Annotated in this window: 42 protein-coding genes and 2 pseudogenes; 18 read left to right on the top strand and 26 right to left on the bottom strand. The window is 73.9% G+C overall.

Annotation, left to right across the window (positions count from 1 at the left end):
* Positions 1–249: 249 nt before the first annotated feature.
* The 6 genes from ACFXHB_RS04510 to ACFXHB_RS04485 form a co-directional block, all read right to left on the bottom strand.
* Positions 250–369, bottom strand: a complete 120-nt coding sequence (locus tag ACFXHB_RS04510) for an ALQxL family class IV lanthipeptide (RefSeq protein WP_380572047.1) — start codon at positions 367–369, stop codon at positions 250–252.
* 34 nt (positions 370–403) lie between these two features.
* Positions 404–523 carry an ALQxL family class IV lanthipeptide gene (locus tag ACFXHB_RS04505; RefSeq protein ID WP_380571999.1) on the bottom strand — a complete coding sequence of 40 codons (120 nt, stop codon included), beginning with the start codon at positions 521–523 and terminating at the stop codon, positions 404–406.
* 53 nt (positions 524–576) lie between these two features.
* Positions 577–696 carry an ALQxL family class IV lanthipeptide gene (locus ACFXHB_RS04500; RefSeq protein ID WP_380571998.1) on the bottom strand — a complete coding sequence of 40 codons (120 nt, stop codon included), beginning with the start codon at positions 694–696 and terminating at the stop codon, positions 577–579.
* 5 nt (positions 697–701) lie between these two features.
* Complete coding sequence (lanL, locus tag ACFXHB_RS04495) at positions 702–3,434, bottom strand: class IV lanthionine synthetase LanL (RefSeq protein WP_380571997.1); 2,733 nt, start codon at positions 3,432–3,434, stop codon at positions 702–704.
* Positions 3,435–3,907: 473 nt separating this feature from the next.
* Positions 3,908–6,865: a tetratricopeptide repeat protein gene (locus ACFXHB_RS04490; protein WP_380571996.1), complete on the bottom strand. Its 2,958-nt coding sequence runs from the start codon at positions 6,863–6,865 to the stop codon at positions 3,908–3,910.
* Positions 6,866–6,938: 73 nt separating this feature from the next.
* Positions 6,939–7,730 (bottom strand): peptidoglycan-binding protein, encoded by a 792-nt coding sequence (locus ACFXHB_RS04485; protein WP_380571995.1) that lies wholly within the window; start codon positions 7,728–7,730, stop codon positions 6,939–6,941.
* Between the two features lie 207 nt (positions 7,731–7,937).
* On the opposite strand from ACFXHB_RS04485, the gene ACFXHB_RS04480 reads away from it, so the two are divergent.
* From ACFXHB_RS04480 to ACFXHB_RS04465, 4 genes are all read left to right on the top strand, one after another.
* The gene (locus tag ACFXHB_RS04480; protein ID WP_380571994.1) at positions 7,938–9,443 is read left to right on the top strand and encodes a TolB family protein; all 1,506 of its coding nucleotides are present in this window, start codon (positions 7,938–7,940) and stop codon (positions 9,441–9,443) included.
* 222 nt (positions 9,444–9,665) lie between these two features.
* Complete coding sequence (locus tag ACFXHB_RS04475) at positions 9,666–10,613, top strand: formylglycine-generating enzyme family protein (RefSeq protein ID WP_380571993.1); 948 nt, start codon at positions 9,666–9,668, stop codon at positions 10,611–10,613.
* A 146-nt stretch (positions 10,614–10,759) separates the two neighbouring features.
* Entirely contained in the window at positions 10,760–13,117 is a 2,358-nt protein-coding gene (locus tag ACFXHB_RS04470; RefSeq protein ID WP_380571992.1) for an arylsulfatase, read from the top strand.
* A 407-nt stretch (positions 13,118–13,524) separates the two neighbouring features.
* Complete coding sequence (locus tag ACFXHB_RS04465) at positions 13,525–14,619, top strand: DUF4190 domain-containing protein (RefSeq protein ID WP_380571991.1); 1,095 nt, start codon at positions 13,525–13,527, stop codon at positions 14,617–14,619.
* An 80-nt stretch (positions 14,620–14,699) separates the two neighbouring features.
* On the opposite strand, the gene ACFXHB_RS04460 is transcribed toward ACFXHB_RS04465, so the two are convergent.
* The 3 genes from ACFXHB_RS04460 to ACFXHB_RS04450 all read right to left on the bottom strand — a co-directional run bounded on the left by ACFXHB_RS04460 (position 14,700) and on the right by ACFXHB_RS04450 (position 16,913).
* On the bottom strand, positions 14,700–15,554 hold the full coding sequence (locus tag ACFXHB_RS04460) for an NmrA family NAD(P)-binding protein (protein ID WP_380571990.1): 855 nt from the start codon (positions 15,552–15,554) through the stop codon (positions 14,700–14,702).
* 113 nt (positions 15,555–15,667) lie between these two features.
* Positions 15,668–16,207, bottom strand: coding sequence for a hypothetical protein (locus ACFXHB_RS04455; protein WP_380571989.1), 540 nt, complete (start codon positions 16,205–16,207; stop codon positions 15,668–15,670).
* A 187-nt stretch (positions 16,208–16,394) separates the two neighbouring features.
* Positions 16,395–16,913, bottom strand: coding sequence for a MarR family winged helix-turn-helix transcriptional regulator (locus ACFXHB_RS04450; RefSeq protein WP_380571988.1), 519 nt, complete (start codon positions 16,911–16,913; stop codon positions 16,395–16,397).
* Positions 16,914–16,922: 9 nt separating this feature from the next.
* Here ACFXHB_RS04450 and ACFXHB_RS04445 point away from each other — a divergent pair, with 9 nt between their 5' ends.
* Both ACFXHB_RS04445 and ACFXHB_RS04440 read left to right on the top strand, forming a co-directional pair.
* Positions 16,923–17,210 (top strand): cytochrome P450, encoded by a 288-nt coding sequence (locus tag ACFXHB_RS04445; RefSeq protein WP_380571987.1) that lies wholly within the window; start codon positions 16,923–16,925, stop codon positions 17,208–17,210.
* A gap of 110 nt (positions 17,211–17,320) precedes the next feature.
* Positions 17,321–17,719: a DUF4440 domain-containing protein gene (locus ACFXHB_RS04440; protein WP_380571986.1), complete on the top strand. Its 399-nt coding sequence runs from the start codon at positions 17,321–17,323 to the stop codon at positions 17,717–17,719.
* A gap of 110 nt (positions 17,720–17,829) precedes the next feature.
* On the opposite strand, the gene ACFXHB_RS04435 is transcribed toward ACFXHB_RS04440, so the two are convergent.
* On the bottom strand, positions 17,830–18,129 hold the full coding sequence (locus tag ACFXHB_RS04435; RefSeq protein ID WP_380571985.1) for a DUF4193 domain-containing protein: 300 nt from the start codon (positions 18,127–18,129) through the stop codon (positions 17,830–17,832).
* A gap of 446 nt (positions 18,130–18,575) precedes the next feature.
* On the opposite strand from ACFXHB_RS04435, the gene ACFXHB_RS04430 reads away from it, so the two are divergent.
* Positions 18,576–19,247: an RDD family protein gene (locus ACFXHB_RS04430; RefSeq protein WP_380571983.1), complete on the top strand. Its 672-nt coding sequence runs from the start codon at positions 18,576–18,578 to the stop codon at positions 19,245–19,247.
* 82 nt (positions 19,248–19,329) lie between these two features.
* Here the strand turns inward: ACFXHB_RS04430 and ACFXHB_RS04425 are convergent, their stop codons facing one another.
* Positions 19,330–20,760 (bottom strand): FAD-dependent oxidoreductase, encoded by a 1,431-nt coding sequence (locus tag ACFXHB_RS04425; RefSeq protein WP_380571982.1) that lies wholly within the window; start codon positions 20,758–20,760, stop codon positions 19,330–19,332.
* Between the two features lie 270 nt (positions 20,761–21,030).
* On the opposite strand from ACFXHB_RS04425, the pseudogene ACFXHB_RS04420 reads away from it, so the two are divergent.
* Together ACFXHB_RS04420 and ACFXHB_RS04415 are read left to right on the top strand one after the other, a co-directional pair.
* A pseudogene (locus ACFXHB_RS04420) lies at positions 21,031–21,528 on the top strand (carboxymuconolactone decarboxylase family protein).
* A 145-nt stretch (positions 21,529–21,673) separates the two neighbouring features.
* Positions 21,674–22,897 (top strand): saccharopine dehydrogenase family protein, encoded by a 1,224-nt coding sequence (locus ACFXHB_RS04415; protein ID WP_380571981.1) that lies wholly within the window; start codon positions 21,674–21,676, stop codon positions 22,895–22,897.
* Between the two features lie 221 nt (positions 22,898–23,118).
* Here ACFXHB_RS04415 and ACFXHB_RS04410 read toward each other — a convergent pair whose 3' ends face one another.
* Positions 23,119–25,233 carry a HelD family protein gene (locus tag ACFXHB_RS04410; protein WP_380571980.1) on the bottom strand — a complete coding sequence of 705 codons (2,115 nt, stop codon included), beginning with the start codon at positions 25,231–25,233 and terminating at the stop codon, positions 23,119–23,121.
* A gap of 258 nt (positions 25,234–25,491) precedes the next feature.
* Here ACFXHB_RS04410 and ACFXHB_RS04405 point away from each other — a divergent pair, with 258 nt between their 5' ends.
* Positions 25,492–26,583, top strand: coding sequence for a VWA domain-containing protein (locus tag ACFXHB_RS04405; protein ID WP_380571979.1), 1,092 nt, complete (start codon positions 25,492–25,494; stop codon positions 26,581–26,583).
* A gap of 247 nt (positions 26,584–26,830) precedes the next feature.
* On the opposite strand, the gene ACFXHB_RS04400 is transcribed toward ACFXHB_RS04405, so the two are convergent.
* The 3 genes from ACFXHB_RS04400 to ACFXHB_RS04390 all read right to left on the bottom strand — a co-directional run bounded on the left by ACFXHB_RS04400 (position 26,831) and on the right by ACFXHB_RS04390 (position 29,693).
* Positions 26,831–27,424, bottom strand: coding sequence for a hypothetical protein (locus ACFXHB_RS04400; RefSeq protein WP_380571978.1), 594 nt, complete (start codon positions 27,422–27,424; stop codon positions 26,831–26,833).
* Positions 27,425–27,576: 152 nt separating this feature from the next.
* Entirely contained in the window at positions 27,577–28,596 is a 1,020-nt protein-coding gene (locus tag ACFXHB_RS04395) for an aldo/keto reductase (RefSeq protein ID WP_380571977.1), read from the bottom strand.
* A gap of 137 nt (positions 28,597–28,733) precedes the next feature.
* Positions 28,734–29,693, bottom strand: coding sequence for an alpha/beta hydrolase family protein (locus ACFXHB_RS04390; protein WP_380572045.1), 960 nt, complete (start codon positions 29,691–29,693; stop codon positions 28,734–28,736).
* A 173-nt stretch (positions 29,694–29,866) separates the two neighbouring features.
* On the opposite strand from ACFXHB_RS04390, the gene ACFXHB_RS04385 reads away from it, so the two are divergent.
* From ACFXHB_RS04385 to ACFXHB_RS04375, 3 genes and pseudogenes are all read left to right on the top strand, one after another.
* The gene (locus tag ACFXHB_RS04385) at positions 29,867–30,460 is read left to right on the top strand and encodes a TetR/AcrR family transcriptional regulator (RefSeq protein ID WP_380571976.1); all 594 of its coding nucleotides are present in this window, start codon (positions 29,867–29,869) and stop codon (positions 30,458–30,460) included.
* A gap of 152 nt (positions 30,461–30,612) precedes the next feature.
* Positions 30,613–31,128 carry a hypothetical protein gene (locus ACFXHB_RS04380; protein WP_380571975.1) on the top strand — a complete coding sequence of 172 codons (516 nt, stop codon included), beginning with the start codon at positions 30,613–30,615 and terminating at the stop codon, positions 31,126–31,128.
* Between the two features lie 57 nt (positions 31,129–31,185).
* Positions 31,186–31,834 (top strand): annotated as a pseudogene (locus ACFXHB_RS04375) (amidase family protein).
* Between the two features lie 80 nt (positions 31,835–31,914).
* Here ACFXHB_RS04375 and ACFXHB_RS04370 read toward each other — a convergent pair.
* Complete coding sequence (locus tag ACFXHB_RS04370) at positions 31,915–32,448, bottom strand: peptidylprolyl isomerase (protein ID WP_380571974.1); 534 nt, start codon at positions 32,446–32,448, stop codon at positions 31,915–31,917.
* Positions 32,449–32,589: 141 nt separating this feature from the next.
* Complete coding sequence (locus ACFXHB_RS04365) at positions 32,590–33,351, bottom strand: hypothetical protein (RefSeq protein WP_380571973.1); 762 nt, start codon at positions 33,349–33,351, stop codon at positions 32,590–32,592.
* 439 nt (positions 33,352–33,790) lie between these two features.
* On the opposite strand from ACFXHB_RS04365, the gene ACFXHB_RS04360 reads away from it, so the two are divergent.
* Positions 33,791–34,225 carry a hypothetical protein gene (locus tag ACFXHB_RS04360; protein WP_380571972.1) on the top strand — a complete coding sequence of 145 codons (435 nt, stop codon included), beginning with the start codon at positions 33,791–33,793 and terminating at the stop codon, positions 34,223–34,225.
* A 90-nt stretch (positions 34,226–34,315) separates the two neighbouring features.
* On the opposite strand, the gene ACFXHB_RS04355 is transcribed toward ACFXHB_RS04360, so the two are convergent.
* Positions 34,316–34,663 (bottom strand): hypothetical protein, encoded by a 348-nt coding sequence (locus tag ACFXHB_RS04355; RefSeq protein WP_380571971.1) that lies wholly within the window; start codon positions 34,661–34,663, stop codon positions 34,316–34,318.
* 511 nt (positions 34,664–35,174) lie between these two features.
* Between ACFXHB_RS04355 and ACFXHB_RS04350 the strand changes: the two genes are divergently transcribed.
* Complete coding sequence (locus ACFXHB_RS04350) at positions 35,175–36,047, top strand: SigB/SigF/SigG family RNA polymerase sigma factor (protein ID WP_380571970.1); 873 nt, start codon at positions 35,175–35,177, stop codon at positions 36,045–36,047.
* Between the two features lie 78 nt (positions 36,048–36,125).
* Here ACFXHB_RS04350 and ACFXHB_RS04345 read toward each other — a convergent pair whose 3' ends face one another.
* From ACFXHB_RS04345 to ACFXHB_RS04335, 3 genes are all read right to left on the bottom strand, one after another.
* Positions 36,126–36,584 (bottom strand): DUF5709 domain-containing protein, encoded by a 459-nt coding sequence (locus ACFXHB_RS04345; protein WP_380571969.1) that lies wholly within the window; start codon positions 36,582–36,584, stop codon positions 36,126–36,128.
* Between the two features lie 533 nt (positions 36,585–37,117).
* Positions 37,118–37,690, bottom strand: coding sequence for a dihydrofolate reductase family protein (locus ACFXHB_RS04340; protein WP_380571968.1), 573 nt, complete (start codon positions 37,688–37,690; stop codon positions 37,118–37,120).
* A gap of 272 nt (positions 37,691–37,962) precedes the next feature.
* Positions 37,963–38,361, bottom strand: a complete 399-nt coding sequence (locus tag ACFXHB_RS04335; protein ID WP_380571967.1) for a VOC family protein — start codon at positions 38,359–38,361, stop codon at positions 37,963–37,965.
* Between the two features lie 276 nt (positions 38,362–38,637).
* On the opposite strand from ACFXHB_RS04335, the gene ACFXHB_RS04330 reads away from it, so the two are divergent.
* From ACFXHB_RS04330 to ACFXHB_RS04320, 3 genes are all read left to right on the top strand, one after another.
* A complete protein-coding gene (locus tag ACFXHB_RS04330; protein ID WP_380571966.1) occupies positions 38,638–40,023 on the top strand; it encodes an SMI1/KNR4 family protein in 1,386 nt (461 codons plus the stop codon).
* A gap of 64 nt (positions 40,024–40,087) precedes the next feature.
* Positions 40,088–40,969, top strand: coding sequence for a DUF4253 domain-containing protein (locus ACFXHB_RS04325; protein WP_380571965.1), 882 nt, complete (start codon positions 40,088–40,090; stop codon positions 40,967–40,969).
* A 349-nt stretch (positions 40,970–41,318) separates the two neighbouring features.
* The gene (locus ACFXHB_RS04320) at positions 41,319–42,794 is read left to right on the top strand and encodes a hypothetical protein (protein WP_380571964.1); all 1,476 of its coding nucleotides are present in this window, start codon (positions 41,319–41,321) and stop codon (positions 42,792–42,794) included.
* Between the two features lie 81 nt (positions 42,795–42,875).
* Here ACFXHB_RS04320 and ACFXHB_RS04315 read toward each other — a convergent pair whose 3' ends face one another.
* The 5 genes from ACFXHB_RS04315 to ACFXHB_RS04295 all read right to left on the bottom strand — a co-directional run.
* Positions 42,876–43,748, bottom strand: coding sequence for a hypothetical protein (locus ACFXHB_RS04315; protein WP_380571963.1), 873 nt, complete (start codon positions 43,746–43,748; stop codon positions 42,876–42,878).
* 10 nt (positions 43,749–43,758) lie between these two features.
* Positions 43,759–44,322 (bottom strand): papain-like cysteine protease family protein, encoded by a 564-nt coding sequence (locus ACFXHB_RS04310; protein WP_380571961.1) that lies wholly within the window; start codon positions 44,320–44,322, stop codon positions 43,759–43,761.
* A gap of 653 nt (positions 44,323–44,975) precedes the next feature.
* Complete coding sequence (locus tag ACFXHB_RS04305) at positions 44,976–45,416, bottom strand: lasso peptide biosynthesis B2 protein (protein WP_380571959.1); 441 nt, start codon at positions 45,414–45,416, stop codon at positions 44,976–44,978.
* Complete coding sequence (locus ACFXHB_RS04300) at positions 45,413–45,670, bottom strand: lasso peptide biosynthesis PqqD family chaperone (protein ID WP_380571957.1); 258 nt, start codon at positions 45,668–45,670, stop codon at positions 45,413–45,415. The genes ACFXHB_RS04305 and ACFXHB_RS04300 overlap by 4 nt, the downstream gene beginning before the upstream one ends.
* On the bottom strand, positions 45,670–47,581 hold a 1,912-nt coding region (locus ACFXHB_RS04295; protein ID WP_380571955.1), incomplete at its 5' end, for an asparagine synthase-related protein. The genes ACFXHB_RS04295 and ACFXHB_RS04300, both read right to left, overlap by 1 nt.

Raw genomic sequence — 47,581 nt, 5'->3', positions numbered from 1 at the left:
GCGCGCGGGCCCCCTGCCGGGGGGGGGGCGCCCGTGCGGCGGGCGGGGGGGGGGGGGGGGGGGGTGCCGGGGTTGCCCGCCCCCCCGCGCCGGGGTGGGTACTCCGTGGTCACGCGTTCGCGCGGGTCCGGCCCGGGCGCTTCCGGAGGGTGGGGACACGGGCGTCGGCGGGCCGGCCCGTGGTCCTCGCCCTCCGCGGCCGCGGGGCGGTCACGTCGGAAGGCGTTCGCACGTCCTCCCCGGTCGGACTCACATGTCGTCGATGCTCCAGTTGCCGCAGGTGAAGATCGAGAACGGGAAACAAATGTAGTCCGTGGAGGTCTGCTCCTCGCTGTCGAGCAGCTGCAGGGCGTTGACGTCGTTGGTCATGGCACTCACTCGCTTTCCTGGGGTGGGGGGACTGCTAGACGTTGATGTAGCTCCAGTTGCCGCAGGTGAGGACGGAGAACGGGTAGCAGACGTAGTCGGTCGTGGTCTGCTCCTCGCTGTCCAGCAGCTGCAGGGCGTTGACGTCGTCGGTCATGGTGGTCACCTCCTTCCGGTCCGGTCGGGGGCGGTCGGCCGGGGCGGGGCCCGTCAGATGTCGCCGAAGCTCCAGTTGCCGCAGGTGAAGATGGAGAACGGGTGGCAGACGTAGTCGGTGGTGGTCTGCTCCTCGCTGTCCAGCAGCTGCAGGGCGTTGACGTCGTCGGTCATGGTGGTCACCTCCTTCCGGTCCGGTCGGGGGCGGGCAGCCACAGGCGGGGCCCGCCGTGGTGGAGCCGGACCAGCAGGCCGAGCGGTCCGCCGAGTCCGGTGTTGTAGCCGACGCCGACCCTGGTCAGGGTGTCGTCGGGGATCAGGAGCAGCCCGTCGTGGAGGACGTGCCGCGCGTGGGCGCAGGCGAGGAGTTCCTCGGCGCGGCGCCGGTAGTGGGGGTCGTCGAGGGCCTCGGCGAGGTCGAGCAGGTACTCGGCGTTGCCGGCCAGGCCGTGGCAGGCGGCGGCGGAACCCACCCACCGCCAGCGGTACACCTCGGTCGCGGCCTGTTCGGCGGTCGCGCGGTAGCGCGGATCCCCGGTGGCCTGCCAGAGGCGGATCAGGAAGGTGCCGATGCCGGAGGCACCGCTGCACCAGTGGGGCGCGTGGACGGGGGCGTCGGCGGAGCGGTCCTCGACGGGCCAGCCCGCGCCGCCGTCCCGGACCCGCGCGGTGGCGAGCAGGGTCTCGGCGGCCGCCCGGGCGGCGTGGACGAAGTCCTCCCGCTCCGTGGCGAGACCGGCGAGCAGCAGGAAGGTGCCGACGCCGGCGGCGCCGTGCGCGAAGCCGAGATGGGTGATGCCGGCGAGCTCGGAGTCGAAGTCGGCCGGGACGGGCCACACCACGCCGGAGCGGCCCTTCGCGGCGGTGGTCAGCAGGTGTTCGGCGGCGGCCACCGCGCGTTCCCGGAACTCCTCGTCACCGGTGGTCCGCCAGAAGTGGAGCTGGGTGAGACCGGCGCCCGCCGTGCCGTGGCACACGTCGGGGTTGGGCCGGCGCAGCGGTACCTCGCGGGCCAGCCGGGCCGCGTGCGTGGCGAGGCCGTCGTCGTCGAGCAGCCGGGCGGCGTCGAGCAGGGCCCAGGCGGTGCCGGAGCGTCCGAAGTGGAGCCCGGGCAGCTGCTGTCCGCCGATCTCGGCCCGGTCGGCGATCCACCGGGCGGCCTCGGCGACCGAGGCCCGCAGCCGGGGGTCCGTGCGGTGCGCGGCGGCCGCGGTGAGGACGGACAGGACGCCGGCCGCGCCGTGCTGCACGTTGAGCGGGTCGGTCCGCTCGGCGGAGGGATCGGCGGGCCAGAGCCGGACGGGGTCGCCCGGGGTCATGGTGTCCATCAGGTGGGTCAGCCCGTCGGACAGCAGCCGCTCCGTGGTCGCGCGGTCCAGGACGGCCCCGGTGGCCGGGGGCGTCCCGGTGACCGGCGCCCCGGCGGTGGGGGGCGCGTCGAGCGGGGCGGCGAGCAGCCCGGCGAGGGTCTCGCGGACGGTGTCCAGACTCCACCGGTCGCTCCCGTCCGGTGCCATCAGCCCCAGCACCAGCGGCTGGAAGGCGAGGAGCTCGGGGCGGTCGGCGAGAGCGGCGGCGAGCAGGGCGGCGTGGCGGTCGTGCCGGCCGCGCGTCGCCCCGAGGTCGGGGGCCAGTTCGGGCTCGGTCCCGGTGAGCAGGTGGAACAGCACGGCGCCGAGGCTGTAGAGGTCGGACTCCGGGGCGGGGGCCAGACCGCCCGTGGTTCCCTCGACCACCTCGGGGGCGCAGAAGCCAGGGGTGCGGATACCGAGGACGGGTTCGCCGGGGCGGGCGAGCGCCTCCAGGTCGATCAGGCGCAGCTCGCCGTCCGGTGTGACCATCAGGTTGTTGGGGCTGAGGTCCCGCAGGACCAGACCGAGTTCGTGGACGGCCTCGACCACGGTCACCAACTGCGCGGCCAGCTCCAGCACCGACGCCCGGTCGGGGCGCAGCCGCTCGGTGACCCAGGAACGCAGGGTCTGTCCGGCGATGCGTTCCTGTGCGAGGTACCGGTTGCCGCCCTGGTGGAAGACGCTCAGGACCTTCGGACAGAGGCCGGTGGGAGCGAGCAGCGCGTGCATGTCGGCCTCGTGGCCGAGCCGGTCGCCCGCGTCGGTGCCCGTGAGGGTGGCCCCGACGTGCCGGCGGGCCTCCTTGATGACGACCTCCTGCCCGGTCCGCCGGTCGCTGCCGAGGAACACCCCGCCCCGGTAGGCGTGCCGGATGGCCTTGCGGACGACGTAGCGGTCGTTCAGCAGGACGCTCGTGCCGGGGGCGGCCGGCGGTTCCTCGGGCGGCGGCAGAGGCGAGACGGCCCAGGCGGGCGGGCTGAACCCGGCCTGCCGCCGGTCCCGGACGAAGGTCCCGTCGGGCGCCTGCAGCATCGGCTCGGGCGAGCCGTCGTTGGTGAGCCGGGGGAAGCCCCGGAAGGCACCGTAGCGGTAGTACACCAGGCTGCCCGGCCGGTACTGGCGGTCGGAGAGGATGCCCGGCCCCGGCAGCTGCGCGGTGGCTCGGTGCAGCTCCTCGGCAAGCTGCCGGAACTGGTCGTCGTCGTTCGGGTAGACGGTGATGAACTTCCCGCCGCTGCCCCGGTCGTAGCGGGCGGAGACGAGTTCCGTCAGGTGTCCGGGGGTGCCGGCGCACTTGAACGGGGCCCGGGCGGCGACGAGCACCTCGGCGGCCCGGGTCAGCACCATCGGCGCGGAGAGCGGGGTCGCCGACACGTGCAGCTTCCAGCCCTGTCGGCGGCCGGCGCCGGCGTCGCCCGGGCGGACGTGGCACCAGAAGCCCTGCGGGCTGACGGACCAGCCCCGCGCGTCCTGCCTGCGCAGCACCGCCTCGATCAGGTCGGGGAAGAACGTGGCGTACGGATCCGCCGAGTCCTGACCCGCCGTGTACTCGTCTGCCATCGTCCGTCCTTCGTTCCGTGGAGACTGCCGGAGCTGGCCGGCGTCCGACCGCATCGCCGATCCTGGCGCCGCCGGACCTGCGGTTCATGGGTGATCTGCGCGTATCTTTCGAGCCGCGAACCCCCATATGGCCGTGCGGCCGACGGCGCTAGCATGCGGAGGGACTGTCAGAGGTCGGTGCTGCCGACGAGGCGTGCCGGTCGGCCGTGCGAGAGCGCCGCAGGACGCGGTCCGGCCGGCCGCCCGCACTGCGGACTCCGCTTCCGGGGGTCCTTCTTCGACGCGCCGGTCGGGTACGCCGCCGCCGCCGACCGGATCACCCGGGTCGGGGCTCTGCCGACCGGCGTGGCCCGCTCCACCCGGGTCGATGACTCGCGCCACCGCGGTCTGTCGACGGGCCCGGCCGGTGGCGAGCCGCGGTACGGGCACCCCGGACGACCACGCCGCGGTGGCGGACCGGGCGGCCCGTGCGGCTACTGACCGCGCCGGTTCCCGCGCGTGCGCCACCGGCCGAGCAGGGACTTCGGTGCGCCGCTCCCGCCGGTCGGCGGCGCCGGGGTGGCCGACCGCCGCCGACTGCTCGCGTAGAGCAGGTTCTGCATCGCGCCGTCCTCCTGCGGCCCGCAGTCCAGCTCGCGGAAGAGGAGGACGGCCTTGCCCGAGGCCTCGACGGCCTCGTCGTACCGGTCCAGCCCGATCAGGGCGACGCCGAGGTTGACGTGGGCGACGGCGGTGCCGTAGCGGTCCCCGGTCTCCTCGAAGATCTCGGCCGCCCGGGCGCCGAACCGGGCCGCCTCGTCGAACCGGTCCAGGTCCAGCAGCGTCGCCGCGCTCTTCTCCGCGGCCTCGGCCTCCCCGTGCCGGTCGGCGACCTCCCGGTAGACGGCGGTGGCGGCGGCGTGCGAGGCGAGGGCCTGTTCGTGCTGCCCCATCGCGCGTCGGCACACACCGACGTTGTTGAGCACGTCGCCCTCGGACTTCCGGTCCCGGCTCTGCCGGAAGAGCTCGACGGCCCGGTCGTGCGCCGCGAGCGCCTGCTCGAATTCGCCCGTTCTGCGCAGGGCACAGCCCAGGTGGTTCTGCGCGATGCCCTCGCCGTGCGGGTCGGCGCACGCCCGCAGGACCCCGGCGGCCCGCCGGTGCTCCTCGGCCGCCTCGTGGGGGCGGTCCGAGGCGGCCAGGGCCATGCCGAGGTTGATCCGGGCCAGACCGGTTCCCTGCCGGTCCTCCGTGGCGAGGAAGGAGTCGATGGCCGCGGTGTGGGCCGCGACCGCCTCGGCCAGCCGGCCGACCCGCTGGAGGCAGAGACCGAGGCTGTTGCGGGTGATGGCCTCGTGGTGGCGGTCGCCGAGCGTGTGCGCGAGTTCCGCGGCCCTGGCGTTGGCCTCGGTGGCCTCGTCGATCCGCCAGGCCTCGAACAGCGCGCTCCCGAGATCGGTGAGGGCGCCCGCCTCGCCGTGCTGGTCCCCGTCCCGCCGCCTTATCTCGGCCGCGCGGGTGAACAGGGCGACGGCCTCGTCGAATTCGCGCTTGCCGGCCAGGGCCCGGCCGCGTGAGACGAGCGAATGGGCGTCCTCGTCGCGACCGCCGTCCGGCCCTCCGGCCTCGGTGGCCCCGGCGGCCTCGGCGAGGTCGTCGAGGGCCTCGTCGAACTCCCGGAGCGACGACAGGACGGTGGCGCGGTTGGTGAGGGTGGCGCTGAGCCCGTGGTGGTCGCCGAGCCGGCGGTACAGGTCGGCGACCTCCGCGTAGAGCCGGACGGCCAGGTCCGAACGGCCGCTCCGGTGGCAGACCCCGGCGATGTTGCCGGCCGCCTCGGCCATGCCCCGCCGGTCGCCCGCTTCGGCGTAGAGGTCGGCGGCGGCCTGGTGCGCGCCGAGCGCCTCCTGGAAGCGCCGTGCCTCGGCCAGCGCCGCGCCGTGGTTGTTCAGGGCGTTGGCCGTGGCCTCGTCCGAGCCGCTCAGCCGGCACAGCGCCACGGCGGTCGTGCTGACCTCGATCCAGTCGTCCAGGTGACGCCGGAGCTTGAGGTACCGGGTCAGGACGAAGGCGAGGTGGACGCTGATGGTGGGCCGGCGCAGGGTGTGCGCGACCTTCACCGTCCCGACCAGGTTGGCCCGTTCGGTCTCCAGCCACTCCAGGGCGGCGGCGCGGTCGGCGAACCGGCCGGAGTCCCCGTCGGAGTCCTCGTCGCCGGGCGACAGGACGGTGACCGCCGCCTCGGCGGCGCGGTGGTAGTACTCGAAGAGCCGCCCGGCGGCGTCGAGGGGCCGGTCCTGCTCGACCCGCGCGTTGCCCTTCTCCTGCGCGAACAGCCGCACCAGGTCGTGCTGGCGCCAGCGTTCGTAGGCGGCCCCGTGCCCGATGAGGTGCGCGCGGGCCAGGTCGCCGAGGAGGTCCTGGACGTCGTACAGGTCCTCGTCGAGCAGCCGGGCGGCGGCCTCGGTGGACAGCTCGGGGCCGGGGTTGAGGGACAGGAACAGGAACAGCCGCGCCTGCTGCGGGGTCAGCGCCCGGTAGGAGAGTTCGAAGGCGGCCCGTACCGCCTTGTCGCCGCGCCGGCTCAGCCGGTCCAGCCGCCGCTGGGAGTCCTCCAGCGCCGCCCGCAGGTTGGCCAGCGGGCGGGCCGGGTCCTCGGTGAGCAGCGCGGTGGCGATCCACAGGGCCAGGGGCAGTCCGGCGCACAACTCGGCGAGCCGGACGGCCTCGGCGGGTTCCGCGGCCACCCGCCCGTCGCCCGGCCGGGCCGTGTCGAGGACACGGCGGATGAACTCGACCCCGGCGTCCCGGTCGAGGACGTCCAGGTCGTACAGGCGCTCGCCGAGGTGGAAGGTGAGGGTTTCCCGGGAGGTGATCAACACCGGGGTGGCGCCGTTGGAGGGCAGCAGCGGGCGGACCTGGTCGGCTCCCGAGGCGTTGTCCAGGACGAGCAGGACGCGCCGGCCGTGCTCGGCATAGCCGTTGAGCACGGTGCGCAGCAGCGCGCTGCGGCTCTCCAGGGTCTCCGGGATGTGCTCGATCGGGACGGCCAGGTGGCGTAGCAGCGTGTCCAGCGCCTGTTCCGGTGACTGGCGGTGCTCGCCGTCGTGGACCGAGAGGTTCAGGTGGAGGACCCCGCCGGGGAACCAGCCGGGCTCGGCCAAGGCCCGATGGGCGGCCTGCAGCGCGAGTTCGGTCTTGCCGATCCCGCCGAGACCGGTCAGGACGGTGATGGCCCCGCCCGCCGCGGCGCCCGCGGGCCCGGGCGCGAGGCGTTCGTGAAGTTCCCGCGCCGTCCTGTCGCGCCCGACGAACGTGGCGCCGGCCGGCGGCAGACCGTCGGTCACGGGGGTCACCGTCGGCGGCAGCCACAGCTCCACGTGCTGGCTCTGGATCACCGTTCCCACGAAGAACCCGCCGGTGATGGTGTTCTTCACTGACCCGTCGTCCACCAGGTACCCCCCTGTGCCCGCGCCGCCGTACCGGCGCCACTGTAGGCCCAACCGGTGTTCCTCGGAGGCGACTTCACCGCATCGGCGGAGCCCGGCCCGGCCCACCGGCGACCGCCCGCCCGGGAGGCGTCCGGCCCTGTGCCGACGCGTGCTGCGGGAAGTGGACGAACCCCTTGTCGTCGAGTCGGCTCGCGAGGGTGTCCAGGGTCTCCTGGGGGACATCGTCGAAGCCCTGCGCGGCGGGTGTCTGCCCGAGACCGTTGGTGGCCTGGAACGAGGTCAGTGCCGCGCGCGTGCCGTTCCCGAACACACCGTCGAGACCGTTGGGGTCGAAGCCCAGGTCCTCCAGGGCGGTCTGCACCCCGATCGCCAGGTTCAGCGGGACGGGGAGGTTGCCCGACCGCAGGTTGGCGTCGAGCTTCTGCGACGCGTCGAAGACCAGTTGGGTGAGGTCGCCGGGGGGCGGCGCGGCGTTCCACCCGGCGAGGGTGAACAGCAGCCCGTTCCGGACGTTCCGCGGGATGACGCCCGGGTTCCCGAGTTCCGTCATCCTGCATTCGCGCGCCATGGTCAGCCAGCCCTGCGAGGCGGCGGCGGCCTGGAAGTTCGGGAACCGGAAGAGCGGGCCCGAGGCCCACACCATGCTGAAGAGGCCGAGCCGGCCGTCGGCCGGCCAGTTCGCCAGATCGGCGAACGGAGGCCGGTCCCGGAGGGTGCTCTCGAAGCTCGCCGGTTCGCCCGCGACCAGGTCGTTGATCGTCTGATCACTGATCCGCAGGCTGGTGATCTCCTCCTTCCCGGCGAGCGTGGCGGTGGCCCCGAGGGCCGGCCCGCGGCCGCCCGGTGGTCCGCACCCGGACGACATCGCCTCGCTCCGCCCGGTCCCGCCGAGTACGCCGCCGATTGTTCCGGTACCACCCCCGACCCCCGCGCGGGATACGCCCGTTGGCGTATCTTCCGCCGAGATCACCCGTGGCCGTTGACCGCCGCGCCTCCCTGCGGATTGGCTCTCCTGAGGCCCGCCGTCGGGAGGGAGCCCGGCCGGGCGATCACCAGGGGAAGGACGAATCTCATGGCACGCAGGACCCGAACCACCCGTAACCGGTGGCTGGCCGGCGGCGGAAGCATCCTCGCGGCGGCCGCCGTGCTCGCCGCGACCGCCGCGCCCGCCCAGGCCCGGCCGTTGTCGCGCGGCACCGTCCAGGTCAGCGTCGGGCTGAACGGCGCCGTGCCGGACGACCAGTCATGGAGCCAGGCGGTCAGCGCGGACGGCCGCTTCGCCCTGTTCACCTCGTGGGCCAAGAACCTGGTGTCCCAGCCCGCGAAGAGCGGTCGCGACGCCTACGTCCGCGACCTGCGGACCGGCCGTACCGAGCGGGTCAACCTCTCCGACGACGGCCAGGCGCTGGACGGTTTCACCGACTACGTCTCGATCAACGCCGACGGCCGCTACGTCGCCTTCGAGAGCGAGGCCGAGAACGTGGTGCCCGGCCTGCCGGTCCAGGGCCGCTCCGAGGTGTACGTCCGCGACCGCAGGACCGGCCGCACCGAGCTGATCAGCGGCTCGGCCACCAACGGCGACACCGACCGGTTCCACTCCTCGTACGCGCCCTCGATCAGCGCCAACGGCCGCTACGTCGCCTTCGTCTCCAGCCGGACCGACCTCGTCCCGGACCTCCCGGCCGCCGGCTCCTCGCTGGCCAGGCCCTACACCTGGGACTACAACATCTACGTCACCGACCGCTGGACCGGGAAGACCCGTCTGGTGAGCCTCGGCGTGGACGGCAAGCCGGGCGACAGCATGTCCCTCAACCCGACGATCAGCGCCGACGGCCGCACCGTGGGCTTCACCTCGCTGGCCGGCAACCTGGTGCCCGCCGAGCAGACCCCCGCCCTCGCCGCCGCGGCCGCCCAGGGCGCCGCCGCCGACGTGGAGCCGGCCCCGAACACCGTCGCGGCCGAGCCCGGTGACGCCCGGCCGAGCCTGTCCCGGCCGACGACCGGCACCTACTACACCGTCGACGTGCAGTCCGGCCGGATCTCCGCCGTCAGCCTGGACGCCGACGGCAAGCTCGGCTACCCGACCTTCGACGCGACGATCAGCCCCGACGGGCGGCGCGCGATCTACGCGCTGCCCGAGCCCGGCGGCTCGACCAACGGCCACCGGTACCACACCGTGCTGTACGTCCGGGACCTCCGGAAGGGCACCGTGACGAAGATCAGCGGGGGCCTGCCCGGCACCGAGTCGGTCGGCTCCTCCAACCACGGCCGGATCACCGCCGACAACCGCTGGGCCTACTTCGCCTCCGCCGCCGACAACCTGGTGGCGGGCCCGCAGCACGCGGGTTGGGACGTCTACCGCCACGACCTGCGGACCGGCCGCACCGAGCGGGTCTCCACCGCGCCCGACGGCTCGCTCGGCAACGGGTCCTCGATCGACCCGGTCGTGGACGCCGACGGCGACACCGTGGTGTTCGGCTCCACCAGCGGCAACCTGGTCGCCGGCGCCGGCGGCCCGGAGAGCACCGGCTACCAGGTCTTCGCCCGCCCCACCGGCCGGCACGGCGACGACGACTGACACCGGACCCGTCTGACACCGGACCCCCGTGGGAACGGACCGCGTGGGATTGGACCCGTCGGAGACCGGACCCGCCGTTCGGGCGGTGGGGGCGAAGCGACGCGCCCCCACCACCCGGGCGACCCGCGCACCGGGTGACGCACCCGCGGACGGGCCGGGCGCCACCCGGCCGCGCGGCGTGTCGGCGCGGCACCCCGGGGCGGGTGGGGCACCGTCGGTGCCGTGACGACGACAGCGCAGCGCCCGCTCCCGGCGCCGGTCCGGGGAATGACGTGGATCCCGGGCGGTGCCGCCCTGATGGGCTCGAACGACTTCTATCCCGAGGAACGGCCGGCGCACCCGGTCGTGGTGGACGGCTTCTGGATGGACGAGCACCCGGTCACGGTGGCCGCGTTCCGCCGCTTCGTGAAGGCGACCGGCCACCTGACCGTGGCCGAGCGCCGGCTGGACCCGGCGGACTACCCCGGCGCCGACCCGGCAGACCTGGTGCCCGGCGCGCTGGTCTTCCGGAGGACGTCCGGCCCCGTGAACCTGGACGACTGGCGCCGCTGGTGGACGTACGTCCCCGGCGCGTCCTGGCGCCACCCGGAGGGTCCGGACAGCACCTTGCACGGGCGGGAACGCCACCCGGTGACCCAGGTCGCCCACGAGGACGCGCTCGCCTACGCCGCCTGGGCGGGCAAGGAGCTGCCGACCGAGGCGCAGTGGGAGTTCGCGGCGCGCGGCGGCCTGCCGTCGGCCGTCTTCCCCTGGGGTGACGACTTCATGCCGAAGGGCCGCCGGATGGCGAACACCTGGCACGGCCGTTTCCCCTGGGAGTACGAACCGGCCGGCCGGACCGGCGCCGCCCCCGGCACCTCCCCGGTCGGCGGCTACCCGCCCAACGGCTACGGCCTGTACGACATGGCCGGCAACGTCTGGGAGTGGACCGCCGACCACTACACCACCCGCCACCGCGACCCGGCGCCCAAGGCCTGCTGCGCGCCGCGCAACCCCCGGGTCGAGGCGCCCGCCGGGCCGGTGCCGGAGCGGTTCCCGCAGCGGGTGATCAAGGGCGGCTCCCACCTGTGCGCGCCGAACTACTGCCTGCGCTACCGCCCCGCCGCCCGACAGGGGCAGAGCGAGGACACCGCGACCTGCCACCTCGGGTTCCGCTGCGTGCTGCGCTGACCGGCACTCAGCCGGTCGCCGCCGCCGGACGTTCACGCTCCTGCCTCCTGCGCGCCGCGAGGGCCGCCACCGGACGCCGGTCGAGCATGGCGGGGAGGAGTCCGCGCCGGACGGCGGCGCGGGCGCACCGATGGAAGGCGGGACGCGTGGCTTCGACATTTCGCGGTGTGGTGCAGCTCGACGTCCGGGACTCGGTCCCGGACTGGTCGGCGTACGAGCAGCCGAAGGCCCCCGAGGGGGCGCCGAACGTGGTGTACGTGGTGCTGGACGATGTCGGGTTCGCCGCGATGAGCTGCTACGGCGGCCCGATCGAGACGCCCCACATCGACCGGCTCGCCGCGGAGGGCCTGCGCTACTCCCAGTGGCACACCACCGCGCTCTGCTCCCCGACCCGCTCGGCGCTGCTGACCGGCCGCAACCACACCACCAACGGCATGGCCTGCATCAGCGAGGCGGCCATCGGCTTCCCGAACGCCAACAGTCACATCCCGCCCGAGTGCGCGACGCTCGCCGAGGTCCTCGTCGAGCGCGGCTACAGCACCGCCATCACCGGCAAGTGGCATCTGTGTCCGGAGGACGAGATGAACCTCGCCTCCACCCGCCGCAGTTGGCCGCTCGGCCGGGGCTTCGAGCGCTTCTACGGCTTCCTCGGTGCCGAGACCAGCCAGTGGTACCCGGACCTCGTCCACGACAACCACCCCGTCGAACAGCCCGCCACCCCCGAGCAGGGCTACCACTTCGGCACCGACATCACCGACAAGGCGATCCAGTACTTCGACGACGTCAAGGCCATCGCCCCCGAGCGGCCGGTCTTCCTCTACTACGCGCCGGGCTGCGCCCACGCCCCGCACCAGGCCCCGAAGGAGTGGATCGACCGGTACCGCGGTCGCTTCGACGCGGGGTACGAGGCGATGCGGGAGGAGATCCTGGCCCGTCAGAAGGAGTTGGGGCTCGTCCCGCCGGGCACCGAACTGCCGCCGCTCAACCCGATCGGCACCCCGGAGACCCGCCGCGGGCCGGGCGGGGAGCCGTTCCCCGCGCTGGACTTCACCCGCCCCTGGGCGGAGCTGAGCACCGACGAGCGGCGGCTGTTCGCGCGGATGGCCGAGGCGTACGCCGGGTTCCTCTCGCACTGCGACGACCAGGTCGGCCGGCTGATGGCCTATCTGGAGGACATCGGCCAGCTCCACAACACGGTCTTCGTCGTGGTCTCCGACAACGGGGCGTCCGGCGAGGGCGGTCCGAACGGTTCGGTCAACGAGAACAAGTTCTTCAACAACGTCGCCGACGACATCGACGACAACCTGGCCATGATCGACAATATCGGCGGCACCGAGACGTACGGCCACTACCCCAACGGCTGGGCGATGGCATTCAACACGCCGTTCAAGATGTGGAAGCGGTACTCCTTCAACGGCGGCACCTGCGACCCGTGCATCATCTCCTGGCCGGCCGGCATCGCCTCCCGGGGTGAGGTCCGCACCCAGTACCACCACGCCGTCGACATCGTGCCCACCGTCCTGGACTGCATCGGCCTGGCGATGCCCGAGACCGTCCGGGGGCACGTCCAGGTCCCGCTGCAGGGCGTCAGCATGCGCTACTCCTTCGACGCGCCCGCCGTGCCGTCCGCCCGCACGACGCAGTTCTACTCGATGCTCGGCACCCGCGGGATCTGGCACCAGGGCTGGAAGGCCGTCACCACCCACCCCGCGATCAGCGGGTGGGGCAACTACGCCCAGGACACCTGGGAGCTGTACCACACCGACGAGGACCGCTCCGAACTCCACGACCTCGCCCGGCGGGAGCCGGAGCGCCTCACCGGGATGATCGGCCTCTGGTTCTACGAGGCGGGCGTCAACCAGGCGCTGCCGCTGGACGACCGTTCCGCGCTGGAGATCCTGTCCACCCCGCGCCCGCAGCTCACCCCGCCGCGCAGCCGCTACACCTACCGGCCGGGAGGCTCCGAGGTCCCCGAGGCGGTCGCGGTCAACATCCGCAACCGCTCCTACGCCGTCGGAGCCCTCGTGGACATCCCCGGCCCGGGAGCCTCCGGCGTGCTGTTCGCGCACGGCGGCCGCTTCGGCGGACACGCCCTGTTCGTCCGGGACGACCGCCTGCACTACGTCTACAACTTCCTCGGCGTCGAACACCAGCTGATCACCGCCACCGAGGAGCTCCCGACCGGCGAACAGCTCATCCTCGCCGCGAGCTTCGAGAAGGACGGCGAGGCCTCGCCCGGCGTCGCCACCGGCATTCTCAGCCTCTACCACGGTGACCACAAGGTCGGTGAGGGCCGGATCAAGACCCAGCCAGGCCGTTTCACGCTCGCGGGGGAGGGCCTCGTGGTCGGCCGGGACAGCGGCGAAGCCGTCACCGACCGGTACCCCGGCAGCGCGCCCTGGGCGTTCACCGGCGCCACCCTCCACCGTGTCGCCGTCGACGTCAGCGGCGACCCCTACGTGGACCTGGAGGCCGAGGCCCAGGCCATGCTCGCCCGGGAGTAACCCGGCGCACCGGCGGCCGGCCGGGGCGGCGGGTCGGGGGGTCGGTGGGTCGGGGGGCGGGGGTCAGGTGGGGGATCGGGAGGGTCGCCGGGCACGACGGGACCGGCGACCCTCCCGCACACGGGCGGACCGAGCCGTGGACGAACCCGGGCCGCCGCGCACCGGGTCCGCCCGCGTCGGCCCCGGGTTCGTCCACGTCGGACCGGTGTCCGTGCTGTCGCCGGGCACCTGTATGTTGATCAACCGCCGACCCTGTCGGTGTCCTGTCCCGGGGTGCTGACACGCGGGTCCGGTCCGGGCCGGTACCGCCGCGCGGAATATGAGTCGCTCTCACCGGGGGATCAGGACAGACTTCGGCGTCGGGCTGGGTATCAGCCCGTCATTCCACCGTGCTCGAAGGATCTCGTATGACCAATCCTGTCCTGCCCGACAGCCCGCGGTCCGCGGAGGGGCCGGCCGGCCTCGACCCGTGGGCTCCGCCGAGCCCGGGTCAGGGTGAGGGCCGGACGGAGCACCGGAGCGAGGACCGGAGCGAGACTCCCGGACCGGGCGAGACCCCCGGCGCCGTCCCCGTCCCCGCCCCCGCCGTCCCGGCCCCCGCGCTCGCCCCCGGCGGGGCTCCGGGCGCGCCGTACTGGCCGCCGTACGCGATGCCGGCGCCGCCGCCGCGCAACGGCCTGGGCACTGCGGCCATGGTGCTCGGCATCGTCGGGACCGTCCTCGGCCTGGTCATCATCCTGTTCTGGCTGTCCTGGCTGCCGGCGCTGCTCGCGGTGATCTTCGGCGTCATCGGGCTCGGAAACGTGCGTAAGGGCCGGGCGACCAACCGGGGGATGGCGCTCGCGGGCGTGATCCTGGGCATCACCGGCCTGCTGGTGTCGGTCGGCGCGGGAGTCTTCGTCGCGTCGCGGGTGCAGGCGGTCGCCGATGAGCGGCGGGCGGAGCGCGACGCCGCGCGCGCCCGCTCGGATGCCGCGATCGCGGCCGCCGAGGAGCGGGCCGCGAAGGAGCGGGAGCGGATCGAGGCAGAGCGGAAGAGACTGGAGGCCGAGCGGGAGAAGGAGGTCGCGGACCAGCGGGCCCGGCGCCTGACGTTCGGCCAGTCCTACACCTACCAGGACGGGCTGAAGGTCACGATGGCCGCGCCCGAGCCGTACGCCCCGCGCGGGAACGTGACCTCGGCCCCCAAGAACGCCAAGATCGTCCAGATCAGGATCACCGTCGTCAACACCGGGTCCGCGGCGGTCTCGCTCGACGGGTCGGGGATGCCCCTGGTCAGGGACGCCAAGGGCAACCTCGTCTACATCCTGATCGACGGAAGCGGCCGGATGAAGCTCCTCGGCGGCTCCCTCGCCCCCGGGCAGGAGGCCACCGGGCTCACCGCGTACGCCCTGCCGGAGGACGCGGCCGACCCGTTCACCGTCGACTTCGTCTACGGCTCCGCGGGGCAGCGCAAGAACGTCACCTGGTCCGGCTCGGCCGGGCCCGGCCTGACCGTGTGACGATCACCGCAGCCCGACCCGCCGAGACGGGCCGGGCGGCGGTGATCCGTCCGAGGGTCGCGGCCCCACGGGCCCCGGTGCTACGGCCGGAAGTGGCCGCCGTGCTCGTGCAGGAAGGCGTCCAGGGTGCGGGGCGGGCGGCCGAGGACGGTGGCGACGGTGTCGTTGGGGGTCTCGGGCCGGGCGATCGCGAGTCGCTGGATCTCCGTCACGTGTTCGGCGAGCCAGTCGGGCATCCGGGCCCGGTGGACGAGGTGCTCGCGCAGCTCGTCGGGGGTGAGGTCGACGTAGCGGATCTCCCTGCCGGTCAGGGCCGCCAGCCGGGAGGCGAGTTCGGGGTGGGAGACGGCTTCCGGACCGGTGAGGCTGTACGTGCCGCCGGCGATGCCGTGCCCGGTCAGCGCGGCGGCGGCGACGTCGCCGATGTCGCGGCAGTCGACGTAGTTGCAGGGCGCGTCGCCCATCGCGCCGAGGATGACGCCCTGGGCGGCGGCGGGGGCCAGCCGCAGGAGGTTCTGCATGAACGCGTAGGGGCGCAGGACGGTGGGGGTGACCCCCGAGGCGCGCAGGTGTTCCTCGACGGCGTGGTGCCCGCGGGAGACGGCGACGGGGGAGTCGGGTTCGGCCGCCGGTGCCGAGATCTTGACGATGTGCCCGATGCCGCTGTGCGCGGCGACGTCGATGACGCGGGTTTCGAGCGCGACCTGCGCGGGGCCGTTGGCCATGGCGAGGAAGAGCGCGTCCGCGCCCTTGAACGCCGTGCGCAGTGACTCGGGGTCGGCGGCGTCGGCGTACTGGACCTCGACCCGTGAACCGGGCGCGTCGGTGAGACCGGGCAGCGGCCGCTGCGGGGTACGGGTCAGCGCGCGCACGGGCTCGCCGAGCGCGAGGAGGCTGTGGAGCACGGCGTTGCCGGTCGCTCCGGTGGCTCCCATGACGACGATCATCGGTTGTCCTCACTTCGTGGTGGGTTACCGGCGGCGGGCGCCGCCGGAACGGGCCCGGTCGTGTCCGGGGCCGGTGGTGCGGAGGCCGGTGCCGGGGTGGGCTACGGCCGGGACGTGCCGGTGGTGCTGCGCCAGCGCAGGCTGACGATGGTGGTGGCGAGGACCGCGGAGACCGGCAGGTCGATCCGCAGGCGGTCCAGCCAGGGGCTGCCGGGGACCGCTGTGTGGGCGGGCAGCCACTGGGCGGCGAACCACCCCAGCAGGGCCGCCGTACCGGCGGTCACGACGACGAGGAGGACGGTCAGGACGACGCGCGGCACGGCGAGGGTCCACCGTCGGGGCCGTCCGCCGCGCCGCAGCCACGCGCCGACCAGGAGCGCCACCACGGCGGAGGTGCCGGCGATGGAGGTGCACGCCGCCACCGTCAGCTCCCGCTGCCCGGTGGCGAGTCCGGCGGCGCCGGCGGTCAGCGCGGGGGCGGCGTAGGCGGTCAGTACCTCGCGCCACAGCACGAACGGCCGCGCCGCCGCCCGGCTCCGGCCGCCTCTGCCGTTCACCGCCGGCTCCTTCACCGCGGGGTTCTGCACCCCGGGGTTCTGCACCGTGGGTTCCTTCACCGCGGGGTCCTTCCGTGCGGACATGCGGGCCTCCTTCGTCAGTGTGCGGAAAGTGAAGGGTCGCTTCGGGGTCGGCGACGGGCCTGCCCCGATCAATTAATTAGGTGGCTAACTATTGGGCCGTGAAAAGGGGCCCTGCCCTGCGGGCGGGCCCGGTCGGCCGGGAGTCGGGTCGGTTGGCGGGGGTGGGCCGGGGTGGTCGCGGGGTGGGTCAGTCGGCGGCCAGGGCCGCGCTGCCGCGCACCACGCGGGCCAGCAGGTCCAGGAACACCGCGCGTTCCTCGACGCTGAGGCCGCCCACCATCGCCTCCAGTCGCCCGAAGTGCTCGGGTGCCATGTCGCGCAGCCGCTGCGCGCCGCGGGCGGTCAGGGCGGCCACCGTGCCCCGTCCGTCCTCGACGGACGGGCGTCGGGCGATCAGGCCCTCGCGTTCCAGTCCGTCGAGCAGGCCGGTGATGGTGGCCCTGGAGACGTCCAGGTCCGCCGCGAGGCGCGACGGGGACTTCTCCCCGCCGTGGGCCTCCAGGTCGGCCAGCAGGCGGTAGCGCCCCGTCGACAGGCCGAACCTGGCGAAGTGCGCCTCGGCCGCCCGGCCGACCCGCGCGCCCGCCGAGATCAGTCGTACCGCGACCAGCACCGCCTGGGGGTCGGCCTCCAGGCCGTAGTGTTCGACCTGCTGTCTGGCCTGCTCCAGGGTGGGTGTCTCGTCGCCGGCCCCGTCTCGCGTCATGAAAGTAATATGGCAGCTAATTACTCTGGCCGTCAAGGCACCTCGGCACCTGACTGCCCCACCCCCGACCCGACGCGCCCCGTCAAGGACCACCTCGCCTTCGGTCACGGCCCGCACTTCTGCCTGGGCGCCCCGCTGGCGCGTCTGGAGGCCGAAGCGGCCCTGGACGGATTCTTCGGCTCCTACCCGCACGCCGTCCTGCGTGACCGGGACGGTCCGCCGCCCGCGCGGCTGCGCTCCGCCGTCGTCAACGGCCCGGCCGAGCTCTGGATCGTCCCGGTCCCCGCCCCCGTGTGACGATCGGTGGCCGTGAAGGGCGGCCGGTACCCGCCCGCTACCCGCCGCCTGCCACCTCGCGCCCGGCGGCACCGGCCGGGCCTGTCACCCGCCGGTGCTACCGTCGCGCCATGTCCAAGTCTGAGATCGATCTGGTGACCACCGAGTTCTTCGGCTGCTTCGACAACCGGGGCGGCAGGGCCGCCGACGTCGACCGGATCCGTCGCCTGATGCTCCCGGGCGGTGTGATCGTTCTGACCGGCCCGACGTTCACCGTCTACACCGTGGAGGAGTTCATCGAGCCCCGCCGGCGGCTGCTGACCGAGGGCCGGCTGGTCGAGTTCTCCGAGTGGGAGACCTCCGAGCGCACCGAGATCGCCGGCGACATCGCGTCGCGCTTCGGCGAGTACCGCAAGTCTGGGGTCCTGGACGGCGAGCCGTACGAGGGCGGTGGGACGAAGACCATCCAGTTCGTCCGCACCCCGGAGGGCTGGCGGATCGCGGCCTTCTCCTGGTTCGACCGGCCCTGACCCCGCTCCGAGGGGCGGCGGGCCGGGCGGTCGGCCGGCGCCGGGCGGGTCGCCACCGGCGGGGGAGGCGCGTTTCCTCCCCGCCACCGGCGGGAGTGGTCTGCGGTCGGTCAGTCGCAGTCGAGGCAGATGGGCTGGCCGTTCTTCATCCGCGAGAGCCGGCTGCGGTGGTGGACCAGGAAGCAGTTCACACAGGTGAACTCGTCGGACAGCATGGGCTGCACGGTGACGGTGAGTTCCTCGCCCGAGAGGTCGGCGCCGGGCAGCTCCACGCCGTCAGCCGATTCGAGCTGGTCGACGGCGTCGATGGCGGCGGACGAGGTGTCGGTGCGGCGGGTCTTCAGCTCCTCGATGCTGTCGTGCGACCCGTCGTCGTCGGTCTTGCGGGGGGCGTCGTAGTCGGTTGCCACAGCTGGTCCCTTGTTGTCGTGGTTGAAGTTTACGTCGTGTGCGATGCGGCCGTGCCGGCCGGGGCGGGCAGTGTTCCCCGGCTCCCGGGTGGCGGCCCGGCGGGGGTGGGGTGGGGAAGACGAGGATGGTTCGGGCGGTCGAGGTGCGGGACGGTGGTGGCCGGGGGCCACCCGCGTCCGACGCGGCTGTTGATCATGCCATGAAGTCCGCCCCGATCCCGCCGGCCACGCTCCCGACGCCGGGTGCGGGCCGCTTCTGCCGCGGCGGGCCGGCCCGCACGGGACCGGGCGCGTGCCGCGGGACGCCAACCCGTACCGGCCGCCTCGGTGCGTGACCGGGCGGCGCGTCCTCGCTGTTCATATAACGGTTGGCCTCAAGGACTTCCTAAAAGATCGCCGGAACCACTAGACCCGAGGGACGAGCCGCCACGACACGAGGCAGGACCATGACGAACCCACCCCCCGGCTACGGCTATCCCTCGGATCAGAACCCCTATGACAAGCAGCCTCCGCCGGCCCAGTCGGGCTACGGAGTCCCGCAGGGTCCGTACGACCCGCAGCCCGCAACCGGCTACCCGCAGGCCGGCCACCCCCAGGGTACCCCCGGTTACCCGCCGCCCGGTTACCCACAGACCGGACCCGGTTACCCGCCGCCCGGTTACCCGCAGGGCGGACCGGGTTACCCGCCGCCACCGGGCAGCCCCGCCCTGGCCACGCCCGCCGACCGGTTCCTGGCCCGTCTGATCGACTTCGGGGTACTGCTGATCCCGCTGCTCGTGATCCAGTTCATCGTCACGGCGGCGGTCGGCTCGATCCTGAGCGCCGTCGTCGGCGCCGTGGTCGTCTTCGGCTACGAGGCGGTGATGATGCTCACCCAGGGCCAGCAGTCGGTCGGCAAGAAGGCGATGAAGCTGCGGGTTGTCTCGGCGCTGAACGGCGGGCGTCCCTCCGACAACGACCTCTGGGTCCGCAGCGCGGTCTACGGGCTGCCCCAGGCGCTCTACTGCATCGGTTCGCTGTTCGCCCTGGTCAACGTGTTGTCGCTGCTCTGGGACAAGCCGCTGCAGCAGTGCTTCCATGACAAGGCGGCCAAGACCGTGGTGGTCAAGGAGGCCTGAGCGCCGGCCGGTCGCCCCGGTGGGAGCGGCGGAGCCCGGGCGCCCCGACCACCTCCGGTCGGGCCGGGCTCCGCCGCACCGCTCAGCGCGTGCCGGGGGCGACCGGTTCCGTGCTCCCCGGCACCGGGTCCCCGGCCCGGGCGGGCGGCGGGGTGCGGCGCCGCAGGCCCCTGCGGAGGACCTTCGCCAGGACCGAGGGCGCGAAGAGCACGCTGGGCGGCGCGACCATGTTGGCCACCCTGGCGAACCGCGACCACACCCGCGGGTCGTGCACCGACACCGCGAAGACCTGGGTGTTGTACCAGTGGGCGATCCTGGCCGGGACCGGCCGTTCGCGCGGGTTCCACATCAGGTCGGAATTGCTCGACAGGGTCCAGGGGACGAGCAGCAGACGCGCGAGCCGGCGCTGGTAGCCGCGGCTCAGGCCGTCCAGCCCGCCGCCCGCGCTCCGGCGCGTGGACAGTACGCGGTGCAGCAGGCGGGCTTCCAGCGCCGCCACGGTGAGCCCCTGCCCGTACACCGGATTGAACACGCAGACCGAGTCGCCGACGGCGAGCAGTCGCTCGGGCCAGTCCCTGACCCGGTGGTACTGGCTCCACTGGTTGTTGGCGTTGACGTACCGGTGGGTCGGCTCCGGGTGGGTGCGGTGCTCGATCAGGTCGGCCAGCCGGGGGTTCGCCAGGCTGCGCGCGAAGTCGAGGTAGCCCTGGTCGTCGGTCGGCGGCACCTGCTCGTCGAAGCCGAACAGCGAGCACGTCCAGCGGTTCCGTTCGACCGCGAGGATGACGCCGCCGCGCGGGACGTCCGGCGCGAAGGTCATCTGGTAGGCGGCGTCGAAGTCCGGACGGTCCTGCTCCGGCCTGGCGAAGTTCATCGAGGTGTAGGTGATCCTCGCCTTCACCACGCGCCGCTCGGGCACGGTCACGCCCAGCGCTTCCAGCCGGCCGTCCAGGCCGCCGGCCCGCCCCGAGGCGTCGACCACCAGGTCCGCCTCCAGACGGGTCGGTTCGGCGGACCCGGCCGTGCGGTACAGCACCCCGGTCACGGCCCCGGGGCGCTCGCTCACCAGGCCCTCGCACCGTGCCGAGGCCACCAGCCGCACCTCGGGCAGTGCCAGCACCCGGCGCCGCAGGCGGCGCTCCAGCTCGTCCCGGGTGAACGACTGGATCAGCACGCCCGTCCGGTGCCGCGGGGCGTAGCCGGCCGGCTGGAGGAAGCTCATCCGCTCCCCGTAGTCGTAGACCGGCGCGCCGAGGTCGAGCAGCTCGGCGCGCAGTCCGGGGAAGAGCGTCTCCAGGACCTCCGCGCCCTTGGCCAGCATGGCGTGGGCGTGGTTGCCCTGCGGGGCGTGCGGGTGGACGCCGGTGTGCTCGTCCACCTCGTCCCGTTCCAGGACGACGACCTCGCGGAAGCAGCCGGTCAGCACGCGGGCCGTCACCAGACCGCTGAATCCGCCCCCGATGACCACGGCCCGGTCCCAGCGGTCCTCCGACCGGTGCGTACGCGTTCCCATCGATCCCCTCCTCCGACGGCCGACCGCCCGTCTCCGCACCCAGGGTGCCGGGGCACCGGGGCGGCTGACCAGAGGGAGGGCGGCCCACTGCTTCCGCGCGCTCCCACCGTGCTTCCCGCGCGCCCCGCGCCGCGCCGGAGCCGTCCGCCCGAGCAGGGGCCCCGGAAACGAGTTCTCCGATCCCTGTCACACACTCCGGCCGCCGTCCGTCGGAGCAGTGAGAGGAACGACGGAGTTCCCCCGAGCCCCCGAGCCCCCGGGGAGACGGCGATGGACACACGATCGATCACGGCGGAGGTCCCGATGGTGCCGCGGATGTCCGAGGACCCGGGGCAGCTCGTCCCGGAGCCGGCGGAGGTGTCGGCGGCGCTGTTCAGGGCCACCGGCAACGGCTCGGTGCCGCGCGGCACCATCGGCCTGGTCCGGCTGCGGGCCGGTCGGCAGCACCTACCTGACCGTGCTGCACACGGGCCTTCTGGCCAAGGCCGGCGAGCGGATCGCCTCGGTGGCGTCCTGGCCGGACTCGCCGTACTTCACGGGCGCGGAGCGGGCCGCCCCGGCCCTGGTGGAGGCGGTGCTCCAGTCGTCCGCCCAGGGGGAGCGGGTCTCCGACGCCCGCTACGCCCGGGTGTCCGAGCACTACGACCCAGGGCGCTCGCCACCCTGATGTTCGCGATCGGACAGGTGAACTTCTTCGTCGCGGTGGCGCTGGTGGCGCTGGTGGCCAAGCCGGTGCCGGGCCGGTCGTTCAGCGACCCCTGGAGGTAGGACCGACTCGGGCCCCGCCCCGGCGGGCGTTCCCGCCCGGTCCGCCGCGCGCCGCGCGCCGTCCGGCGGACCGCTGTGTTGACGCCGTGGGCGCCCGGTCCCTAGCGTGAGGCGCTCCGTCGTTACCAGCGGGTAGGGAGTCCTCATGGATGCCGAACGTCCGTACGACCTGGTCCTGTTCGGTGCCACCGGCTTCACCGGCGCGCTGACCGCCGAGTACCTGGCCCGGCACGCGCCGGCCGGCTGCCGGTGGGCACTGGCCGGCCGCGACCGGGCCAAGCTGGAGGCGCTGCGCACGCGTCTCGCGAGCCTGGACCCCGGCTGCGCCGGCCTGCCGCTGCTGGCCGCCGACGCCGCCGACCCCGTCTCGCTGCGGGAGGTGGCCGCCGCGGCCAGGGTGGTGGTCTCCACCGTCGGCCCCTATCTCCAGCACGGCGAGCCCCTGGTGGCCGCCTGCGCGGACGCCGGGACCGACTACCTCGACCTGACCGGCGAGCCCGAGTTCGTCGACCGGATGTACCTGCTGCACCACCGCCGGGCCGTCGAGACCGGCGCCCGGCTGGTGCACTCCTGCGGCTTCGACTCCGTACCGCACGACCTGGGGGTGCTGTTCACCCTGGAGCGGATGCGTGAGCGCGGTGCCCTGCCGGACGGTGCGACGGTCTCCGTGCGCGGCTTCGTCCGGGCCGGCGGGACGTTCTCCGGCGGCACCTTCGCCTCGGCGCTGACCGTGATGTCCCGTCGCGGGGCGGCCGCCCGGGCCGCCCGGGCGCGCCGCGCCGCCGACCCCGGGCCGGCCGACCGCAGGATCAGTGTGACGGCCGGCCCGGTCCGGCGGTCGGCCGAGGCCCGCGCCTGGGCGGTGCCGCTGCCCACCATCGACCCGCTGGTGGTCGCCCGCTCGGCCGCGGCCCGGCCCGACTACGGCCGGGCCTTCCGCTACGGCCACTACGCGGCAGTCCGGCGGCTGCCGGTGCTGCTGGCCGGGGGCGCCGGTCTCGCCCTGCTGGCGCTCGCCGCGCAACTGCCCGCACTGCGGCGGACGTTGACCCGCCTGCGCAAGCCCGGCGCGGGGCCCACGGCCGAGCAGCGCGCCGACTCCTGGTTCACCGTCCGTTTCGTCGGCGAGTCCGGGGCCGGGCGCCGGCTGTTCACCGAGGTGTCCGGTGGTGACCCCGGCTACACCGAGACCGCCAAGATGCTCGCGGAGTCGGCGCTCAGCCTCGCCTTCGACGAACTCCCCGCCAGCGCCGGCCAGGTGACCCCGGCGGTGGCGATGGGCACCGCGCTGATCGACCGCCTGACCGCCGCCGGTCTGAGCTTCACCGTGCTGGACGCCCCGCCGGCCGCCGCTCCGAGCCGGGGGTAGGGGGCGCGTCCGGCGCCGCGGGCGCGGCCCGGGGGACACGCCGACGAGCCGGTCTGGCGCCAAGAACGACCGTCCTCGCGCTCCCCGGCCCGCCCGCCACCGACCGGTACGCGGCGGCGCCGGCCAGGGGGCGCCGAGCCCGGGCCCGACGCCGCGGCTGCCGGGGTGAGCGGGCGCCGGGTGAGCGGGCGCCGGGTGAGCGGCCTCCCCGGCCCGCACGCTCAGCGACCGGCCGGGTCGGGCCCCGTCTCCGCGGCGGGCGGGACGGTGATCGTGCACAGCCGCTTGGTGGCCCGGGTGAGCGCCACGTACAGGTCCCGCTCACCCCCGGGGCGGGCGGCGGTGATCCCGTCCGGGTCGACCACGACGGCGGCGTCGAACTCCAGGCCGCGCGCCTGTGAGGCCGGCACCAGCCGGGCGTGCCGGTCGACCCCGGCGGCCGCGAGCCGTGCCGTCCGGTCATCGGCGCAGATCACCCCGGTCAACTCGCCCGGGTGGGCGGCGGCTTGCTCGCGCAGCTCGCTCAGGAGGGTGTCGAGGAGCGCATCGGGGGCGGCGGTGAGGGTACGCGGCACCTCGCCGCGCCGGATCGACCGCACCGGTGGCCGGTCCGGCGCGATCCGGGCGAGCAACTCCCCGGTGACGGCGAGGATCTCCTGCGTGGTCCGGTAACTGACGGTCAGGGTGCGCAGGTCGAAGCGCCGTCCAAGGTCCGGCCCGAGTGCCTCCTTCCAGTCCCGGGCCGCCGTCGCCGGGCCCGCCTGGGCGAAGTCCCCGACCAGCGTCATCGACCGGCCCGGGCACCGGCGCACGACCATCCGCCAGTGCATCGCGGTGAGTTCCTGCGCCTCGTCGACGACGACGTGTCCGAAGGTCTGCCCGGGCGGACCGTCGACCAGGCTCGCCGCCTCGTCGAGCAGCGGCACATCGGCGTCCGTCCAGGGCGCGTCGGGCGTCCGCCGCAGCAGGGCCCGCTGGTCGTCGGTGAACTCCCGCGGGTACCCGTCCGGCGCGTCGCCGTCCGCCAGCAGGGCGCGGACCACGTCGCCGGGCGTGAGCAGCGGCCACAGCTCCTCGACGGCCCGGTCGACCGAGGCATCGTCCAGGAGGTCGGCGCGCAGGGCGTCGGCGTCGAACTCGTCGGCAGCTGTGTCGGGCGCGTCGTCCAGACCGAGGCGACGAAGGTCCGCCGCCGCGACCCGGTCGAGATCGAGGCCGGTCAGTTGGGCGACCTGGGCGTCGATGGCTTCGAGCGCCTCGGCGCCACCGCGGGCGAACTCCCGGACCAGGGCGTCGACCAGCAGCTCCTTGAACAGCCCACGGGCCCGGTTGTGCGCGAGGGCGCCGGCCCGTGCCGACTCCCGCGCCAGCGCGACGTCCTCCTCCGGCAGCCGGATCCACTCCTGCCCGACCCGGACGGCGAAGTCACCGCCGGGGGCCTGCCGCGAGCGCACGACGGCGGCCAGGGCCCGGGCCGGCGCGGCGCCCCCCTTCAGCCGCGCCACCGCGAAGGACTCCGCGGCGACCGGTGCGACACCGGCCAGTTCCTCGCACGTCGCCAGGACGACGTCGTTCTCCCCGAGCGAGGGCAGGACCTGGCCGATGTAGTCGAGGAACCGGGTGTTCGGCCCCACGACGAGCACGCCCTGCTCGGCCGCCCTCGGGAACGCGTACAGCACGTACGCGGCACGGTGCAGCGCCACCACCGTCTTCCCGGTGCCCGGACCGCCCTGCACCACCGTCACCCCGCGGTGCGGCGAACGGACGATCGCGTCCTGCTCGACCTGCAGTGTGGCGACCGCCGTACCCATCCGGCCGGTGCGCCTCGCCCGCAGCGCCGCCGTCAACGGGCCGTCACCGAGCACGTCCTGCCCGGTGGGCGCGGAGTCGTCGAGCAGCTCGTCGCTCACCCCCACCACCGTGCGGCCCGCCAGGCGCAGATGGCGGCGGCGCCGAAGTCCCATCGGATGGACCGGCGTCGCCTCGTAGAAGGGCCGCGCCGCCGCGGCCCGCCAGTCCATCAACACCGGCAGCTCGTCCGCCTCCCGGTGCAGCCCCAGCCGCCCGATCCGCAGCGCCGTCCCGTCCACCAGGTCGATCCGGCCGAACACCAACCCCTCCTCGGCGCCCTCCAGTCGACGCACCTCCCCGGCCAGCCGCCCCGCCGCCACCTCACGCTCGTAGGCCCGGCCCGCGCCGTCGGGAGGGGAGGCCAGCACACGCGCCAGCTGCTCCCGTGCCGCGGTCAGCCGCTCGTCGAACAGCTCGGCTATCACGGAGACCTGTACACGCTCACGCTCCACCTCGCGCGCGGCAGCATCGTCGATCCGAGACAAGAAAGGCCCCCTCCGCTCAACTCCACCACTGTGGCGAGGCGTCACTATGCAGACGAATTCCGGAAAAGTAAATATTGACCGAACCCGGTGGATCGTGTCCTCCGGAGTTCGGTACGCCCGCCCGCGTTCCGGTGCCGGGCGGGAGAATCCGCGCGAACCCGCTCCGAACGGATTGTCAGTGCCGGCTCATAGAGTGGAATCAACGTCGGAGGGAACGCCGGAAGGCGTCGAAAGAGCGTTGGGCAAAGGGGTAGAACCATGGCTGCGAACAGGATCAAGCACAAGGTCAACCACGTCTCGCTCGTGGTCGACAAGTCCGGCTCGATGCGCCAGCACGAGGCCCAGCTCGTACGCGTCGTGGACGAGTTCGTGAAGGGACTGCAGGAGGAGTCCGACCGCCTCGGTCACGAGACCCGGATCAGCCTCTACGCCTTCGACCACGAGGTGCGGAACCTGGTCTGGGACATGGACGTCAAGCACCTGCCCTCCCTTAAGGGCCTCTACAAGGTCGACGGCGGTGCGACGGCGCTGATCGAGGCGGCCGTGAAGTCCGTCGACGACCTCAAGAACATCTGGGAGGGGTACGGGGAGCACTCCTTCCTCCAGGTCGTCGTCACCGACGGCGAGGAGAACGCCTCCGGCTGCTCGGAGAGCGGCCGGATGCACATCCGGCTGGGCGGCGGCCAGGGCACGGCCGTCCTGCGCGGCTGGATGGACCGCATCCGGAGCGCCATGGACCACCTCCCCGACCACTGGACCTCGGCGATCCTGGTCCCCAACTCCCTGGCCAAGCGCACCGCCCAGGAGTACGGCTTCCCCGCGGGCAACATCGCGATCTGGGACGCGGACTCCAGCAAGGGCGTCGAGGAGGCCATCGGCACCGTCAAGGCGGCCGCGACGAGCTTCCTGCGCGGCCGCGAGCAGGGCGTGCGCGGGACGAGGAACCTGTTCACGATGGGCCAGGACTTGAACACCGCCGAGGTGAAGGCCAATCTCGACGCCCTGGACAGCGGCACCTACATCCTGGTCCCGGTCGACGAGCAGAGCCCGATCCGCGACTTCGTCACCAGCTCCGGGCACACCTACAAGACCGGCTGCGCCTTCTACGAGCTGTCCAAGCGGGAGAAGATCCAGGGCCGGAAGCAGCTCGCCGTGGCGGAGAAGGACGTCGCCACCGGCCGTATGACGGGCCGGGTGTTCTCGGGGCCGGCGGCCCGCCGGCTGCTCGGCCTGCCGGAGTCGGAGGTCACGGTCAAGCCGGGGGACAACCCCGCCTACACCGTGTTCGTCCAGTCGACCTCCGTCAACCGGAAGTTGGTGCCGGGGACGAAGCTGCTGGTCCTGCTGTAGCCGGGGGCGGCGGTCCGGCCACCGCCGGGGCCCGGCCGCTCCCGTCGCTCGGCCGCACCGCCGCTCCACCCGCGGTGCTCGGCCGCCCTGCCGCTCGGCCGCACCGCCGCTCGACCGCCCGCGTCGCTCGACCGCCCTGCCCTCGACCACCCCGCCGGGAGGTCCACCGGTCCGGTCCCGCCGTTCATTCGGCGGAGCCGGAATTCGGTGTTCTCGGCGGGCATTCCGGATATCGGGCGGTCGCGTTCTACGGTGGCGTCGAGCCGGCGTTCGGAGGGGACAGCGTGGCGGTGGCGTCGAGCCCCCTCATCGGCATGCCGACTTCGTACGCCACCCGTATGCCGCCGGCCAATTTCGTGACCGCGCCCTTCAGGTCCTTCGACGCCGTTCCCTCCTTGGTGGTGGTGACCTTGATCCCGGATCCGTCCGGAAGCATGCCGACGGTGTACACGGGGGCCGGTAGCCCGCCCGACGTCATGGCGTCGCCGATCCGTCGGAGCGCGGGATCGACGGTCCTTCGGGAGTACTGGCACCGCCGGATGTCGGCGAGCGAGGTGTCGATGTCCGGATGCGCCTTCGCCGCCGCTTCGACGAGTGCCCGCGCCCGTTCCTCGTCGGTGGCGAACAGGACGACCCGCCCGCCCGCCCCGTCCAGTTGAAGCGAGCCGAAGGTGTCCGTGAAATCCGCGCGGCCCTGCTCGCCGATCGCCGATTCGAGGTTCCGCAGGGCCGCGTCACCGGGCGCGCTCCGCGAGAGCGGGGAGGCGGGCGCTCCCTCGCCCGTGACCGGTGCCGCGACACTGCCGCACGCGCTGAGCAGGAGGATCAGAGGAAGGGCCATCGATCGTAGGGACTTCGAGCGGTGCCGTGTCACGTTCACTGTCCCTGCTGTCGGCCAGAGGGTGTCCGCGAGGCATCCTGCCATTCCCGGCGGGTGGTGCGGGAAGGTTCTCGTCCATCGGGTCCGACGAGCGGGGCGCGAGCCGTGCGGGGTCAGCGGCGGCGCAGTGACGGGTCGAGCAGCGCGGGCGGGGTGTCGTTCTTCTCGTGGGCGGCGAGGTCGACGCCTGGTGCCACGACGGCGTCGATCGCGTCCAGCACGTCGGCCGGCAGAACGGTGTCGGCGGCGGCGAGTTGCGCGTTCAGGTGCTCCGGGGTGCGGGGGCCGATGAGCGCGCAGGTCACGGCGGGGTGTGCGGTCACGAAGCCGAGTGCGAGCTGGATCATGGTCAGGCCGGCGGCGTCGGCGATCCCGGCCAGCCGCTCGACCGCGTCGAGTTTGGCCCGGTTGGACGCGACGGTGGTGTCGAAGCGCTGCGGCATGAACGTCGAGCGGCTGGTGGTGACCTCGCGGCCCGCGCGGATCGCGCCGGACAGCCAGCCCGAGGCCAGCGGGCTCCACGCGAGCACACCGAGGCCGTACTCCTCGGTCACGGGCAGGACGTGGGTCTCGATCCCGCGTTGGAGGATCGAGTAGCTGGGCTGTTCGGTGACGTAGCGGCTCACCTGGTGCTCCCGGGCGGCCCACTGGGCCTGCACGATGCGGTGGGCGGGGAAGGTCGAGGAGCCGAAGTAGCGGATCTTGCCGGCGCGTTGCAGGTCGGTGAGGGCGGACAGCGTCTCCTCGTCGCCGGTGCTCGGGTCCCAGCGGTGGATCTGGTAGAGATCGACGTGGTCGACACCGAGGCGGCGCAGGCTGTTCTCCAGCGCGGTGACCAGCCAGCGCCGTGAGCCGCCCCGATGGTTGCGTTCCTCGCTCATCGGCATCCCGGCCTTCGTGGTGAGCACGAGGTCATCGCGGCGGGCGGCGACGGCGCGGCCGACCATCTCCTCCGACTCGCCGCCGCCGTACAGGTCGGCGGTGTCGACGAGGTTGATCCCGGCTTCGAGGGCGGCGTCGACGAGGGCGGTGGCCTCCTCCTGGGTGGTCCGCCCGAGCCGGCCGAAGTTCATCGCGCCGAGCGCGAGGGAGCTGACCTGCACACCGGTGCGGCCCAAGGTGCGGTACTGCATGGCTGTGTTCCTCCAAAACGGATGGACGGTTCGGCGCGGTTCGGTGCGGCGCCGGCCGGCCGGTGGGTGTCAGGGCGTCGGGGCGTCGGGGCGACGAGGGCGGCGGGGGTCCCGCTCCGGTCCCGCGCCGCCGCGGGTCACTTGGACTCGACCCGTCCGAGTGGGTCGGGCCCGGCCGCGAGCAGGTCCCGCGCCGCGCGCCAGCTGGGATCCCCGGGGTGGAACAGGGTGCGGAGGTAGGCCCCGGTGAGGCGCTGGACGGCGGCGACCCGCTCGGGGTTCTCGTCCGTGGTCTCGGCGACGTCGTAGCCGGAGACCCCGCCGAGACCGTGCCCCGCTCCGAACAGCGTGAGCAGGGACTTGGGGCCCGGGGCGAGGGCGTACGGGTCGCTGTGCCAGGACGCGCCGCGGACCGTCAGGTGGGGGGAGGTGTCGTGGTCGCCGACGACGACGAGTGCGGGTGTCGTCATCCGGGAGAAGTCGGTGGTCAGGAGGAACGGGTGGTTCTCGGCGGCGGACCGGGTGAGGGCGTCACCCCCTCGGCCGGGCGCGGCGAGCAGGACGCCCGCCGTGATCCGGGGATCGGTCAGGTCCACCTCCGCGCCGCTGAGGGGGTCGGTGAGCCGGGCGCCCAGCAGCAGGCTCGCGGTGTGCCCGCCCATCGAGTGCCCGGCGACGGCGACCTTGGTCCGGTCCAGGCGTCCGGGGAGCGTCGGGACGGCGGCCTCGATCAGGTCGAGGTGGTCGAGGACGCGCGTCATGTCCTCGGCCCGTGACCGCCAGTACAGCGGCGCCCCGGGGGTGTCGGGGTCCAGGCGCAGCGTTCTGGAGCTCAGATGGGTGGGCTGGACGACGACGAAGCCGTGCGCCGCCCAGTGGGCGGCGAGCGGGGCGTAGCCGTTCAGCGAGGAGAGGTGGTGGGAGGGGCCCTGGCCGTGCGAGAGCAGGATGATCGGCAGGTCGCTTCCGGTCACCGGGGCGGAGACCCGCAGCCGCAGGTCCACCGCGCGACCGGGGGACTGGAGGACCAGCGGGCCGACCGAGAGGACGGGAGTGGGTGCGCTGGCGGTGTCGGCCGGGTGGGTCGAGGTGTTTATGGGATGGCCTTTCGCTTCCCGCGGCGTGCTGCCGGCCTCGTCGGGCCGCCGGCGGGGGAGGCGGACGGGAGGGCCCGCTTCGGCTAGGCTCAAAGCGGAACCTTGTTCCAGATACGATACGGAACAAGGTTCCGTTTGGTCAACGTCGAATCATCGCCCGGACGGAGAACGTGGTGTCCACTGCAGGCCAACCCGCGGAGGTGCCGACCCGCGGCAAGCGGGCCGACGCGCAACGCAACCAGCGGGCGCTCCTCGCCGCCGCCGCCGAGGTGTTCGCCACCTCCGGTATCGATGCGCCGATCCGCGCGATCGCGGCCCGGGCCGGCGTCGGCGTCGGGACGATCTACCGCCACTTCCCGGCCCGGGCGGACCTCGTCGTCGCCGTCTACCGCCACCAGGTCGAGGCCTGCGCCGAGGCCGGTCCGACCCTGCTCGCCGCCGCCGACTCCCCCCTCGCGGCACTGCGCCAGTGGGTCGACCTCTTCGTCGACTTCCTGGTCACCAAGCACGGCCTCGCCAACACCGTGCAGTCGGACAGCGGCTTCGACGCGCTGCACTCCTACTTCCTCGACCGCCTGGTGCCGGTCTGCGCGGACCTGCTCGACGCCGCGGTCGACGCCGGCGAGATCAGGCCCGGCACACAGGCCTACGAACTGATGCGCGGCATCGGCAACCTCTGCATCGGGCGCGACAGCGACCCCCGCTACGACCCCCGCCGACTGATCGACCTGCTGCTCCAGGGGCTGCGGCGGCCGCCGTCGTCCTGAGGTCGCGACGGCCACCGCCGGCGCCGACCGGACGGCGCCGCGGCGGACGATGCGGGCCGGGGCGACGGCCGGGCGGCGAACCCTCGCCCGGTCGCCGGCCGTACTAAGGAGGAGGAGTACGGATCAGCCGAACCAGCCCGCGGGAGTGACCGATGCCGAAGTACCGAAACGCCCACCGGATCACGGTGATCGGTGTGCAGGCCGAGCGGCCGCAGCGCGCCGTGGTGACCGTCCGGGGCGGCGGCACCGTCGTGGTTCCCGGGGTCCTCGGCGCCAGCGAGCTGATCGACGCCGCGGACTGGGACCTCGCCGTCGAGTACGAGCACGAGGGCGCCTGGGGGCCCAGTGTCCGCGCCGTCGTGGGCCGGTGGGAGGACCGCGACGGCACCCCCAGCCAGGTGATCCGCTGCACCGACCGGGACGGGGCCGGCAATCCCGGGGGCCGCAGCCTGGTCCTGCGGATCGACCGGGAGGACCCGCGTCCGCCGGCGGCCCCCGCCTCCACGCCCGCCCCTCGGTGGGCCGCCACGGAGTCGGCCGCCCGCCGGGAGGACCCGGGGCGGGGCGGTGCCCGGGTCAGTACCTCCGGCGCGGACCTGCCCCCGGTCCGGACCTCCGGGACGACCTCGGCCGCCCGCCACTTCCCCACCACGTCCGGCGGTTGGTAGACCCTGGTGCGAAACGACGTTCCGTGACCTGTTCCGGAGGCCGTCACGGTCGGCCGCGTGCCATGGGGCCATGCGACGGCCGAAGAGATCACGGCTGCCTTGCGGGCCGGTGACGTGAGTTCGGCGGACTGACGGACGAGGCGATCGTCCGTATCGAGCGGGAGGACGCGGCGCTCAACGCGATCTGCGTACCCGACTTCGACCGTGCGCGGGCCGCCGCGCGCGGTGCCGACCGGGCCCGCGCCCGCGGTGCGGACCGGCCGCTGCTCGGGATCCCGGTGACGGTCAAGGAGTCCTTCGACATCGCCGGACTTCCCACGACCTGGGGCATGCCGCAGCACCGGACGTACCTGCCGGCCGAGGACGCGGTGCAGGTGGCACGGCTCAAGGCGCGGCGGGCGCGGTGGTGCTCGGCAAGACCGATGTGCCCCTGGGGCTGCAGGACGTGCAGAGCACGACCACCGGCCGGATCCGCTGCGGCGCCGGCTCGACATCGACGGTGTCGGGCCCGTACTTCGACCAGCTGGTCTGGGCCGGTCCGGCCACCCTGCCGGGCCTGCCCGCCACCGCCGTACCGGCGGGCCGGTCCGCCGAGGGTCTGCCGGTGGGCCTGCAGCTCATCGGCCCGATGTGGGAGGACCGCACCCCGCTGGGGCCGGCCGAGCTGCTGGAGCGGCGGATCGGCGGCTTCCGGGCGCCGGCGTAGGGCCTGTCGCCGGGGTGGTGTCCCGGCCCGGCGCCGCGGGCCGGGCCGGGACGCCGGGCGTGCTCGCGCGGAGTCGGGGCTCAGCCCTGTCGGGTTTCGATGACGACCGACTCGATGACGACCTCCTGGACGGGGCGGTCCGTGCGGGGGTTGGTCTCGCTGGTGGCGATGGCGTCCACCACCTTCTTGCCGGCGTCGTCGGCGACCTCGCCGAAGATGGTGTGCTTCCCGGTCAGCCAGGTGGTGGGGGAGACGGTGATGAAGAACTGTGAACCGTTGGTGCCCGGACCGCTGTTCGCCATCGCCAGCAGGTACGGCTTGGTGAAGGCGAGGTCGGGGTGGAACTCGTCGGCGAACTTGTACCCCGGGCCGCCCGTGCCGTTGCCCAGCGGGTCGCCGCCCTGGATCATGAAGCCCTCGATCACCCGGTGGAAGACCGTACCGTCGTACAGCTTGGCCGTCGTCTTCTGGCCGGTCTCCGGGTGGATCCATTCGCGCTCGCCCTGGGCGAGTTCGACGAAGTTCCGGACTGTCTTCGGGGCGTGGTTCGGCAGCAGCCGCACCTCGATGTCGCCCTGGTTCGTCTTGAGTGTCGCGTAGAGCTGTTCAGCCACGATGTGCCTTCCTCGGCGGTGTCAGGTGATGCCGTCACTCATCTCACCGCCTGCGCGGGCCCGGTTGCCGCGGTGTTCGCGGGAAGCGGACGTCGACCACCCGAACGAGGGACGGGGACCGACCCCCGGTCCTTTCGGCGGTCACATGTGGGAGCTGATCACACCACCGGTGCTGAGCACGATGTAGGACCCGTTGGCGACGGCGCCGACGTCCTGCTGGTTGGTCTCCAGCGTGTCGTGGACGGCGTTCTCGTTGCCGATGATCTGTGCGCGGTACCGGAGTTCGCCGATCTTCGTGACCTTGGCCGTCCAGCCGCCCGCGAGCTTGAAGGTGCCCGGTCCCTGGTGTCCGCCGCCCATCCAGGAGTGGACGTGGCCGTCCACCGAGAGCACCACGAACATGTCGTTGGCGTCCAGGCCGGCGTCGGCGTTGTGCGTTTCCAGGGTGGCGAGGACGTCGCCCTTGTTGACGATCTTGGCGGCGTAGTTCTGGTTCCCGAGGTCCTGGATCTCCGCCGTGCTGCCGTCCACCAGGGCCTCGGTGCGCACCGGGGACTTGCCCTTGGTGCCGGTGCCGGTGCCGGTGCCGGTGCCGGTGGCCGGCGCGGTGGTCCGGGGCGCGGCGGGGGAGGCGGGTGGGGCGGTCGGTGCGGTCGCCCCCGGCGCGCCGGTCGGGGCGCCCGGAGTGGTGGTGCCCGGCGCGGTCGGAGAGCCGGCCGCGGTCGGCGGCGCGCCGACGGGTGCGGTGCTGCCCGGTGCGGAGGGGGCGCCGGCCGCGGCGGTGGCGTCCGCGTCGGACGAGGGGCCGCAGGCCGTCGCGGTGGGGACGAGCAGAGCGGCTGCCAGGACGGTGCCGGCCAGGGAGCGGACGGTGGTGGCACGGCGGGTCGTCGAGGGGGGCATGCGGCTTCTCCTGAGCGAAGTACGGGTGAGGTCGCGCGCACGGCCCGTTCCCTCTGGTGCGGGAACCGCCGAGCGATGCGGCTGCGTGCACGATCGAACCTAGTGCGAACAATCGACGGAATGACGCATTCCGTGTCACCGGACCGCAACGCCCGGACCGCGCCGTGCCGGTCACGGCGCAAGCGCGTCCACCCAGTTGAGGGGCCGACAGGTGGACGCCCCGGGCGCCGGGGTGGCGGCCCCGGAACCCTCCGGCCGGCGGTGTGACGGTCGGTCGGGCGCTCGCCGTCGGACGCGTCCGGGGGCGTCGCCGGGAGTGGTGCGCGGCCGCCGGGCCGACGGCCCGGTGAACCCGTGGGGCCCGAGCGCCCGTCACCTTCACTGAAGGGGCTGCCCGGTGGACGGGCGGCCCCGGTCCGTACCGATCGAGGGAGTGCCCGTGAAGAAGATCAAGACGGCGATGGCCGCCGCCGTTCTCGCCGGTGTCGCGCTGACGGCGACGCCCGCCCAGGCGGCGACGCCCACGGCGACCCTGGAGCCGATGCACTGCACCAGCCCCGTCTGGGGCGGCGAGTACCTCTGCGGCGCCGACTTCGGGGAGCCGGGCATGGCGGAGTACGCCTACCGGGACGGCCGACGGATGGTGTTCGTCATCGGCACCGACCACGCCGTGTGGACGCGTTCGAGCAGCGCGTCGGGGAAGAAGAGCGCCTGGTCCTCGCTGGGCGGCTACAAGACCGGTGGCGTCGGCATCATCGCCTCCGACACCGGCGGCGGCCAGTTCGAGATCGCCGCGAAGGGCACCGACAACCGCCTGTGGTCCCGGCGGCACGCGGCGGACGGCAGCTGGAGCGCGTGGGCCCGGATCTCCTAGCGCCCACCTCCGCCGGGCGGGGCGGCACCCGGTCCCGCCCCGCCCGGCAGCCCGCCCGTTCCGCTACGGGCGCGCTGGGGTGGACGGGATTCAGCGGGCCGGGGTCTCCACGGGGTGGGTGTCGCCCTCGTGGCTGCCCGCGGTGAGCGTTCCGGGGGAGGCGGGCGCGGTGTCGGGTCCGGCGGTCCGGCAGGTCGTGCAGGTGTGCCACCGGCGTCCCGACGGAGGCTGGTCGGAGTGGGGGTACCGGTGCGGGGCGAGGGTCATGTCGGAGGTGTCCAGGCCGCACAGGGTGAGGGGGCCGCAGGCGCCCGAGGCCTCGGCGGGGGCGGTGTGCGCGCGGCGCACCGGGTTGTCGGGGTAGGCCGGCTCGCGGTCGGGTCCGAGGAGCCGCACGTTGGTCGGGGTATCCAGTTCCAGCACGACGACGATGTCCATCTCTCCAACGTCGCCGCCGGAGCGGTTCGCCGCATTCCCACCCCGGCATCCGGACGAGTGGGGCCGGCCGTGCGGACCCCGGGCCGGGCCGGCGTCCAGGCCGCCGGTCCGGCCCGGGGGAGCGCCGTTCGACGGTCGATGACGGCCGATACCGGATGAATCGGCTGATTCATGCATCAATGCGGTGATGTCGGGTAGTGGCTCGGCAGGGCGGATGCGGTGGGCGCGTCGTGCCGTGCCCGCACTCTCCCGGGGTGCCAGGTGCCACGGGGCCGAGGCCCGGCGATGTCGCGCCGGTCCCCGGGAACGAGAGCCCGGCGCGGCAACGAGAGCCCGGGGTGCGTCCCGCGCGAGGCGCGGGCGGCACCGTCGTAGCCGGGCGTGCACCCAGGAGGGCATCGTGTCCACCATCCGGGCAGCGGCCGGTCCGCGCGAGGACCGGACGACCGAGCCCCCGCCGTCCTCATCGCCCCCACGGCCCCCGCGTCCGAGTGCGGAGGAGCTCCGGGCGATGGGCAAGACCGAGGCCCGCGGGATCAGTGACGCGCTGTTCGCGAGGCTGGCGTCGCTGGATCGCGAGACCCGGGACTACAGCTACGTGCGCGGCACGATCATCGAACTGAACATGCCGTTGGTCCGCTTCATCGCGGCCAGGTTCCGGCACCGCGCGGAGGACCTGGACGACATCCTCCAGGTCGGGACCATCGGCCTGATCAAGGCCGTGGACGGCTACGACCCCGGGCGCGGCGTCGAGTTCGTCACCTACGCGATCCCGACCATCGCCGGGGAGATCAAGCGGTTCTTCCGCGACACCTCGTGGCCGGTCCGCGTCCCGCGCGGCATGCAGGAGGTCTACCTGGCCGTGGCCCGCGGCTCGGACCGGCTGGAGCAGCGGCTCGGCCGGCTGCCGCGTACCGACGAACTCGCCGAGGAGCTCGACCTGACGTACGACCAGGTCGTCGAGGGTCTGATCGCCGGCCGCGTCTACCGGCCCAACTCGCTGGACGCGCTGCGCGAACAGGACGGCGACGAAGCGGGCAGTGCCCTGCTCGACCGGCTCGGAGTCGTCGACCCCGACCTCGAACTCGCCGAGTTCCGGACGGCCGTGCGCCCCCTGCTCGGCCGGCTGCCCGAGCGCGAGCAGACGGTGTTGAAGCTGCGTTTCTGGGACGGCCGCACCCAGACGGAGATCGCGGAGCGGATCGGGGTGTCCCAGATGCACGTCTCCCGGCTGCTCAACGCGACCCTCGCCCTGCTGCGCGAACAGCTGGAGGACCGCGACGCACCGGGGTGGACGCGGGAAGCCCGGACGGCCACCGCGGGCGCTCCGAGCACCGGGCGGCGGCGCGGGGGGCCGTGCCCGGGTGGCGCCGGTGCTTCGTAGGGTGACCGGGGGTGGCACCGGTCCTCCGTAGGGCGCGGCCGCGACACGGTCGGTGACAGCCGGTGGTGAGCCGCGTGCTCACCACGCGTCGGGCACGACGTGGACGGCCGCCTCCTCGGCTCCGGCGGCGCCGCCGTCGATGCCCACGTCGGAGGCGAAGAGCCCCTTGTCGATGTCCGCGTGGGCCCCCTCGTCGGGCGCGAGGAGCCGTCCGGCCCGCTCGTCGCCGGCCTGGGGGTCCATCGGCTCGCCCTCCCCGCCGGGCACGTCGCCGATGCCGTCCCCGTCGTCCACGGTGATGTCGGGGACCTCCTGCGCCAGCCGGTCGTCCAGGCTCTCGCCCTCGCGCTGCTCCGCGACCGTGGTGCCCGCCCTGGTCACCCCGAGCGGCTTCTCGGGCGGCGAGTAGCCCTCGTCGAGGATGTCGTCGTAGCCGCGCTCGTCCACCGTGTTCTGGAGGTCCGGAGCCGTGTCGCCCTGGTCCGCGCTGTCGCCGGTCGGCTGGTGGACATCGTCACCCGTGGTGCCGTCAACCATGATCAACTCCTAGTTCCGCACCCCGGGGAGGTCGTCGAACGGGCCGCCCGGAGCACCAGCGGTTGTCGTACCCGCCCTCGCGCCGGGCGGGTACCCACGTCCATCGTCCGCCCGAGTGCGAACGGCCGCTCGCGTCGGGGGCGGCCGTACGGCCGTGCTGCCGGGAGCACCGGCCCCCGGCGCTCGGGGGCGCGGCCGGGCTGCGCGCGGGGCCGCCGGTGCGACGGCGGCCGCAAGCGGCAGGCAGGGCCACGGCCTGCGGCGCGGCGGCGAACGGCCCCATCGGCCGGACGGAGCCCCTCACGGTAGGCGTACCCGCGCGTGAGCGGCGTTTCCCCCGGGCGGCCTGCCCCCCAGGGCGAGGCGTGCCGGGGCAGGGACCGCCGGGACCGGGCCGGCCTGGCCGGGGCACGCGGGACCGGCCCGAGCGCCTCGGTCCGGACACCTCGGCCCGGACACCTCGGCCCGCGCCCTCGGTGCGCGCCCCCGCCCGGAGCCCGCCCGGAGCCCGCGCGGCAGCGGCAGCGGCAGTGTCAGCGGACGACGTCGAAGACCTGCTTCTGGATGCCGTTCGGGTAGACCGCCGACTCGACCAGCGTCAGCTTCTGGGCGTCCTTGTCGGTGCTGCTGAACAGGCGCTTGCCCGCGCCGAGCAGCAGCGGGAAGACGAGCAGGTGGTAGCGGTCGATCAGGCCGGCGTCCGAGAGGGCCCGGTTCAGGCCGGCGCTGCCGTGGACGATGATGGGGCCGCCCTCGGTCTCCTTGAGCGCGGCGACGTCGTCGAGCGAGCGCAGGATCGTGGTCTCGCCCCAGTTGGTGACCAGGTCGTCCTCGGTGAGCGTGGTGGAGACGACGTACTTCGGCATCACCTTGTAGTCGGCGAAGTCGGCCATGTCGGGCCAGACGGGGCTGAAGGCCTCGTAGCTGGTCCGGCCGAGCAGCATCGCGGTCGCCTCCTGCTGCTCACGGCCCTTGAGCTCGAAGGCCTCGGGCAGGAACTCGATGTCCTTGAAGGTCCACCCGGAGTTCCGGTAGCCGGGCTCGCCGCCCGGGGCCTCCACGACGCCGTCGAGAGAGATGAAGGCCGTGCTGATCAGGGTGCGCATCTGGGATTCCTCGGTTCTTGGCACAGGTACTCGGCAGGTCGGGCCGGTGCGCGGGCCGCACGGGCGGCTCCGGCGCACCGGACATGGACTCTGACTGTGGATCATGACAGAACTCATCGGTCCCGGCGCGATTCATTCCCGCCGGGTCGGCCGTTCCGGCGCGACGGTGGCCGGCACGGCAAGCGCGGGTGCGGCGCCCGACCGGCTGCCCCGTTCCGGCCCGACCACGACCGGCCCGACCACGCTCGGGGCCGAGCGCGCGCCCGCAGGGGTCAGACCCCGAACTTCGCCCTGGCGGCGGGCGTGACCGGGGTGAACAGGTTGACCAGGTTGCCGTCGGGGTCGCGCAGGAGCAGCGAGCGGTTGCCCCACGGCAGCGTGGTCGGCGCGTTGACGAATTCCTCGCCCCGGCCGCCGAGGGCGGCGTGGACTGCGTCGACATCGTCGACGAGGAACTCGATGACGACGCTGCGGTTGGCACCGGCCTCGGCCGAGCCCGGCGCGAACAGGGGCACGGTGCGGGTACTGCCGATGGCGAGGGTGGCCGGGCCCATCGTGATCTCGGCGAAGTCCTCGGTGCTCCAGGAGGCGATGGTGCCCGTGACGTGCTCGTAGAACGCGGCGAGGCGTGCGACGTCCTCGGTGATGATCCGGATCGAGACGAGGTTCATGCTTCTCCTCGGTGACTGGTGACTGGTGACTGGTGGTCGGTGGTCGCGTTGGTCGCGGTGGCCGGTCGGTGCGCGCGGCCGGCGGTGGCAGGTCGGCACCGGCCCCGTCGGCGCCGGCTTCAGCGGCCTGCGGAGCACGCTAGAGCGGATACCGGACAACCGCCGTCCGGTATCCGGGAGGATCTCCGACGGTTCCGAACCGAGGCCCCGTGCGCCTGTCGGCGGCGGCGGACATCATTGCCACCGACCTGACCACCCGGCCGACCGGAGGCCCACGTGTCCTCGTTGTACGACTTCGCGACCTGGGAGCCGCTGCTGCGGCTGCTGCGGACCGCCCATGCACCGGCCCTCGCCGCCCCCGGCGGCCAGGTGGCCGGGACCATCGGCCGCGGCTCCTGGAGCGTCCCGCTGCCGTGGCGGCAGCCACCGCGCGGCCGGGCCTCGATGGTGTCGGACAACCAGGACCAGTACGACGCGATCGACCGGGTACGCGACGCGCTCCCGGCGGCCGGACTCGACGACGTCGTGTTCGTCGTGGAGATCGCGTCGGACGGTACGACGGCGTTGCGCCTGTTCGACCACGGGCCCGCGGCCGCCGTGGGGATCGGCAACGCCCACCCGGGCGCGTTGACCCTGGTCGAGGGCGCCGTCCCCGAGCCGTGGCGCCGACTCCCCGAGTCGATGCCGGGCGCGCGGCCCGCCCCGTCGGCCGACCTGGTGGCGCTGGAGCGGATGCTGCGCGAGCGGATACCCGACGCGATCGGGGCCACCGAGGAGGAGATCGCCGCCGTCGAGTCCCGGCTCGGTCTGGAACTGCCCGAGGAGGTGCGGGTGCTGTACCGGGTGACGCGCGCGCGGTGGGCGGACTGGGACGGCGACCACGACGCGGCGCACCGCGTGTTCGACGCCGTCGGTTTCGAGCTGGGGGCGTTGGAGGACCTCGCCGTCGCCGACCCGGCGTCGCGTCGGTGGCGCTGGGAGTTCGCGGCGTCGGAGGCGGTTCTCACCGGGCCCGACGACGCCGTGCAGGATCTGGTGGGCTCACCCGGTTGGATCGTTCTCGGTGACTCCGGCGGGGGAGACCGGGTGGCGGTCGACCTGACACCCGGCCCGCGCGGTCACCTCGGCCAGATCATCGTGCTCGACCACGAACGCGGCATCGGCGCCTCCCTCCTGGCCGACTCGCTCACCAGCCTGGTGCGCGACCCGGACCAGGAGCCGCGCTCGGGCGGTCGCCGGGACAAGGAACCCGTCGCCGTCATCGTCCACCACCAGAGCCCGCGGAGCATCGAGGCCGCCGCCCACCCCGACCTGGAGGTGCTGCGCATCGGGCGGTGGGACGGCGACCCGTTCAGCCTCACGCCCGTGATCGGGCTGCCCCGCCTGCGCACCCTGACCGCCTACGCCGGCACACTCGCCGACCCGTTGGAGATCGCCGCGCTGACCGGACTGGAGTTCCTCTCGCTCGCCCCGGCGGACTGGCGCGCGCTGCTCGACGCCGGCGCCGTCCCGCGCACCCTGTCGGCCGCCGCCGTCGAGGTGCACCAGGGCGGGGACCCGCGCCCGACCATCGTGCTGGCCAACGAGATCCTCGCCCTCTGGAACCGTCCCCCGATCACCGTGACCCTGGTGCCCGGGGAGCTCGGGCCCCTTGCCCGGTGAGCGGCGGGGCCGGGCGTCCACCGGGGTCGGAAGCACTGTCGGATCCGCACCCTAGGGTGCTCGCATGACTGAGCCTCTGGACCTCGCCCGCGCGACAGCCTTCCTGCCCGTCACCCTGCCGCCCGGACGTCTGGTCGGCGGTGAGGAGGACGGGACGGGGCCGCTGCTGTGGATCAGTGACGCGCCCGCCGCGGTCGGACTGTGGGCGCGTCTGCACCGCGCGCACCCGGACACCGGGCTCTGGCCGCTGCTGCTCAGCCCGCTGGACGACGGCCCCGAGGTCCGCCCCTGGCTGTCCGGCGAGCTCTACCCCGGTCATGCCTCCGAGCCCGGTCTGTACGACCCCGCCGCGCTGCTGCGCCGCTGGTGGGAGGGACTTGCCGTCGGGGCGGAGGAGTACGGGGAGCAGGACGGGCTCGCCGAGGCCCTGGCCCCGTACGGCCCGGCCTGGCCCGGTACGGCTCCGGCCACGTCCGGGTCCGACGGGTCCGACGGGTCCGATGGGTTCGACGGGTCCGACGGGTCCGATGGGTTCGACGGGTCCGACGGGTTCGGCGGCGCGGCCGGTGTCGAGGCCCGGGGGCTGGCCGACGTGCTGCAGTCGATCCGGGGCTTCCGTCTCGGCCTGGTGCGGGCGGGGAGTGGGGCCGAGGCGCTGGCGGTGTGCGGGTGGGGCGGCCCGACGAACCATGAGGAGGACACCGCGAAGATCGCCGCCGTGCTCGCCGACTGGGAGCGCCGCTTCGGCGCCCAGGTGGTCGAAGTGGGCTTCGACACCCTGCGGTTGAGTGTCCCGGTGCCACCGGCCACGTCGGCCGAGGCGCTCCCGGTGGCCGCCGAGCACACCGCCTTCTGCCCGGACCTGGTCTTCCAGGGCACCGGCACCCTCGCCGCGTACGCCGAGCAGCTGGTGGGCGCCCACCAGTGGTCGTTCTGGTGGGACTGACCGGGCCCGGCCGGTTCGCCCGGTCGGCTTCGGCCCGCCACGGACCGTGGCGTCCGGCGGTGTCGCGCGCCGCGGCCGGTCCAGGCTGAGCCTGTGCCGCACCCCGGACCTGTGCCGCACCCCGGGCGGGCGCCGTTCGCCACCGGTCCCGGGCCGGGCGTGTCCGACTGGTGCGCTGGTCCCGGGACATGGGCGGGACCACGGCCTCATGCCGGTGGCGCGGTGGATTCCTAACGTAGGAGCACGCGTTGAGCGCCTGGCCCGGGAAACCGGCGGGGCGCTCCGCGCGCACCGGGCCGGGACCCTTCCCGGCCCGTGTGTTCCCCTCACGAACCACCGGAGGTCCCAGATGAGTTGGAACCAATTCACGCTCGCGTCGGCCGGCGGCGCGTCGGTGTCGAGCCGGGTCGCCGCGGTCTCCCGGATCGACGGAAGCATGGAGGTCTGGTGGGTCGGCTCGGACGGCTCGGTCCAGGGGGTGTACTGGTACGACGGGTCGCCGTGGCAGCACTACCAGCTGGCGCCGGCCGGGAGCGCCTCGGCCAACGGCGGGATCGCGGCCGTCTCCCGGATCCCGGGGAGCATGGAGGTGTTCTTCGTGGGGGCCGACGGTTCGGTGCAGGACCGGTACTGGTACGAGGGCAGCGCCTGGCAGGCCTTCGAGCTCGCCCCCGCCGGCAGCGCCGCCACCACGGGCGGGATCGCGGCGGTCTCGCGGATCCCGGGGAGCATGGAGGTGTTCTTCGTCGGCGGGAACGGTTCGGTGCAGGACCGGTACTGGTACGAGGGCAGCGCCTGGCAGGCCTTCGAGCTCTCGCCTCCCGGGACGGCCTCGACCATCGGCGGGATCGCGGCGGTCTCGCGGATTCCGGGCAGCATGGAGGTGTTCTTCGTCGGCGGGAACGGTTCGGTGCAGGACCGGTACTGGTACGAGGGCAGCAGCTGGCAGGCCTTCGAACTGTCGCCCGCCGGCAGCGCGTCCAGCACCAGCGGGGTCGCGGCCGTGTCGCGGATTCCGGGGAGCATGGAGGTCTGGTTCGTCGGCGCGAACGGTTCGGTGCAGGACCGGTACTGGTACGAGGGCAGCGCCTGGCAGGCCTTCGAACTCGCGCCGGCCGGCAGTGCCTCCACCCACACCGGCATCACGGCGGTCTCGCGGATTCCGGGGAGCATGGAGGTCTGGTTCGTCGGCGCGAACGGTTCGGTGCAGGACCGGTACTGGTACGAGGGCAGCAACTGGCAGGCCTTCGAACTAGCCCCCGCCGGCAGCGCCTCCATCACCAGTGGGATCGCGGCGGTGTCGCGGATCCCGGGGAGCATGGAGCTCTGGTTCGTCGGCGGTGACGCCTCCGTCCAGGACCACTTCTGGTACGACACGTCGAGCAAGAACTTCGACCTGGACGTCACCACCGACATCGCGATCGGAGGCTCGGCGCACGTCGTGATGCACCAGGACGGCTTCTTCTCGTTCAGCACGCACGCGCACGACAGCGGCTTCGACAACATCGACTACACGATCACCGCCGCCGTCATGACGCCGGACGGAACCGTCTTCACCTTCCAGCACTCCGGTCACACCGAGGGAACCGTCGCCGGGCTGCCCTTCGGGACGCCGGACCGCGACGACGACTTCACCTTCGTCGGCAACAACCCGCAGATCACCGCGAAGTGGGACGGCATCCTCAACGGCACGTTCCGGGTGAGCCTGGACGCCACCGACACCCTCGCCGCCGGCGTCACGGGAGCCCTCGGCGACCTCGTGAAGGCCATCGTGGCGGCGGCGGGCAAGGCCGCGGCCGACGCGGTCGTCAAGCTCGTCTCCTGACCCCGGCCGGTTGCCCGCCGGCAACCGGCCCCGACCCGCGCCACCGGTCCGGCCCCCGGGGAGCCGGACCGGTACGCGCGTTCAGCTGCCGGTGTCGCGCCGACGCCGACGCAGGGCGACGGCGCCTCCCGCGAGCGCGAGGGCCGCGCTCGACCCGCCGACGAGCAGGGGGGTCGAGGACGGGGCCTCCGCCGCCTTCCCCGCCGGGTCGTAGCCGCTGGACATGCCGGCGGTGTCGTACTCCGAACCGGGCAGCTTGTCGGCGTAGCGGGCCCTGACCAGCTTCTGGTACTCGCTCAGCGACACCGACGGCCGGCCCGCCAGGCCCTGGTGCGCCTGGTCGTTGAGCGGTTCGACCGTGGTGAGCCGCAACTGGTACCAGCCGCGGATCTGCGGCTCGGTGAACACCAGCGTCCCCACCGCGGCCTTGCCCGCGTACACGGCGTCGCCGTCACCGTCGCGGACGGCCGCCAGGTGCCAGCCGCCGCCCTCGGTGGGAGCGAGCATCACGGTGGCGTTCCGCCCGTTGACCGGGGCGTTCAACGCGGAGACCAGATGACTCAGCCGGACCGCCTGGGCGGGGACCGGCAGGGCCGTCCCCGCGACGAAGTCGGGGGTGATCTCGTTCAGGGCCAGCGGGTCGTTCACGGTGAAGGCCGGCACGCCCTCGCAGGGTTCGGCCTTGTCGGGGATCTGCTGCGGCGCCCCGACCTCGTCGCCCTGGGGCACCGGAACGCTGAGGAAGCGGCAGACGGCGTCGCGGACGTCGGCCGACTTCACCAGGTCGAGAGCGGCCTGGTAGCCCGGGATGTCCGCCGGGAGCGGGTCCATGGACGGGGCCGCGTGGACCGGGCCGGCCGCGGACACCAGCGCGGACGCGCCCAGGACCAGGACGGTGGCCAGGCGCGGCAGGCGGGAGGCCGCCCGCGCGCAGGACGTTCTGCTCTTCTTCATGCCGCCTGCCTCAACGGGAGATGCCGATCCGGGAGTGGGTCCACTTGAACGAGCTGTTGTTGACGTAGTCGTCGTAGTTCCACCAGGTGTAGGTGGCGGTGTCCGGCCACGGGTCGGCGACGCCGATGGTGTTGTTCGCCGTGTCGAATCCGTAGACGACGTTCATGTGGCCACCGCCGGACGTCCACCCGATCCGGGCGGCGACCGGTCGGGCCGCCTTGACGTCGGTGTAGACCTGGTTGAAGGTGGCCGCGCTGTTCAGGCCCGAGCCGGGCCGGGTCATGCCGAGGCTGCTCCAGCCCCTGGCCATGTCGTCGAGCGTGGCGGGCTGGTTGTTGCAGCCGTAGTAGGGCTGGGCCCGGCTGCAGAAGTCCGCCTGGGTGCTGCCGTAGCCCTGGAACTTGGCGATCGTCAGTCCGGAGGCGACCCAGCACCACTGGGACTTCTCCTGTTTGTACATAGTGATGGTGTCCTGGCCTGCCTCGGCGTGGGCCGGGCCCGGGGTGGCGGCGAGCAATCCCGAAGCCGTCACTGCGAGGGCCGCCGCCGTGGCCGTGAAGGTGGATCTGCCCATCGTCCCGCCTTTCCGCGTACGTGCGATGTGGGTCTGGTGATCCGGCGGCTTCATGACAGCACGGAACTGCGTCGTCGCACATGGTAGGTGTGGGAACTGTACTCGCAAGGAGGAATCGTCATATCTGCGGGCATAAACCATCGGCCCGCCTGTCCGCGCGCAGGGCGGCCGGGCTCGGGATCGGCGCGGCGGAGCGCCGCCGCGCAACGGTGCCGCGCAACGGTGCCGCTCCGGCGGTCGTCCGCGGCCACCGCGGGTCGACGCGGGCGTTCGGACCGCGCCGCGCACGGGTAGTGACGTCCTACCGGGTTGTCGGCGTGATGGGGGCATCGCACCTGCGGCTGGTGTTTGGTCGACGGCCCTGACGGCCACCTGCCGGGCGTGCTGATCGAGGTGGCGGCCCAGCACCCGCTGGTCGACGGGGCCACGCCCGGCGAGGAGTTCGCGGCCCGGTGGCGGCGCGGTCACGCGCTCTTCGAGGAGTTCCGGGCGGCCGGACGCCCGGTGGAGATCTACGTCCCGGGCAGCCGTCACCGGCACCTCGGGGTGGAGGACGAGAGCGGCCTCAGCCGGGCGGGCGGGCGGGCGGGCGGCCGGGCCGGCGAGGCACCGGGCCGGACGGGGGCCGGAGTCGGTCCCGCCCGTCCCGGTGCCTACCGCGCCGCTCGGGCGCCCGCGCCGCGGTCCACCGGAGCGATCGTCATCACCGGCCGGAAGTGCGCCAGTTCGGCCGGTTCGCCCACCGGGACGCCGTCGGCCTCGATCCAGGCGTGGGCCCGGAACGGGGCCAGTCGCACCCCCGTCCGCCAGGTCGGCCAGCTGCCGTGCAGGCGGCAGAGCAGCGCGGCGGCCAGTGAGCGCTGCAGGCACCCCTGACCGGCGCAGCGCACGCTCAGCGCCACCACGGCCTGCCGGGCGGCGCCGGCCTGTGCCGGGGTGGCCGGTCGCGCGCCGCGCCGCAGCTGGAGCAGGAGGCGGCGGATGCGGTGCGGCGGCAGCTTTTCGAGGACCCGGGCCAGCGCGATCGCGGTGAGCGCGGCGGGGCGGCTGCGCCAGGGCGGCCGGGGGAGGGCGGCGGCGTGCGGGAGGCTCATTCGGTGATCAACCCCGCGGCGGTGAGGCTCCGGTGCAGGCTGTCCACATCGGTGCGGGCCTGCTCGGCGGTGACGGGGTAGCGTTCGGCCAGGATCTCGGCGGCCTGATCCGGTGAGCGCCCGTCGATCAGCGTGCGCAGGATCAGGACGCCGGTGCGGTTCAACTGGAAGTAGCGACTGGCTCGTTCGTCGAGCAGGACACCCCCCGTGCCGGTCTCGGTCAGCGTCACGTCCGCGCGCAGCTTCACTGCCATCAGTGCCCTCCAGGGATCGGTGAGGTGCTCGCACGGCCGGCATCTCCGGTGCGCCCGGTGCCGCCGTTCGCGGTGCCGGGGGCCGTGCGGTGGGCGGTCCGCGCGCGAAGCCACTGCTCACAGCCGAGCGTGGCGTCCAGCGCGGCGTAGGAGGTGCCGGGCGGGTAGAGGCCGACACAGGCCCGGCGCAGCGAGGAGGCGTCGATCAGCCCGGCCTCGGCCAGCGCGCTCCGCTCGGTGAGGTCGGCCAGTTGGCGGCGGTGGCGGTCCAGCCCCTCGTAGGCGTCGGGGCTGAAGTCGCCCTTGCCCGTGCGGCGCAGCAGGTGGTCGGGCACCAGGCCCGCCATCGCGCGGGTGAGCAGCGGCTTGTAGGCGAAGGGGGTGCCGCGCAGGGAGAGGTCGGCCGCCAGGCAGGCGTCGAGCACGTGGTCGTCCAGGAACGGCACGGTGTACGGCGTACCGACCCGGGCGGTGAGCTCCACGGCCTGCCGCATCGCTCCGGCACTGTGCTGCACCATGTGGAGCAGCTGGTGCTGGGCGTGCTCGGGCGCCAGCGGCTCGGCATCGTCGAGAGCGGCGAGCAGTTGGGCCCGGACGCTGCGGATCGTCTCCGCGGCGGCCCACGGGGGCAGCCGCGGCGGCATGCCCCAGCCGAGCAGGGTCGTCCCGGGCGGCGGTGTGGTGGCCTCGATCTCCTCGGCCGCGTCGGCCAGCCAGTCCCGGTAGCTCCGTCGGTCGGCCAGCGCACGCAGGGAGGGGAGCAGCGGCCAGCGCAGCCGGGCCCGATGGCCGCTCAACTGCCGTGCCGCCGCGACTGGGTGGCGCCGCGCGAGCGCGCGCAGGTAGGCGGGCAGGAGCTGCAGCACTTCGTCCCCGCCTTCGCCGCTGATCCGCAACCGGGCGCCGCGGGCGCCCAGTTCGCGGGCCACGTGCTCGTCGCGGGCCCTGGTCCTGGTCCAGGCGAACGGTTCGTCGCCCTGCTCGCCCGGTTCCTTCAGGCCGGCGAACATCGCGGGGAGCGTGTCGGCGCCCACCAGGAGTCGGGCGCCCGGGAGTTCGGCGGCGGCGGCGTCCGCCCAGCGGGCGTCCTCGTGCAGCCGGTCGACCGAGCCGAAGGTCACGGTCAGCAGCCCGCTGGGGCCGCGCGCGGCGAGGAAGCTCAGCGGGGTGGAGTCCAGGCCGCCGGACAGGTCACTGGCGACCAGTCCGCCGGCGGCGGTGCGGGCCGCGACGGCCCGTTCCAGCGCGACCCCCAGGGCCTCGGCGGCCTCGGCGGGTGAGCGCCGGGGCGCGGGCGGACGCCAGCGTCGCGCGGTGCGGACGGGCCCGTCCGGTGGCAGGAGCGCGCCGTGGTCGTAGGGCACGGGCTCGACGCCGGTCCAGAGCGGCAGCAGGGCCAGGGGGTGGGGCAGCGGGTGCAGCAGGCGCAGGGCCAGGCGCTCGGTGGCGACGGACTGCCCGGTCAGCTCGGCGAGGACGTCCGCCCGGTCGGCGAGGACCGGTACGCCGTGCAGTCGCGCGTGGTGGAGCCGGCGCAGCCCGGACAGGGTGCCCTGGGCCCGGACCGTGCCGTGCGCGCTGACCAACAGGTGGAAGCTGCCGTCCAGTCGGCCGGCCAGTGCGCCGGGATCGGCGGCGTCGGCCGCCCGTTCGGCGTGCCGGCGCAGGGTGTCGGCGTCGGCGTTGCTGTGGCCGAGAACGGCGACGTGTACGCGGCCGGCGCGCGCGTCGACGAGCTCCGCGGCGGGCCAGTCCCCGATGATCCAGGGCCGGCCCGAGGGGTGGTGCAGGACACGGGCGCCGCCCGTGTCCGGGACCCCGGGCCCCGGGGGGGGGGGGTTGGTGTTCGGGGGGGACAACCAACACGTGCGAGGGGTTTCCCACAACGGGCTGGCGGAGGAGAAGATGTTT

Origin of the sequence: Kitasatospora sp. NPDC059327 (assembly GCF_042752535.1) — a bacterium.
GTDB lineage: Bacteria > Actinomycetota > Actinomycetes > Streptomycetales > Streptomycetaceae > Kitasatospora.
This window is presented reverse-complemented; position numbering and strand designations above follow the sequence as displayed.

What these genes read in the sequence shown, in the direction of transcription:
- ACFXHB_RS04310 (WP_380571961.1), bottom strand. Translation starts at nt 44,322, where the DNA reads ATGGGCAGATCCACCTTCACGGCCACGGCGGCGGCCCTCGCAGTGACG.
- ACFXHB_RS04440 (WP_380571986.1), top strand. Translation starts at nt 17,321, where the DNA reads ATGTCCAAGTCTGAGATCGATCTGGTGACCACCGAGTTCTTCGGCTGC.
- ACFXHB_RS04415 (WP_380571981.1), top strand. Translation starts at nt 21,674, where the DNA reads ATGGATGCCGAACGTCCGTACGACCTGGTCCTGTTCGGTGCCACCGGC.
- ACFXHB_RS04480 (WP_380571994.1), top strand. Translation starts at nt 7,938, where the DNA reads ATGGCACGCAGGACCCGAACCACCCGTAACCGGTGGCTGGCCGGCGGC.
- ACFXHB_RS04380 (WP_380571975.1), top strand. Translation starts at nt 30,613, where the DNA reads ATGCCGAAGTACCGAAACGCCCACCGGATCACGGTGATCGGTGTGCAG.
- ACFXHB_RS04510 (WP_380572047.1), bottom strand. Translation starts at nt 369, where the DNA reads ATGACCAACGACGTCAACGCCCTGCAGCTGCTCGACAGCGAGGAGCAG.
- ACFXHB_RS04325 (WP_380571965.1), top strand. Translation starts at nt 40,088, where the DNA reads ATGACTGAGCCTCTGGACCTCGCCCGCGCGACAGCCTTCCTGCCCGTC.
- ACFXHB_RS04405 (WP_380571979.1), top strand. Translation starts at nt 25,492, where the DNA reads ATGGCTGCGAACAGGATCAAGCACAAGGTCAACCACGTCTCGCTCGTG.
- ACFXHB_RS04460 (WP_380571990.1), bottom strand. Translation starts at nt 15,554, where the DNA reads ATGGGAGCCACCGGAGCGACCGGCAACGCCGTGCTCCACAGCCTCCTC.
- ACFXHB_RS04430 (WP_380571983.1), top strand. Translation starts at nt 18,576, where the DNA reads ATGACGAACCCACCCCCCGGCTACGGCTATCCCTCGGATCAGAACCCC.
- lanL (WP_380571997.1), bottom strand. Translation starts at nt 3,434, where the DNA reads ATGGCAGACGAGTACACGGCGGGTCAGGACTCGGCGGATCCGTACGCC.
- ACFXHB_RS04365 (WP_380571973.1), bottom strand. Translation starts at nt 33,351, where the DNA reads ATGCCCCCCTCGACGACCCGCCGTGCCACCACCGTCCGCTCCCTGGCC.
- ACFXHB_RS04465 (WP_380571991.1), top strand. Translation starts at nt 13,525, where the DNA reads ATGACCAATCCTGTCCTGCCCGACAGCCCGCGGTCCGCGGAGGGGCCG.
- ACFXHB_RS04300 (WP_380571957.1), bottom strand. Translation starts at nt 45,670, where the DNA reads ATGGCAGTGAAGCTGCGCGCGGACGTGACGCTGACCGAGACCGGCACG.
- ACFXHB_RS04500 (WP_380571998.1), bottom strand. Translation starts at nt 696, where the DNA reads ATGACCGACGACGTCAACGCCCTGCAGCTGCTGGACAGCGAGGAGCAG.
- ACFXHB_RS04345 (WP_380571969.1), bottom strand. Translation starts at nt 36,584, where the DNA reads ATGGTTGACGGCACCACGGGTGACGATGTCCACCAGCCGACCGGCGAC.
- ACFXHB_RS04355 (WP_380571971.1), bottom strand. Translation starts at nt 34,663, where the DNA reads ATGGACATCGTCGTCGTGCTGGAACTGGATACCCCGACCAACGTGCGG.
- ACFXHB_RS04455 (WP_380571989.1), bottom strand. Translation starts at nt 16,207, where the DNA reads ATGTCCGCACGGAAGGACCCCGCGGTGAAGGAACCCACGGTGCAGAAC.
- ACFXHB_RS04485 (WP_380571995.1), bottom strand. Translation starts at nt 7,730, where the DNA reads ATGTCGTCCGGGTGCGGACCACCGGGCGGCCGCGGGCCGGCCCTCGGG.
- ACFXHB_RS04445 (WP_380571987.1), top strand. Translation starts at nt 16,923, where the DNA reads ATGGCAGCTAATTACTCTGGCCGTCAAGGCACCTCGGCACCTGACTGC.
- ACFXHB_RS04320 (WP_380571964.1), top strand. Translation starts at nt 41,319, where the DNA reads ATGAGTTGGAACCAATTCACGCTCGCGTCGGCCGGCGGCGCGTCGGTG.
- ACFXHB_RS04400 (WP_380571978.1), bottom strand. Translation starts at nt 27,424, where the DNA reads ATGGCCCTTCCTCTGATCCTCCTGCTCAGCGCGTGCGGCAGTGTCGCG.
- ACFXHB_RS04305 (WP_380571959.1), bottom strand. Translation starts at nt 45,416, where the DNA reads ATGAGCCTCCCGCACGCCGCCGCCCTCCCCCGGCCGCCCTGGCGCAGC.
- ACFXHB_RS04335 (WP_380571967.1), bottom strand. Translation starts at nt 38,361, where the DNA reads ATGAACCTCGTCTCGATCCGGATCATCACCGAGGACGTCGCACGCCTC.
- ACFXHB_RS04450 (WP_380571988.1), bottom strand. Translation starts at nt 16,913, where the DNA reads ATGACGCGAGACGGGGCCGGCGACGAGACACCCACCCTGGAGCAGGCC.
- ACFXHB_RS04315 (WP_380571963.1), bottom strand. Translation starts at nt 43,748, where the DNA reads ATGAAGAAGAGCAGAACGTCCTGCGCGCGGGCGGCCTCCCGCCTGCCG.
- ACFXHB_RS04425 (WP_380571982.1), bottom strand. Translation starts at nt 20,760, where the DNA reads ATGGGAACGCGTACGCACCGGTCGGAGGACCGCTGGGACCGGGCCGTG.
- ACFXHB_RS04505 (WP_380571999.1), bottom strand. Translation starts at nt 523, where the DNA reads ATGACCGACGACGTCAACGCCCTGCAGCTGCTGGACAGCGAGGAGCAG.
- ACFXHB_RS04350 (WP_380571970.1), top strand. Translation starts at nt 35,175, where the DNA reads ATGGGCAAGACCGAGGCCCGCGGGATCAGTGACGCGCTGTTCGCGAGG.
- ACFXHB_RS04340 (WP_380571968.1), bottom strand. Translation starts at nt 37,690, where the DNA reads ATGCGCACCCTGATCAGCACGGCCTTCATCTCTCTCGACGGCGTCGTG.
- ACFXHB_RS04395 (WP_380571977.1), bottom strand. Translation starts at nt 28,596, where the DNA reads ATGCAGTACCGCACCTTGGGCCGCACCGGTGTGCAGGTCAGCTCCCTC.